The following is a 57,671-nucleotide window of genomic DNA, read 5'->3' on the forward strand; positions in this document are numbered from 1 at the left end:
TCCGTCTCCAGCAGCGGCACCCCGGCGGCGCGGGCGGCGATGGCGGCGCCCGCGATCCGGGCCTGGTACTTGCCCTGATGGGTGAGCAGGGCGCGGTGGTTGACGTCGCCGACCGCGTACAGCCACTCGCTGCCGATGACCCGGAGGCTGTCGTCGACCTCGATCCACTTGCCCGGCTCCAGGCCGACCGTGTCGAGGCCCAGGTCGTCGGTGCGGGGCGCGCGGCCGGTGGCGAAGAGGATCTCGTCGGCCTCGATGCGGTCACCGGTGTCCGTGAGGGCGACCACGGTCGAGCCCTCGCGCGAGACGGCGGTCACGGAGGTGCCGGTGCGTACGTCGGCGCCCGCCTCGGCCAGCGCCTCGGCCACCAGTTCCCCGGCGAAGGGCTCCATGCGGGGCAGCAGGCCCTTGCCGCGGACCAGGAGCGTGACCTGGGAGCCGAGTGCCTGCCAGGCCGTGGCCATCTCGGCCGCGACCACGCCGCCGCCCACCACGATCAGCCGACCGGGCACGGCGTGCGCGCTGGTGGCCTCGCGGCTCGTCCACGGCTTGACCTGGGCGAGCCCCGGCAGGTCGGGGAGCAGGGCGCGGGTGCCGGTGCAGACCGCGACCGCGTGCCGGGCGGTCAGCACCCGTCGCTCACCGTCGGGCCCGTCGACCGTCACGGTGCGCGATCCGTCGAGCCGGCCGTGCCCGCGGTAGAAGTCGGCTCCGATGCCGTCCAGCCAGGCGAGCTGGCCGTCGTCCTTCCAGTTCGAGGTGTAGTAGTCGCGGTGGGCGAGCACCGCGGGGGCGTCGAGGGGACCTTGCACCGCCTGGGAGAGGCCGGGTACCCGGCGGGCGTCGGCGCGGGCGATGGCCGGGCGGAGGAGTGCCTTGCTGGGCATGCACGCCCAGTACGAGCACTCGCCGCCGACCAGTTCGCTCTCCACGACCGCGGTGGAGAGGCCGGCGGCGCGGGCGCGGTCGGCGACGTTCTCCCCCACGGGCCCGGCACCGAGCACCACGACGTCGTAGGCGATGGATTCCGTTTCCGTCATGGGGTCAGTCTGGTTGCTGGTGTGCGCCGTGGCCACACGGGTACGGGCGCGGAATACGCCCCTGATGGGTGGCGTTGTGGAAACCGGCATGACCCTGACGTCAGGAAGAGGGAAAAGGAATGAGCAGCACCGTTGAGCTCACCAAGGAGAACTTCGACCAGACGGTCACGGACAACGAGTTCGTCCTGATCGACTTCTGGGCGTCCTGGTGCGGGCCGTGCCGTCAGTTCGCCCCGGTCTACGAGAAGGCCGCGGAGGCCAACCCCGACCTGGTCTTCGCCAAGGTCGACACGGAGGCGCAGCCCGAGCTGGCGGCCGCCTTCGACATCCAGTCGATTCCGACCCTGATGATCGTCCGCGATCAGGTCGCGATCTTCGCCCAGCCCGGGGCGCTGCCCGCCGCCGCGCTGGACGACGTCATCGGGCAGGCCCGGAAGCTGGACATGGACGAGGTCCGCAAGTCGGTCGCGGCCCAGCAGGCCCAGGGCACCGAGTAGGCCCGGGGCGCGGAACACGCAGTGGGCGCCGGGGCCTCGGCTCCCGTACGGCCGAGCCCCGGACCTGGTCCGGCCGCCCGGGGCCGGATGTGTCCGAGCCCGGGGTCAGGTGCGTCCGAGCCCGGGGCCGGGTGCGTCGTGGTCGTGGGTTCCTAGAACGGGTACCCCGCCACGTCGCCGCGCACCGTCGTCCACCGTATGTCGGTGAAGGCGTCCAGATTGGCCTCGCCGCCGAAGCGGGCGCCGGTGCCGGAGGCGGCGGTACCGCCGAAGGGCGCGACGGCCTCGTCGTTGACGGTCTGGTCGTTGATGTGGGCGATACCGGTCGGGATACGGTCGGCGAGTTCGAGGCCGAGCGCGGTGTCCCGGGTGACGATGCCCAGGGAGAGGCCGTAGGGTCCCGCGGACGCGAGGGCCGCCGCCTCCTCCAGGGTGCCGAAGGAACGGACCGGGGCGACCGGGCCGAAGACCTCCTCCGCGTACGCCGGGGTCGCGTCGTCGACCCCGGCGAGCACCGTCGGCCGGTAGAAGAGCCGGTCGTGCGTACCGCCCGCCGCGAGCTTCGCGCCGCTCGCCGTGCTGGACTCCACCAGCCCCCGGATCTTGGCGAGTTGGGCGTCGTCGATGATGGGACCGAGGTGCACCTGTTCGCGGTGCGGGTCGCCGACGGCCAGTGAGTCGGCCTTGGCGGCGAGCCGTTCGACGTACTCCTCGTAGAGCGAGGCGTGGACCAGGTGGCGGCCGGTTGTCATGCAGATCTGGCCCTGGTGGAAGAACGAGCCCCAGGCCGCCGTGGAGATGACCGCGTCGAGATCGGCGTCCGCGAGGACGACCAGGGCGGAGTTCCCGCCCAACTCCAGGTGCGCGCGCTTGAGATGGCGGCCCGCCGCCTCACCGACCGCACGCCCCGCCGCGGTCGAGCCGGTGAAGGAGATGACCGGTACGAGCGGGTCGGCGACCAGGGCGCGGCCGGCGTCGGGGCCACCGGGCAGTACCTGCAGCAGCCCGTCCGGAAGTCCCGCCGCGGCGAAGACGGCGGCGAGCGCGAGGCCGCCGCACACGGCCGTGCGCGGATCCGGCTTCAGCACGACGCCGTTGCCGAGCGCGAGTGCCGGGGCGACCGAGCGGATCGAGAGGATCAGCGGCGCGTTGAAGGGCGCGATCACACCCACGACACCGACCGGGACACGGCGCGTGTACGACAGGCGGGGCGCCTCCGAGGGCAGGACCTGGCCCGTCGGGCGCGAGGCGAGGGCCGCCGCCTCGTAGCACTCCTGGGCGGCGACGTGCAGCTCGAAGTCCGCCTTGCCGGGGATGGAGCCGGACTCCCGCACGATCCACTCGCGCAGTTCGTCGGCGTGCGTGGCGAACAGGTCCCCGGCCCTGCGCAGTACGGCGGCGCGCGCGAAGTGCGGGGTCGTGGCCCACGCGGTCTGCGCGGCGCGAGAGGTCCGCGCGGCCGTCGCGATGTCCTCGGCGGCGGCGAGCGTGACGGTACCGAGGCCCTCGCCGGTGGCGGGCTCGGTGACGGTGTACTCATCGCCCGACAGGGGGCGGGACTGCCAGGTCGTGGGGTCGAGCAACGGCATGTCGGCTCTCCGATCGTTCACTGATCACCAGCGGGACCCGGCAGGTCCCGACCGGTCGGGGCGAGCGGAAGTCCCGTGTAGTTCGCGGCCAGTTCGGCGGCGGCGGGGCGGGACGCCGTGATCCGGCGCAGTCGCGCGAGCTGCATCCGGTGTTCGAAGGCATCCCCATCTGGTTGAGCGTGCAACATCTTAGTCATGTCGTACGAGAAGCGCGTCGCCTGCCACACCCGTTCGAGGGCCAACTCCGAGTAGAGGTCGAGGAGTTCGGTCGACCCGGTGCGGTGCAGTTCGGCGAAGCCGCGTGCCAGGACCCGTACGTCGGACACCGCGAGATTGAGCCCCTTCGCACCGGTCGGCGGCACGATGTGCGCGGCGTCCCCGGCCAGGAAGAGCCGCCCGTGACGCATCGGTTCGTGCACCCAACTGCGCATCGGGGTGACCGACTTGGCGGTGACGGGGCCGCGTTCCAGCCGCCAGTCCCCGTCGACCGAGAACCGCGCGGCCAGTTCGTCCCAGACCCGTCCGTCGGGCCAGTCGGCGGTGTCGGTGCCGTTCGGGACCTGGAGGTAGAGCCGCGACACCGACGGGGAGCGCATGCTGTGCAGGGCGAAGCCGGTGGCGCCCCGGGCGTAGATCAACTCCTCGCAGGAGGGGGGCACGTCGGCGAGGATGCCGAGCCAGGAGTACGGGTAGTCGTGCGCGTACGAGCGGCTCGTGCCGGCCGGGAACGCGGAGCGCGCGATGCCGTGGGAGCCGTCGCAGCCCACCACCCAGTCACAGCTCAGCGTCCGCTCCCGCCCCTCGTGCAGGAACCGCACGACGGGGGTGCCACTCTCCGGCTTCTCCACCGCGAGCGCCTCGGCCTCGAACAACAGGGGTGGTCCGTCTTCGAGTTGGAGAGCGACGAGATCCTTCACGATCTCCGTCTGGGCATAGATCGTGACGGTGCGGCCGCCGGTGAGCCCGGGGAAGTCGACGTGGTGGCGCTCGCCCTCGAAGCGCAGCTCGATGCCGCGGTGGACCAGGCCCTCCGCGTCCAGCCGCTCGCCCGCTCCGCAGGCGCGCAGCGCGTCGACCGTGCCCTGCTCCAGCATGCCGGCCCGCTGGCGCCGCTCCACGTACGCGCGGGTCCGGCTCTCCAGGACGACACAGCCGATCCCCGTCCGGTGCAGCAGCCGGGCCAGCAGAAGCCCTGCCGGGCCGCCGCCGATGATGCCGACCGTGGTCCGCATGACGCGCCTCCGGAGTCCGATGCCGCCGGGGCGAGGCTCCGGCACGGGGACCCGCCCGGCCGCGCACCGGCCGGGCGAACAGGCCCAGCCTCCCTCAGCTCGACGCGCGGTGCACCACTCGTGCTCCCAGCACCTCGTGCGTCTCGGACTCGCGGCCCGGTTCGCGGACCGCTCGGTCGACCAGTTCGGCGAGGTCGCGGCCGGAGGGCAGCTCGATGTGGACGGTGCTCAGCCGGGGCCGCAGCAGCCGGCCGAGCACGAGATCGTCGGCGCCGACGACGGCGGTCCCGTCCGGGACGGCGATCCCCTCGTCCTGCAGGGCGCGCATCAGGAGCATCGCGTACTCGTCGTTGTAGGCGAAGACGGCGTCCAGGCCCAGCGCACGCCAGCGCGCCGCGAGCCGGGCGGCGGCCTCCTCCTCGTACGCCAGGGGCAGCTCGGTGACCGTCGCGTCCGCACCCTGCAGGGCCCGCCGCACGCCGTCGAGGCGGGGCCGGGCGAAGATCTCCAGGCCGCTCTCCTCGGGCATCACCACGCCGACCCGGCGGCGGCCCCGGGACAGCAGATGGACACCCGCGCAGTGGCCGACCCTGCCGTGGTCCATGAGCAGCGCGTGGGCGCCCTCGACCCGTTCGGGGCCGAGCGTGACCACGGCGCGGGCGCCGGCCCGCTTGAGGACCGCGACGCCCTGCGGGCCGAGCCCGCTGCCGGGCACGAGGACCGCGACCGGCCGCAGCTCGGCCCAGGCGCGGGCGGCCTCGTCGCCGCGCAGTCCGACGCTGCCGTACTGCACGACGGTGTAGTCGAGGCGGCCGAGCGCCGACTGGAGCTCGGCGAAGAACCGGTGGTACAGGGGACCCACGGGCACGCTCGGGGCGGGCATCAGGACCATGCGGCTGTGTCCGGCGCGCAGACTGCGGGCGGCCGCGTGCGGGACGTACCCGAGTTCCTCGGCGGCCTCGCGGACCCGGAGCCGGGTGGGTTCACTGATCCGGACGGCGCTGGTGTTGTTCAGGACGTACGAGACGGTCGCGCGCGAGACTCCCGCGAGGCGTGCCACATCGGCACTGGTCGGCACGGGTCGTTGTGCGGGCGCCGGGTGGGCGGACTGCTTCGGTATCTGCACCATGACGTACCGCATCCTTCCAGGGGCCCGAACGGCGCCGTGTGCCGGGGCCGTCCGGCGGGCCGCCCGGAACATGGAACTGCCGCTTCCGCAAAGGAGGTTGAGGGCCCTGTACCGGTGGGCCGACCCAGAGGTTACCGTTCGGTAGACAACCTGCTTCGGAGGTGACCCGGATGGCTCCCGACCGTGCCCCAGGACTGACGGAGAGCGTGCGTGCGCTGGCCGCGGGCGAGGTGAGTTCGCGCGAGCTGGTCGAGCGGACGCTCGCCCGGATCGAGGCGGCCCGGCCCACCGTGAACGCCTTCCGGCTGGTGCGCGCCGAGGCGGCCCTCGCGGAGGCCGACGCGGCGGACCGGGAACTGGCGGCGGGCCGGCGGCTGCCGCTGCTCGGGGTGCCGCTGGCGGTCAAGGACGACATGGACGTGGCGGGCGAGCCGACCGCGTTCGGCTGCCCGGGCGACTTCCCGCCGGTGGCCGAGGACGGCGAGGCGGTACGCCGGCTGCGCGCGGCCGGTGCGGTCGTCATCGGCAAGACCAACACCTGCGAGCTGGGCCAGTGGCCCTTCACCGAGGGCCCGGCCTTCGGCGCGACCCGCAATCCCTGGCACCACGGGCACACTCCGGGCGGCTCGTCGGGGGGCTCCGCCGCCGCCGTGGCCGCGGGTCTGGTCCCCGCCGCGCTGGGCTCGGACGGCGCGGGCTCCGTGCGCATCCCGGCCGCCTGGACCCACTTGATCGGCATCAAGCCGCAGCGCGGCCGGATCTCGACCTGGCCGCGCCCGGAGTCCTTCCACGGCATCACGGTCAACGGCACGCTCGCCCGCACGGTCGCGGACGCGGCGCTGCTGCTGGACGCGGCGAGCGGCAGCCACGACGGCGATCTGCACCGGCCCGCCGCGCTGCGGGTCCGCGACGCCGTCGGCCGCGATCCGGGCCGGCTGCGCATCGCGCTGTCGCTGAAGCCGCCGTTCACCGCGGTGCCCGCACGGCTCGACCCCGCCGTACGGGCGAAGGTGCTCGCGCTCGCGGAGCGGCTCGCCGGACTCGGGCACACGGTGGAGGAGGCCGAGCCGCGCTACGGACGGATCGGGCTCACGTTCGTCCCGCGCGCCACGGCGGGCATCGCGGAACGCGTGCGCGACACGCCGTTCCCCGAACTCCTCGACCGCCGCACGCACGACGCCGCGCGCCTCGGCCGGCTGCTCGGCGGGGCTCCGCTGCGGGCGGCCCGCCGCGCCGAGGGCGCGCTCCAGGTCCGTATCGGCGCGCTCTTCGACACCTACGACGTACTGCTCGCGCCGACGACCGCCGCTCCCCCGCCCCCGATCGGCGCGATGCTCGGCCTCAGCGGCTTCGGCACCGACCGGGCCATGATCGCCGCCTGTCCTTACGCCTGGCCGTGGAACATCCTCGGCTGGCCGGGCGTGAACGTCCCCGCGGGCTTCGTCGGCGAAGGGCTCCCGGTCGGCGCGCAGTTGCTCGGCCCGGCGGACAGCGAGCCGTTGCTGGTGTCGCTGGCCGCGCAGTTGGAGGCGGACCGGCGCTGGCACGAGCAGTGGCCGTCGTACGAAGCCGTGGCGGACTCCCCCGCCGCGTAACGGAGTTCCGGCCTTACGCTGTGGCCATGGACGATGCGTCGATGGTCGGTTTGATGGGACGGGTGACCGGCACGGTCGGCCCCGGGCTCGTCGGCGAGGTGATCGTCCGGGTGCGCGGCGGCGCCGAGCACTTCCTCGCCTATCCGGCCGCGCCGCGGGACCGCATCGAGCGGGGCACGGTGGTGATGGTGGTGGAGTACCTGCCGCCGCGCACGGTGTACGTCTCGGCCGCGTACGACAACTGACGGCGCCCCGGAACGCCACGCGTTCCGCGCTGCCGGACAGCCGGAGTTCCCCACCACCGGCCGGCCGGCGTTCCCCACCACCGGACGGTCCGGCGCCCCACCACCGGACGGCCGGCGACCCTCGCGCCGAGCGGCCGACTCGCCCCGCCCGTACGACAGTTGAGCTGCCTTCGTCCCAGGTGAGAACCGTATGCATCAAGAACGCAACAAGGAATCGCCGCCCTCTGTACCCGGGTGTCGGCGAGGAGCACACTCCCTTCGTTCGGTGCCGATAGGGCACCATCCAAAGGGGGCGTATGCCGATGATCGTCGGCGTCGTGGCGGGGGCGGTTGTCCTCGCACTGATCTTCATCGTTGTGGTCTTCAAGCTCATGTGGCGAGTCGCGGAGCCCAACGAAGCGCTGATCATCTCCGGTTCGAAGCATCGGACCGAGGGCCTCGAAGAGGGCATGGGCTTCCGTATCGTGACGGGGCGCGGCACGCTGGTTCTGCCGGGCGTCCAGGCGGTGCGGAAGATCTCGCTCGACCTCAACGAGACCGAGCTGCACGTGGACTGCGTGACCACCCAGGGCATTCCGCTGAAGGTGCGGGGCGTGGTCATCTTCAAGGTGGGCGACGACTTCGTGTCGATCGCCAACGCGGGGCGCCGTTTCCTCGACCAGCAGAAGATGATGGCGGAGCGGGTGCACAACGTGTTCGCCGGTCATCTGCGGTCCATCGTCGGCGGGTTGACCGTCGAGGACATGATCCGCGACCGGGAGAAGCTGACCGGCCAGACCCGTGCCGCGTGCGGTACGGAGATGGAGAAGCTCGGTCTGATCGTCGACTCGCTGCAGATCCACGAGATCGAGGACCCGACCGGCTACATCCGGAACCTGGCCATGCCGCACGCCGCCGCCGTCCAGCGTGACGCGCGTATCGCGCAGGCCGAGGCGAACCGGCTGGCCACCGAGGCCGAGCAGAAGGCCGCGGCACGGATGTCGGAGGCGACCCGGGACAGCGAGATCCAGCAGGCCGGTTACCAGGCGGAGCGGGACAAGGCGGCGGCGACGGCGCAGATGGCCGGCCCGCTCGCGGCCGCCGCGGCCCAGCAGGACGTCGTCATCCAGGAGACCCGGGTCGCCGAACTGGAGGCGCACCGCCGCGAGCAGCAGCTCCAGGCGGATGTCCGCAAGCCCGCTGACGCCAGGGCGTACGAGACCCGGGCGCGGGCCGAGGCCGAGCGTGACGCGCGGATCTCGGCGGCCCAGGCCCAGGCCAGGGAGACCGAGCTCGCCGCCGCGGCGGAGGCGACCCGCGTCAAGACGGCCGCCAACGCCGAGGCCGAGGCGACCCAGGCACGGGGTGCGGCCGCCGCCATGGCGACCCGCGCGACCGGTGAGGCCGAGGCCGCGGCCGCCCAGGCCAAGGGTCTCGCGGCAGCGGAGTCGACCCGGGCCCAGGGTCTCGCGGAGGCGGAGGCCATCCAGGCCCGCGCCGCCGCGCTCGCCGAGAACCAGGAGGCGGTCGTCGCCCAGCAACTCGCCGAGAACTGGCCCGAGATCGTGCAGGCGGGCGCGAGCGCGTTCGGCAACGTCGATCACATGGTGCTGCTGAACGGGGCCGACGGCATGTCGGACATGTTCGCCAAGGCGCTCACCATGGGCGGCACCGGCCTCGGCCTGGCACGCCAGTTGCTCTCGACGATGAACCCGGAGGGGAACGCGGCCAAGAACCCGGCGGCCGAGCTCAACGGGGTCGTGCCGCCGCGCACCGAGAGGGTGCCCGTGGAGAAGGACGAGAGGTGAGGTCGGCGCGCTGAGGCGCACAGTCGCCGAGGTCTGTAGGCAATGAGGTTCGGGCGTACGGGAGTTGGGGCAGGACAAGGCCACGGCTCCGGTACGCCCGATGCCGTGCGCCCGGCGCCCCCGGGGGAGTTGGACCACGGCCCCGTACGCCCGACGCCGTACCGCCGCGGACCCGCCCGTCGGGGCGTCGCACGCAGGCTCTACCGTGACCCGCGTGACTGCCTTTACCGAAGACGACGTTCCCGGCCGCTACGGCCCCTCCGCGACCACCGAGGCCGAGCCCCGCGAGGTCGGCCCCATGAAGACCGAGTACTCCCCCGCGCACGACGGCGACCCCGATCCCGGCGAGATCGTGTGGACGTGGGTGCCCTTCGAGGAGAACGACGGCCGGGGCAAGGACCGCCCGGTGCTGGTCGTGGCCCGGGAGGCCGCGGGCACCCTGCTCGCCGTCCAGCTCTCCAGCAAGCGGCACGACGGCGACCGCGAGTGGGTCGCGATCGGCAGCGGACCGTGGGACCGGACCGGCCGGGACTCCTGGGTGGACGTGGACCGTGTGCTGCGGCTGCACGAGGACGGGATGCGCCGGGAGGCGTGCGCCCTGGACCGGATGCGGTTCAACTCCGTGGTGCACCGGCTGCGCGAGCGGTACGGGTGGCGCTGAGCGTCACCCGGTGAGGGTCACGCGGTGACGGCCGCGCCGCCGAGCTCGGATGCGAACACCCGCTCGAACGCGCGGTGGGTCGTCCGGCCGGGCGTGCGGTCCAGGATCCCGAACACCACGTGATCGAAGTACCCCTGGAAGCGGCCCTCGACCAACAGCCCGCGGAAGGCCGCCGCCACCCGCGCCGGGTCGTTCCGGAACACCCCGCAGCCCCAGGCGCCGAGGACCAGGCGGCGGTAGCCGTGGGTGGCCGCGGTCTCCAGGACGCGTCCGGCGCGGCTCGCCAGAGCGCCCGGCAGGTCGGCCGCGCGCTGCGGGCTGTCGCGCAGGACGACGCCCGCGTTGGGGGCCGCCGAGGTCAGGAATCCGACCGGGAACGGCTCGTCGAGGAGCCGTCCGCGGTCGTCCCGGAAGACGGGCACGCCGGGCGAGTGGATGACACGGTCCGAGTAGAACGCGTCACGGTGGGCGCGGTGGTGGTCGTAGAACGGCCGGGCCTCCAGCAGGCAGGTGTACAGCGCGGAGGCCCGGCACAGGGCCTCCTCCTGGGCCTGTGCGCCGTTCAGATAGCCCCCGCCGGGATTGCGCGCCGAGGAGTAGTTCAGTACGGCGACCGGGTCCGCGCCGAGGGTGGTGAGCCGGTGGGCCGCTTCCAGGCTGCTCTCGCCCGTGACCTCGAAGGAGGTGCCGACCGGGACGACCGCCGGTGTCTCCACCGGCTCCGGGCCGTGCAGGCGCGTACGGGCCCGTGCGCTCCGGACGGAGGCCGCGATGGACACCGCGCCCCCGGAGGGGCCGCGGTAACCGCCGACGGCCACGATCTCCTCGGTCTCCCGGGCGATCGCACGCAGGCGCGCGCTCATGGCGCGACCCCCGTGCGCGCCACGGTCACGGCCTGCGTGCGTTCCCCCGTCGTGCCCATGAACGCATCGTGAGCGATGCTGGTCCTGCGGCGCAACAGAGTTTCGCGGCCCCGCAAACAGTGGTTCCCGGTCCTGAAAGCGACTATTTGCACCCTTGTGCGAACCGCCGAGAGGGTCTTGGGTAGGACGAGTGATTGCCGGTCCGGCCCACCAGACCCCGGGCCGGCGGCATGGTGGAATCTCAGGAGGATCCCCACATGTCCGATTCGGTGAGTGACTGTACGGAGCGACGACGCTCCACCGTCACCGAGGCCGAGGTGGAGGCACTGGTCCGCGGCATCTGCTTCAAGACCGGTCCGCCCCGCCTCCTCGGTGTCGAGGTCGAATGGCTCGTCCACGAGCTGCGCAGGCCGCGGCTTCCCGTACCACCTGAACGACTCGAAGCGGCTTACGCCGCACTGCGGACCCTGTCCCTGCGTTCGGCGCTCACCGTCGAACCCGGTGGACAGCTGGAGCTCAGCTCCGTTCCCGCCACCTCCCTGATGGAGTGCGTGGGGTCCGTCTCGGCCGACCTGGACGCCGTACGCGCCACCTTGCGCGAGGCGGGCCTCGGCCTCAGTGGTTACGGCCAGGATCCCTGGAACCCCCCGAGCCGCTTTCTCCATGAGCCCAGGTACGACGCCATGGAGCGCTACCTCGACCGCGCGGGGCCCGAGGGCCGCGCCATGATGTGCACGTCGGCCTCGGTCCAGGTGTGCCTGGACGCCGGGTACGAGGAACCGGGCCCGCTCGGGCACGGGCGCCGCTGGTGGCTGGCCCACCAGCTCGGCGCGGTCCTGGTGGCCGCGTTCGCGCACTCCCCGATGGCCCGGGGGCGGCACACCGGCTGGCGGTCCACGCGGCAGTCGCTGTGGGCGTCCATGGACCCCGGCCGCAGCGACGCGCCGGCCCTGGACGGCGATCCCCGGGCCGCCTGGGCCCGGCGGGTACTGGACGCGCCGGTGATGTGCGTACGGGCGCCCGCGGCCCCCTGGGACGTCCCGGAGGGTCTGACTTTCCGTGACTGGACCCGGTCCGGCGCGCCACCGGACCGGGCGGACCTCGACTACCACCTGACGACGCTGTTCCCGCCGGTGCGGCCGCGCGGTCATCTGGAACTCCGCATGATCGACGCGCAGCCGGGCGACAACGGCTGGATCGTGCCCCTCGCGGTGGCGGCGGCGCTCTTCGACGACCCGGAGGCCGCCGAGGTGGCCTACCGGACGGTGAAGCCCCTCTCGGAGCGGGCGGGCCCCGCTCCGGCGCCGCGCAACCCGCTGTGGCGGGACGCCGCGCGGTTCGGCCTCGCCGATCCGGAGCTGCGCGAGGCCGCGGCGATCTGTTTCGCGGCGGCCTCCGAGGCACTGCCCCGACTCGGTGCCACCACCGCGGTACTCGACGCGGTGGCGGAGTTCACCGACCGCTATGTGGCACGGGGCCGCTGCCCCGCCGACGACCTGGTCGGCGGGGTCCGTTCGCAGCACGACGGTCGATCCGGGCGCCGCCACGGCGGCCGCCCGCACGGTCGGTCCGACGGGAAGGACATCAGCTCATGACCGGCACGACCGCTTCCGGTCCGCTCACGGATCCGGAGTCGCTGCGGCAGCGCGCGCTGGAGGCGCTGACCACCGCCCGCGACCGCACCGCCCTCCTCACCTCGTGCGTGGAGGACCCCGATCTGACCGCGCAGCACTCGCCGTTGATGTCCCCGCTGGTGTGGGACCTCGCGCACATCGGCAACCAGGAGGAGCTGTGGCTGCTGCGGGAGGTCGCGGGGCGTGAGGCGATGCGGCCCGAGATCGACGGGCTCTACGACGCCTTCGAGCACCCCCGTGCCGCGCGGCCCTCGCTGCCGCTGCTGCCGCCCGCCGAGGCCCGTACGTACGCGGCCGAGGTACGCGGCCGGGCGCTGGACGTCCTGGAGAGCGCCGCGTTCCGGGGCACCCGGCTGACCGAGTCGGGATTCGCCTTCGGCATGATCGCGCAGCACGAACAGCAGCACGACGAGACCATGCTGATCACCCATCAGTTGCGCCGGGGACCGGCCGCCCTCACGGCGCCCGACCCCGCGCCCGCTCCGCCGTTCGCCGGACCCTCCGAAGTCCTGGTGCCCGGGGGCCCGTTCGTGATGGGCACCTCCACCGAGCCGTGGGCGCTGGACAACGAACGCCCCGCGCACCGGCGTACGGTCCCGTCGTTCTTCATCGACACCATTCCCGTCACCAACGCCGCGTACCAGGCGTTCATCGAGGACGGCGGCTACGGCGAGCCGCGCTGGTGGACCCCCGAGGGCTGGGACCACATCCGCGAACACGGCATCGAGGCACCGGAGTTCTGGCGGCACGAGGGCGGACAGTGGCTGCGGCGCCGCTTCGGTGTCACCGAGGGCGTGCCGCCGGACGAGCCGGTCCTGCACGTGTGCTGGTACGAGGCCGACGCGTACGCGCGCTGGGCGGGGCGGCGGCTGCCCACCGAGGCGGAGTGGGAGAAGGCGGCCCGCCACGACCCGGCGTCCGGCCGCTCCACACGCTACCCGTGGGGTGACGAGGACCCCTCCCCCGCGCACGCCAACCTGGGCCAGCGCCATCTGCGCCCGGCTCCGGCGGGAAGCTATCCGGCGGGCGCCTCGCCGCTCGGCGTACGGCAGTTGATCGGCGACGTGTGGGAGTGGACGTCGAGTGATCTGGAGCCCTACCCGGGATTCGTCGCCTTCCCCTACCGGGAGTACTCGGAGGTGTTCTTCGGCCCGGAGTACAAGGTGTTGCGCGGCGGTTCGTTCGCGGTGGACCAGGTGGCCTGCCGGGGCACGTTCCGCAACTGGGACTACCCGATCCGGCGGCAGATCTTCTCCGGGTTCCGCACGGCCCGCGACGGGGATTCCTGATGTGCCGTCATCTCGCTTTCCTGGGAGGCGAGGAGAGGCTCGGCGCGGTCCTCGTGGAGCCGGAGCACAGCCTGTTCCGGCAGTCGTGGGCGCCCAGGAGGCAGCGGCACGGGACGGTCAACGCCGATGGCTTCGGGGTGGGCTGGTACGCCGAGGGCGACCCGGTCCCGGCCCGCTACCGGCGCACCGGCCCCGTCTGGGGCGACCAGTCGTTCGCGGACCTGGCCCGGGTGGTCGGGACGCGGGCGCTGCTCGCCGCGGTGCGGGACGCGACCGTGGCGGGCGCGGACGGGGAGGCCGCGGCGGCGCCGTTCACCGCGGGCCCCTGGCTGTTCAGCCACAACGGCGCGGTCGCCGGCTGGCCGGACACGCTCGCCCCGCTCGTATCGGGCCTGCCCGCCGCCGAGTTGCTGTCGCTGGAGGCCCGGTGCGACGCGGCGTTCGTGTGGGCGCTCGTCCTGCGCCGGCTGCGCGCCGGTGACGAGGAGGGCCAGGCGCTGGCCGACACGGTCCTGGAGGTCGCCGAGGCGGCCCCCGGGTCCCGGCTCAACCTGCTGCTCACCAACGGCGGGACGATCACCGCGACCGCCTGGGGCGACACCCTCTGGTACCTCCTCGATCCGGGCGCTCGCACCCTCGTGGCCTCCGAGCCGCACGACGACGACCCGCGCTGGAGGGAGGTCCCCGACCGCACCCTCCTCACCGCGAACCGCACCGAGGTGCTGCTCACCCCGCTCAAGGACATGAGCGACGACATGGCATCCGCACAGCGCAAGGAGCCCCGTACGTGAGTCCGTTCCTGCTGACCCGCACCCTCCCCGAGGACGCCACGGACGCGGCCCTGCGCGCCGACGTCCTGCACGGCCTCGGACACCAGCCCAAGACGCTGCCGCCGAAGTGGTTCTACGACGCCCTCGGCAGCGAGCTCTTCGAGAAGATCACCGAACTCCCGGAGTACTACCCGACCCGCGCCGAACGCGAGATCCTGCTCGCGCGGTCCGGGGAGATCGCCGCGGCGAGCGGGGCGCGCACCCTCGTCGAGCTCGGTTCCGGCTCGTCGGAGAAGACCCGCCATCTGCTGGACGCGTTGCCCGACCTGCACACCTACGTTCCTGTCGATGTCAGCGAGAGCGCGCTGACCCAGGCCGGGCACGCGCTGATCGCCGAGCGGCCGGGCCTGAACGTGCACGCGCTGATCGCCGACTTCACCGGCGGTCTCTCGCTCCCGGGCACCCCCGGGCCTCGGCTCGTGGCCTTCCTCGGCGGCACCATCGGCAATCTGCTGCCCGCCGAACGCGCGACGTTCCTGGCATCCCTGCGGTCGCTGCTGGCGCCCGGCGACACCCTGCTGCTCGGGACCGACCTGGTCAAGGCCGAGTCGGTCCTCGTGCCCGCCTACGACGACGCGGCCGGGGTGACGGCCGAGTTCAACAAGAACGTGCTCAGTGTCGTCGACCGTGAACTCGGCGCCGACTTCGACCCCGACGCGTTCGAGCATGTCGCGCTCTGGGACGCCGAGCACGAGTGGATCGAGATGCGGCTGCGGTCGCGGATCGAGCAGACCGTGAAGATCCCGGCCCTCGACCTGGCCGTCCACTTCGCGGAGGGCGAGGAGCTGCGGACCGAGATCTCGGCGAAGTTCCGCGAGGACGGCGTCCGCGGTGAACTGGCCACGGCCGGCTTCGGCCTGGCCCACTGGTGGACGGACGCGGAGGGCCGCTTCGCCCTGTCGCTGAGCGTGGCCGCGTAGGACCCGTCCGAAACCCGGCCGGACCGTCTTCGAGGCGGTCCCCGAGGTGCGGCCACGCATCCCGGGGACCGCTTCGGCGGCCTCGCGGCCGTTGCGTCGTACGAGCCGCGATCCGCCGGTTCGCGCCCCGGCCCGAGTGGCACCGCCAGGGCCGCCTCCCCCCGCGTGTACCCGCCGACCGGCGTTCTCGGACCGGCCGACCTGCGTCTGCGGCCGGGGAGGGATACAAGTGGGACAGGGAGTCGACGCCAGACGACGACCCGTACGCCGCGCCGCGGGTCTGCTGTGCCCCTGCGGGACCGAGAGCCCGGGGGCAGGATGGGCGATGAATGGACATGAAGAACGCCGGCTCCCCCGGACACGGCCGCCTTCCGGATCCGGTCACCGCGGCCACGGCAGTCGTCGACGCGCGCGGGATCGTGACGGGGTGGAGCACCGGCGCCCAGCGGCTCCTCGGGTACGCGTCCGAGGACGTCCTCGGACGTCCGGCGGCCGGCCTGCTCGGCCGCGGTGCCGGCTCCCCGGTCGATTTCTCGTCGGCCCGCGAGGAGTGGCGGGGAACCCCGCCGCTGCGACACCGGGACGGCCATGACGTGGAGGCCGAGGTCCGGGCGTACCCGTCACTGGACCGCGAGGGCGGCGCGCAGTGGATCGTCCTCGCCACGCCGTCACGACAGGGGCCTCCGCGTCCGCCGCCGCGTCCGTACGAGGCCGGGGCGTCGACAGAGGAGGCCTTCGCGCAGTGCCACCTGCCGGTGATGATCTACGACGTCGAGTTGCGGGCCGTACGCGGAAGCGCCGGCGCGGTCCGCGCGCTGGCCCTCACCGAGCGGCAGATGCGCGGCCGGCGCGTGACCGACATCCTGCCTCCCCATATGTGCACCAAGGTCGAAGAGGGGATGCGCAGGGTCTTCGACACGGGACGACCGGAACAGTTCGAGGTACGGGGCAGACCGCACCCCGAAGCCCACGGACGGTACTGGGCCGTCACCGTGTCCCCCGTCAGGAACACGGCGGGAGACGTGCACCAGGTCCAGCTCATCGCACTCGACATCACCGAACTGCATCTGGCCCGGGAGCGGCTCGCCCTGCTGAACGACGTGAGCGCACAGGTGGGCAGCACTCTGGACGTGACGCACACAGCCCAGGAGATGGCCGATCTGGCGGTGGGCCGGCTCGCCGATTTCATCAGCGTCGACCTGTCGGACTCACTGCTGCGCGGCTTCGAGCCCCGGCCCTCCGGCGAGGGTTCCATCGGTCTGTGCCGCGTCGCCCAGCAGTCCGTCCTGCCGGGGGTGCCCGAGTCGCTGGTCCAGCCCGGCGACGTGGACTACTACCCGGCGTCGTCACCCCCCGCCCGCTGCCTGCTCACCGGCCGTTCGTCACTGCACAGCACCCTGGACGAAGCCATCGGCGGCTGGCAGGCCGTGGACCCCGAGCGCGCCGCGAAGGTCCGCTCCTTCGGAATCCACTCGATCATGGTCGTCCCGCTGCGCGCCCGGGGCATCACGCTCGGGGTCGCCGTGCTCGTACGCCACCGGCGCCGGCATCCCTTCGACGACGACGATCTGCTGCTCGCGCAGGAGATCGCCGCTCGCACGGCGGTCGCCGTGGACAACGCCCGCCGCTTCACCCGCGAACGGACCACCGCCCTGGCCCTGCAGCGAAGTCTGCTCCCTCAGCGGATCGCGGACCAGGATGCCGTGGAAGTGGCTCACCGCTACCTCCCGGCCCGCTCCCAGGCCGGGCTGGGCGGCGACTGGTTCGACGTGATCCCCCTGTCGGGTGCCCGGGTCGCCCTGGTCGTCGGAGACGTCGTCGGCCACGGTCTGCGCGCCTCCGCCACCATGGGGCGCCTGCGGACCGCCGTGCGCACACTGGCCGATGTCGACCTGCCTCCCGACGAGCTTCTCGTCCACCTCGACGACCTGATCACCCGTCTCAGGACGGAGGAGGGGACCACCGCGGACTCGGAGCTCGACATCGTCACCGATCTGATCGCAACCTGTCTGTACGTGGTCTACGACCCGGTGTCGCGCCGCTGCACCGCGGCCGCCGCGGGCCATCCGCCACCCACGGTGGTGACACCCGACGGCACGGCCGCGTTCGTCGAGCTGTCCGCCGGACCGCCGCTGGGGATGGGCGGGCTCCCCTTCGAGGCCGTCGAGTGGGAAGTCCCCCGAGGCAGCCTCCTGGCGCTCTACACGGACGGCCTCATCGAGGCCGCCGAACACGACCTCGACAAGGGCATGGCACTGCTGCTCCAACGCCTGGAGCAACCCGCGCACTCCCTGGGCGCGATGTGCGACGACCTGGTCCAGACCCTGCTCCCCGCTCAGCCGTCGGACGACGTCGCCCTCCTCCTCGCGCGGACCCGGGCCCTCGAACCGGGCCGGGTCGCCACCTGGGACCTGTCCTCCGATCCGGCGGCCGTGGCGGGCGCGCGTGGCGAGGTCTCCCGGCGCCTGGCCGACTGGGGACTCGACGAGGCCGCCTTCACCACCGAGTTGATCGTGAGCGAGCTGGTCACCAACGCGATCCGCTACGGCGGCCCTCCCGTCCAGTTGCGCCTGATCCGCGGCACCGCGCTCATCTGCGAGGTCACCGACAGCAGCAGCACCGCCCCGCATCTGCGCAGGGCCCGCATGCTCGACGAAGGCGGGCGCGGCCTGATGCTCGTGGCGCAGCTGGCCGACCGCTGGGGCACGCGGCACCTGCCCGGGGGCAAGGCGATCTGGGCAGAGATCGGGGTCCCGGACGGGCAGCCGTAGGGGCGGTCACGGTCCGGCGACGCCAAGGCCTTCGAAGCGTTGCGTACGGTCAGTCATCAAAACGGTGACGCTCGCCGTCGGGGAACACTGCCACGGGGCAGTGCGCGTGGTGCAGCACGGCGTGGACGACGCGCCCCAGCGGTGTGCCGAGCGCATGTGCCGGCCGACGGGCACCGACGACTACCAGGTCCGCGTGGGCGGACGCGTCAACGAGGGCACCGGCCGGGGAATGGGCTCGCACCAGGTCACCGGTGACCGTCAGGCCGGGAAATTCGTCCCGCACGGGCCCGATCAGGCGGGTGACGGAACTCGCCCGCTCCTCGGCGACGTCCGTGAGGTCGCCGAGCACCGGCACCATGCTCCCGGCGTACTGGTAGTGGGTGTAGGCGCTCAGCACCCGCAACGAGGCCTTGTGGCGGTCCGCGGTCTCCGCCGCGAACCGCATCACGTCGAGGTCGCGCTCGTCGCGTACGGCGACCAGCACGACGCCAGTGGTGACATGACTGGGTGTGCCGCGGACCACGACGACAGGAGCGGTCGCGCAAGCGGCGACCCGGAGCCCCACCGAGCCGAGCAGGAGCGCCGAAAACCCTCCGGCTCCACGGGTACCCACGACCGTCCGGCCATGGTCGCCCGCTTCGCCCAGCAGCGCCGGGACAGCGACGTCCCGGCTGACCACGGAGGTGACCCGGATCCCGGGAGCCTGCGACTCCGCCAGTGCAGCCGCCTGCTCCACGGTGTCCAGACCGGCGTCGAGCACCCGCTGGACCACGGATTCGGGGGGACAGTTCCGGGCCCCAGGTGTCGAGGCCGGTGGCACACACGAGGTGCAGGGGCACGCCCCTGGACGCGGCCTCGACGGCGGCCCACCGCACCGCCAGTGCGGCGCCCTCGGATCCGTCCGCCCCCGCGACAACCGGCCCGTGCACGGCGACCATGATCCCTCCAGGTTCAGGGACCGTGTGGTTGACGCAGGGCTGACGGATCAGCGCCCTGCCGGTGATCGAAGGCAGGACCTTGTGATCGGCGTGGTCTCCGAGGCGGGCTTGCGTTCGGCCCTCCCACTGAGGCCGAACAGCCCAAATCTGGGTCCCTGAAGTCCCTGTTCTCCCGCGCGATCGTCGGCAGACTGGTGAGGAAGGGTCACCTCGATATCCAGCGGCGATCACCATGTCCGACGTCACCAGCACCGATCTCTACGACGTGACCATGCCCACGGACACCGCTGTCCCCCGCCGCCCCGCGTATGACGGCGACGGCAGTGAACCCTGCGCACCGCAGGCGATGCGGCGTTCGAGGCAGCGAACCCTGCGCGGCGCCCGGCTACGGGCCGTGCTCGACCGGCCGGACCGGCACGAAGGGAAGCCATCATGGACGCAGAGCCTCTTGACGTGAACACCGTCACAGCGCTCGTGACGGACGCGACCGCCGCGCCCTCGCTCCACAACGCTCAGCCCTGGGCGTTCCGCTACCTGCGGGACACCGGCGTCCTGCACCTGTACGCCGACCCCGAGCGCACACTCCCGCGCACCGACCCGGAGAGTCGTGGCCTGCACATAGGCTGCGGCGCCGCGCTGCTCAACCTGCGCGTGGCCGCCGCGGCGGCGGGCCTGGCACCGGTCGTCCGGCTGCTGCCCGATCCGGCCCGCGCGGAGTTCCTCGCGGAGGTACATCTGTGCGGCACCGGACCACCCGACGACGCCCTCGCCCGGCTCGCCCCCTCGATCCAGCGGCGTCACTCCAGCCGTCTGCCCTTCCGCGACAAGGAGATCCCGGCCGTCACCAGGGGCGCACTCGACGAGGCGGCCCGCGCCGAGGGCGCGCAGTTGCGGTTCCCCGACATATGGCATGTGCAGGCGATTCTCGCGTCGGTGCGGGACGCCGAGGACCGGGAAGCACTCGACCCGGGAGTGCGCGAGGAAACGGTGCGGTGGACGCGCACGGAGCCGTCAGCCGCCGACGGGGCGGCGGACGGCATCCCTGCCGAGGCCTTCGGTCCACGGCAGCACGGTTCGTCGGCCCCCGTACGTGACTTCGCCGTCGGCCGTCCGGTGCCCGGGCGCGGCTGGGCGCACTTCGAGCGGAACCCGAACATCGCTCTGCTCGGGACGGCCCGTGACGAGCCGGCGGACTGGCTGCGCGCCGGTCAGGCACTGGAGCGGGTCCTGCTCCGGGCCACCACGGACGGGCTGGTCAGCTCGGTGACGTCCCAGCCCCTGGAGTGGTCGGAGATCCGGTGGGCCGTCCGCGACCCGATCTCGGCCATGGCTCACGTCCAGATGGTGATCCGGCTCGGCTACGGCCCCGAGGGCCAGGCGAGCCCACGGCGGCCGGTGGCCGATCTGCTCGACGTCCGCTGACACGGGCACACAGGACAGAAAGGGGTAATCGCATGAAGGTCTCGGAGGTGATGACTGCTCCTCCGGTGTGCGTGGCACCTCACGTTCCCCTGGACGAGGTGACCGACCGGATGGCCGAGTACGCCGTCGGGTCGGTCCTCGTGGTCGAGGACGGAGCGCTGCACGGCATAGTCACCGACCGCGACCTCGCGGTACGGGGATTGGGCGGAGGCCTGGACGCGACGGCCCGGGTGGACGCGGTCATGTCGCCACGCGTCATCACCGTCGAAGCCACCGACGATCTCCAGGTGGCCTACCGGACGTTCCGTCGCACGGGGGTCCGCCGGCTTCCGGTCCTCGAATCAGGCAGGGTCGTGGGCGTGCTGACGCTCGACGACCTGCTCCTCGACGTCTTCCGCAGGTTCGCCGACCTGCTCGGCCCGGTCGCCGCGAGCGTCCTGCAGGAGCCGCCGGGGCCGCCTGCCGCGGGCACGTGAGCTCGGCCTCCCCCGGGCGAGCCCACGACCTGGAGGACTCCACCCTGGAGGCGTCCTCCCCGGCGGGGACGGAGCAGTGGGCGTGAGCGTCACCCGCACCCGGAGCCCCGGCGTGGGGCGGAACGGCGGGTTCGTGCCGGGTTCCGGGGTCGGGGCATCGCGCTGTCGCTCCGGCACGGCGGAGGGCTCGCGCCGGTGATCCACCGTGTGGGCACACTGCCGCCCGACGCCCTCACGGGCCGGCCTCAGGGAGTCCATCGCCAGGGCGACACGGTCAGCACCCACCTCAGTCCGGCTCCATGTAGGGGCGGCGAAAGACCGGCGCCTGAGCGGTGCCCCAGGGCCGCACGGCAGTCATCGCCCGGGCGACCGCGGACTCCAGCGCGCCGCTGGTGTCGACCGGCACGGCCTCGCGCCATGGCGGTTCGGCGGCCGCCATGGCGGTGGCGATGTCGAGGTCCGCGTCGGACATTCCGCGTGTGCGCGTGCTCAGACGGGCGGCCGAGACGTCGCCCGGCACCTGGCAGTGGAGGGGCACCAGGTCCGCGCTGGTGCGTTCCGCCACACGCAGAGCCGCTTCGCGCTGTGCGGCGTCGGACCAGGTGGCGTCCAGGACGACGGACTCGCCGGAAGACAGCAGAGCAGCCGCGCGGTCGAGCAGGGCTGTGTACGTCTTCACGGTCCACTCGGGCGTGTACAGGCCCTCGCGGTAGCCGGCTGCCGCGGACTGCTCGGCCGGGATGCCGGCGAGTTCCTTGCGGATCCGGTCGCTGCTGAGCAGGGTGACTCCCAGCCGGTCGGCCAGTGCTCCGGAAAGGGTGGACTTCCCGCTGCCGGGCAGTCCGCCCACGGGGATGAGGCGGACGGCAGAGGTGCGCAGATGGCGCAGCGCCGTCGACATCAGCCGCCGCGACGCCGCCTCCGCGCCCGCAGCGCCCTGACGGGCTTGGAGGAGAGAGACCTTGGCACGGACGAACGCACGGTAGGCGACGTAGTGGTGCCAGAGGGAGGGGGGCGCGGGATCGGCGGAGTACTCGCCGTACTGGGCGAGGAAATACGCCGCGGCCTCCGGGGCGCCGTGCTGTTCGAGGTCCATGGCGAGGAAGGCCGCGTCGTCCAGGCCGTCGACGTACCGGAGATGGTCGTCGAACTCCAGGCAGTCCAGGACCCGAGGACCGTCGTCGAGGCAGAAGATGTCCTCGGTGAGCAGGTCACCGTGGCCGTCGACCACACGCCCCTGCTCGATGCGGGCGTCGAACAGGCGCTCGCGGCCGGCGAGATAGCGGCGCACCAGCTTCTCGATCTCCGCCAGGTCATCGGGTACGGAACCGTCGGCGCCCAGCGTGCGGACCTGCGCGAAACTGGCCTCCCACCGTGATGACAGAGCATCCCGGGTGCCTTGCTCGTCCACCTCACGGCCACGGGGCGCGTCCGCGTGCCAGGTGGCGAGGTGCCGGGCAACGACTCGGAGGACGTCGTCGACCGAGGCTCCCGTTCCTACGAGGTGGGAGAGGCGACGGTCCTCCGGCATCCGGCGCATCACCACGAGCGGCTCGGCCTCCGACTCGCCCGGACCGCGGAACTCTCCCAGTCCCAGGTAGACATCGGGGGCGAACCGACGGTTGAGGGCGACTTCCCGCTCGCACGCGACCCGGCGGGCGGTCGCCGTGGTGTAGTCGAGGAACCCGAGATCGACCGGCTTCTTGAGCTTGTACGCACGGTCGCCGACGAAGAACAGGACCGCGGTGTGGGTCTCGCACACGCCGGCACGGGTCGGCGGATCACCGTCGTGCCGGGCACCCGTGCGGGGCGAGGCAGCGAGGTGAGGCCCCGGCGTCCCGGCGGCGCCTCGCTCAGTCATGAGGGACGACGGCGACCGGGCAGCGCCCATGGTGAATGGCGGCCTGCGCCACCGGCCCCAGGTGCGGCGCCAGACCATGACGGTGCCGGCGCCGGCCCACGACGAGCAGCGCGGCGCCCTCGGCGGACCGTACGACCGCCTTGGCCGGGCTTTCGAGAACGATGCTGTCGGCCACCTCCACCCGCGGGTACTTCTCTCGCCACGGGTGAAGCGCCCTGCCCGCCTCCTCGTGCGCCTCGCGCGTCATCTCCTCGGTGACCCCGTGGTCCACACCCCAGGGCACATGTGCGTGGAGCGGCACGCTGCGACCGTGGACGGCCAGGAGCGGTACGTCTCTTGCCGCGGCGGTCCGGAACCCGAATTCGAGCAGGTCGTCGGAGGACCCGTGCAGCTTCAGGGCGACGACCACCGGGCTACCGGGCTCGGGAGCCTTCCGCTCCCGAGAGGCGGCGCGGACCAGCACCACCGGCCGTTCGGCCCGTGCCACGACGGGCATGCTGATGTCACCGAGGAAATAGCTCTCGACGGACTCCAGCCCGCGCGAACCGAGCACCGTGATCTCCGACTCCGTCGCCGCTTGGAGCAGGGCGCTCCCGGCTTCGTCGGCGACCAGGTTCCCGACGACGGTCAGGCCCGGGTGGCGGGCTTGGAGCTCCGCCTGCGCGGTGTGGACCAGACGCTTCGCCCAATAGTTCTGATCGACCTCGCCGGCGACCCGGGGCGGTTCCGGCGCCAGCATCGGCCACGCGTGCAGCAGGCGCAGCGGGAGCTTGCGCTTCTCGGCTTCGTCGGCGGCCCAGCGGGCGGCGGCCAGACTCTCGGGCGATCCGTCGAGGCCCACGGTGACGGCTGGTTGCATGACGGCGGCCCTCCATCTCGTAAGAAGCTGGAAATGACGATGAGCGAGTCCGCGACCGGAGCGTGGTCCGTGCGTCGCCTGTGCACCGGGGTGATGCGTTCTCTCAGGATCACCCCCAACCTCTCCCTGGCGCATGTGGAGTCACGGAGGGCGCGGAAGGCACGGAATCCGGCATGAGGGGTGACACGAGCGTGGCGAATCCCCTCGCGGTCGGCCGCGGAACGAGGAGGCGGATCCGCCTCGGCTTCGGGCCGGTCGCCGGTCCCGCAGGGACCTTCGGCCCTGTGACCGGGGACGCCGCCGTTCGATCGTGGGAGGACCGGAGAGCCGACCGACACCCTGCCGGGAGGCAGACAACCCCTTCCGACACATGCCGCCCGTGCGCTGACGGCACTTCGCACACCGCTGGTACACGGAGTTCAGGGCACGGAGCCACGCGGGCAAGGAGAGCGCGATGTCGCACACGGGACAGTGGAACGTACGTCTCGACCTCTTCGAGGACGACGACGGAACAACGAAGGCGCACGTCGTGCTGGACACCGGCACCACGGCGATGACCGGCCGCGGAACCGCGCACTGCGGTCCGACGGACACGAACGTGCCCGAGATCGGCGACGAACTGGCGGCAGGCCGGGCCTTGCACGACCTCGCCCACCAACTGCTCAAGGCCGCCGAGAAGGACGTCCGCAGCATGACGCCGGAGCGACCCCGCACCCCGGGCAGGGTGAGGCGCTCCTTCGTCCTCGACTGCGGGACCTCACCGTGGACGAATGCCGCACCCTGCTCTCCACGCACGGCGTGGGGCGCGTGGCGGTGTCGCCGTCCGGCGGCCGCCCGGCGGTCGTCCCGGTCAACTACGACGTGGTCGACGACGCGATCGTCTTCCGGACCTCTCCCGGCTCCGTGACCGCGGCTGCCGCAGGAACCGAGGTCGCCTTCGAGGTCGACCACGTGGACGACGCTCCGAGCCAGGGATGGAACGTGCTCGCCGTCGGCCCCGCCATTCCGGTGACGGACCCCGAGGTCACGGGCCGGCTCACCCGAGACGCGCACACCGAACCCTGGGCGGGCGGTGAGCGCATGATGTGGGTGTCGATCCGGCCCACGAGTCTCACGGGCCGCCGTATCACTGCGGCCGATCAGTAGCCGGTCCCACGGGCCGTGACAGCGGGCGCGCGGCCCGGCTCCCCGCACGAGGGCCGGAGACCCCGCCCGACGTCTTCGCCCGCGTGACACCGGCTCTCACCGGCCTGGAGCCGTACCGCGTCATGGAACGAGGGGCCCAGGGGGCGCGCGCCCGGGCCCCTCATCGCACTTGTGTGACCCGGAGGGTCAGTCGTTCGGTACCACCGCGACCGGTGCCGCGGAGTGGTGCAGTACCGCTTGCGTCACCGGTCCGACGTGGGTGCCGACCGGGGACCGCCGGTTGCGGCGACCGACCACGACCAGCGAGGCGTTCCGCGAGGCCTCCACGAGGTGGGGGCCCGCGCCGCCGATCACGGCCTGCCCGCGCACCTCGACGCCGGGGAACTTCTCCCGCCAGGGGCTCAGGACCTCGGTCAGCCGCCGCTGCGCCTCGGCGAGCAGTTCCTCGTTGACCTCCGCGTCGAAGGCTCCGCCGTAGCCGTAGTAGGGCGGCGGACTCCAGCCGTGGACGACACGCAGGCCGGTCGCCCTGTCGGCCGCCGCCCGGAAGGCGAATGCGATCACGGAGGCGCCCGGGTGCTCCAGGTCGAGACCGAGGACCACGTCCCGGTTCTCGCGGTCGTCCTCGGGGGTCGTCCCGGCGCGTACGAGGACCACCGGCGTCCGGCTCCGGGCCACCAGAGCCTGCGCGACGGAGCCGACGAGGAACCCGTGGACACCGCTCAGCCCCCTGGACCCGAGGACCAGCAGTTCGGCGTTCTCGGCTGCGGCCAGCAGGACGGTGACAGGCTGTTCGGCGACGCGCTCGGCGCTGACCGACAGGCCAGGATGCAGTGCGCCGAGCCGGGCCGCGGTCTCGTGCGGCAGACGTTCGGCCCATTCACGCTCCAGATCGTCCGTCGTGGGCGACGGTACGGAAACGCCGGCCAGCGGGGCGTACACAGGCGGGTGCCACAGCCACGCGTGGACGACGCGCAGGTGAGCATCCGTGCGCAGGGCTTCACGAGCTGCCCAGTCGGCCGCTGCGAGGCTCTCGGACGAACCGTCCAGACCGACGACGATGCTGCGGGACATCTGGAGACCTCCTTGAGAGATGCATGATCAGTCTTGCGTTCGCACGGGCCCCGAACCAGGGGCCGCTGGTCCTCGACAGGGGCCGACCGGCCCATGCCGTGGGGTGGACCCAGCCGTGCCGAACGGTTCCTGCACCCGCGGAAGCGCGAGCGAGCAGGACGACCGCGTAGAGGAACGCAATCGCGCGGCGCGGCGTACGGGACTGCGGGGAAGCGCGTGGCAGCGCTCGTGTGCGCGTCAGTCGTCGGCGACCAGCGCGGTGAGGTCGAGCAGGCGGTTGGTGTACCCCCACTCGTTGTCGTACCAGCCGAAGACCTTCGCCAGCGTTCCGTCGGCCTGGGTCAGGGCCGGGTCGAAGACGCAGGACGACGGGTCGCCGATGACGTCGCGGGAGACGATGGGCGCCCGCGAGACACGGAGGATGCCCTTCAGTGCGCCCTCCGCGGCCGCGGCGAATACGGCGTTGATCTCCTCTGCCGTCGCTTCGCGGCGTAGCACCACCGCGAGGTCGGTGAGCGAGCCGTCCTCGACGGGCACGCGGACCGCGATGCCGTCCAGGACTCCGGCCAGCTCGGGCAGGACCAGTCCGACGGCGCGGGCGGCGCCCGTGCTGGTGGGGATGATGCTGAGCGCCGCCGAACGGGCGCGGCGCAGGTCCTTGTGCGGGCCGTCCAGCAGGGACTGGTCGTTGGTGTAGCCGTGGATGGTGGTCATCACGCCGCGCTCGACACCGAAGGCCTCATGGAGCACCTTGACCATCGGGGCGACGCAGTTGGTGGTGCAGGAGGCCGCCGACACGACCCTGTCGGAGGCACGGTCGTAGGTGTGGTCGTTGACGCCCATCACGATCGTGGCGTCCGCGTTCTTGCCGGGTGCCGAGAGCAGCACGGTGTGGGCGCCGCTCTTCAGGTGCAGGGCGGCGGTGTCGCGGTCACGGAAGCGGCCCGTGGACTCGATGACGATGTCGGCGCCGTTGTCGGACCACTGGAGGGCCGCCGGGTCCCGCTCGGCGGTGACGGCGATGCGCCGGCCGTCGACGGTGATCGAGCTGTCGTCGTGCAGGACCTCACGCCCTAGACGTCCGAACGTCGAGTCGTACTCAAGGAGATGAGCCAGGGTGGCGGGCGGCGCGATGTCGTTGATCGCGACGACCTCGACGTACTGGGTGCCCGCCTCGGCGCGCTCCAGCGCCGCGCGCAGATAGGTACGGCCGATGCGGCCGAAGCCGTTTATACCGACACGAACGGTCATGACGGTGAACTCCTTTGACTGGTGCGGATTTCGGCCTCGGGTTGAGTCGGCGTCCTCGGGACGTGTCCGTTGCGGTACGACGCGACGGGGCATGCCGGTGGTGCGGGACCGCGGAATCGGGGGTCCGATCCGGTTCAGTTCCAGCGTCGTGAGGAACAGGTGCGTGGGGCAGGGGCCGCAGGGCCCCGAGGGAGGCCGATCGGCCCAACGCGGCCGCGGGCGCGGGCGGGTGGCCGTTCGGCTCCGCCCGCTGGATCTGTGCGGTCCCGTGCGGCAGCGGCCGCCGTCGGAGAAAGACGTGGCCGCCCAGCCCCGGGCAAGGGCCGATCGGCCCCTTCGCCGTCGCCGCCCGCGCTCGCAGGCTGAAGGCAGCCGCATGCCCGCGGCCCACCTCGTCCGGCAGGAGGCCGCCATGTCCTCGACCCACCCGGACTCATCGACGCTGGAAAGGCTCCTCTCGGCCGCCGTCGCGGCCCCTTCGATGCACAACACGCAGCCGTGGCGCTTCCGGCTCGGCGCCGAGCCGGCCGTCGTGGAGATCCACGCCACCGTCGAGCGGGGGCTGCCCCAAGAGGATCCACACGGCAGGGCTCTGCACATCGCCGCCGGCGCGGCCCTGTTCAACCTGCGGGTGGCGGTGACGCACCTCGGCTGGAAGCCGGTCACGCGGCTGCTCCCCGATCCGCGCGCCCCCGGGCTGCTCGCATCCGTCCGGATCACACGTCGGGCGAGCCCGCGTGGGCTGCACGCCGCCGAGCTGTACGAAGCGATCTGGCGCCGGCACAGCAGCCGGTTCCCCTTCACCGACGAGGTGGTTCCCGGCCGTGTCCTGAACGACCTCGTGGAAGCCGCCCAGATCGAGGGCGCCAGGCTGGCCGTGACCGCCCCGGGCGAGGCGGGACGGCTCCTGCGGGTCACGGCGGAAGCGGAGCACCGCAACCACTCCGACCCGTACCGCAGCGCCGAAAGCCGCCGCTGGACGAGCCGGGACGAGGCGAGTGACACCGGCATCCCGTCCGCCGCCATCGGACCGCAGGACGCCTTCGAACGGCTGCCCATGCGCGACTTCTCCGCAGAGCGTTCGATGGAGCGGTTGCCTGCCCGGCCGTTCGAACGCAACCCCACCTTGGCCTTCCTGGCCACGGGACACGACCGGCGCTCCGACTGGTTGCGCGCCGGTCAGTCGCTCCAGCACGTGCTGCTGGTCGCGACCGCGCACGGCCTGCGCACCTCGCTCCTCCACCAGGCTCTGGAGTGGCCCGACCTCCGCGACGAACTGCGCAGCCCGACGGCGCCCTTCGACCACGTCCAGATGCTCATCCGGCTCGGTTACGGCCCGGAAGGCCCTGTCACTCCCCGCTGCTCGCCCTTCTCGTTCCTGGGCGTCGACGGGACTGCCCCTCCGGAAGTCCCGACATCCTCGCCGTGAGCGCCGGACGGGCCCTCGCCGACGCCCGACCGGGTTCCGGGCGGCGGCCGAAAGGGTTTGGGAGACCGGCCAGGTCATCGGCGCGGGAGGGAGCCTCGCTCACGTGCCGTCGGCATCCAGGATGGCCGTGATCCGGTCGGAGGCGCGCCCGGCCTCCGTCGCCGGGTCGGCTCCGCCGAGGATCTTCGTCATGCAGTCCTTGATCGGGTTGTGGGCCTCGACCGCGGCCCATTGGGGTGAGGACGGGGTCGCCCGGCCCTGCGCGGCGCCCGCCGCCATGGCCGCGACCCCCGCCTCGCCCGCCACGGCGTGGGCGAGCGTCGTCTTGTTGGGCACGTAGTTCATCGTCCGGGCCAGCTCGGTCTGCCACTTGGCGCCGGCGAGGGCGGCCACGACGGCGGTGGCGCCGGGACGGTCGTCGGTGTTCTCGGGCACCACCAGGTCGGAGCCGCCGGTGAAGACCGCACCCGGTTTCTCGGCCGTCCTGCCGGGAACCGGAAAGAAGCCCAGCTTGCCCTTGAGTTCCGGGTTGGCCCGCTCGACGGCCCGGGCGAGTCCGGGCACGGCCACGATCTGCGCGACCCGCCCCTTGGCGAACACCCCTGACTGCGGCGGGTGTTCCTCGTCGGCGTTCGCGGGGCCCCGGCCAAGTGCCTGCAGGCGCCGGTAGAAGTCCATGCCGCGCAGTGCGGCGGGCGTGTCCAGCGTGCCCCGCCAGTTTCCGGAGCCCGACTCCTCGGCGAGGTCGCCGCCCTCGTCCCAGATGAAGCCGGAGAGGGTGTACCAGTCCTGTCCGGCCAGGTAAATGCCCTGTTTGCCACCGGAGTTGAGGCGCTCGGTGTCCGTGAGCCACTGTTCGCGGGTCTTCGGCGGCTGCTTGATGCCGGCCCCCGCGAACAGGTCCTTGCGGTAGATGACGACGCGGTTGGCGGCGTACCAGGGGATGCCGTACTGGTGGGCTCCGAACCGGCCGGGCACGGCGAGGCCCGGCAGCCACTGGTTCATGCCCCAGTCGCGCATCGACTCCAGGGTCATGTCCCGCAGGCCGCCGTCGTCGACGTACTGCGCGACCTGGGTGTTGCCGACCTCGATGACGTCGGGGGCGGCCCGGTCGGTCCGCTTCAGTGCCGCCTGCACCTTCTCCCCGATCCCGGTCCACTCCTGGATACGGATGTCGAGCCGGAGGTCACCGTGCTTTTGCTCGAAGTCCTCGGTGAACCGGTTCAGGAAGTCCTGGGAGGCGCTGTCCTTCATCAGCCACACCGTGACGGTCCGCCGGTGCGTGCCGGTGCCGGGGAGGGTGCCGCAGGCGGTGAGCAGGGAGGCGGTGACGCACACGACGGCGAGATAGCGGCGTTTCACGTTCACGAGGGTCCTGTTCTGTCTTGCGGACAGGGGCAAGGGCCCGACGTGGGGGGACGAGCGGGTCGCTCGTACGGGCGTCTGGAGTTTGGTATGGACCAATCAGCCCCGTCAAGGGCCCGCCGTCACCCTGGCCACCCCGCCGTCTCGCGGAGCGCCACACCCTGGGGCACCGTGGAATGACGCGTGGCACTCGCGCCACGGCGGAGAGGAGCACCCGCATGTCCGACCACACCTATCGGGTCACCGAGATCGTCGGGACCTCCCACGAAGGCGTCGACCAGGCCATTCGCAATGGGATCACCCGGGCCTCGCAGACCCTGCGCAACCTCGACTGGTTCGAGGTCACGCAGGTCAGGGGCCAGATCGAGAACGGGCGGATCGAGCACTACCAGGTCGGCCTGAAGCTCGGTTTCCGACTGGAGGACGCCGACTGACCCGACCCGCGCCCACGGGTCCCGTCCCCCGCCGAGAACCCCTCCGGCAACCCCTCAGGTCCGCCCCTCCCGCTCCTGCGCGTCCTTCAGCGCCGCCGACGCGGCCGCCCACCGTGCCCGTACGACCGTGAAACCGGCCCGCTCCGCCTCCTCGCAGACGAATTCGTCGTCGTCGACCAGGACGCGGACCTCCCGGTCGCGGGCGAGCCGGCGAAGGATCTCCAGCTTGGTGCGGCGGGCGGGCCTGCGGTCGTCGTTGCGCCGCATCCAGATACGCCCCTCGGGCAGGCCCTGCGCGGCCAGCCACTCCACGGTGGCCCGCCGGCATCGCTCGGGACGGCCCGTCAGATAGACCACCTCGCACTCCCGCGCGCTGCTCAGCGCCAGCGCGACGCCCTCCGCGAGCGGCGGGTCCTCGGCCGCCGCCGCGAAGAACCCGTCCCAGTCCCGCGGCACTCGCTCCAGGAACCGCTGCCGGTGCGCGGTGTCCGCGAGAGTGCCGTCCAGGTCGAACACCGCGAGTGGTCTGCCGTTCTGTTCCTTCACGCCGGCCAGCCTAGACAGCGGCACCGACGACGCGCGGGCCACGACGCCCGGCCCCGCGCGTGAACACACTCAACTTCCGTCCCTACGGGCCCTGTTCACACCACCCGCGAGCCCCTACCGTAATGCCTCGCACAGCATGTCGCACAGCATTCGACATACCGAACAGGAGAAGGGCGATGGAGGGACGCCACCGCCCCGCTCCTCGGCATGCGCAGGTCCGGGCGAAGCCCCCGCCCCGCACCATCGGGCCGTTCCTCGACAGCTACGACGGCACCGTCACGGCCCGGGCCCGACCCCCACGACCATCGAGGAGACCGGCATGAACGACAGTCCGCTTCGGCCGTCACGGCGCGTCGCGCTCGGGGCGATGGCCGGCCTCACCGCCGCCTTCGCCCTCGGCACCCCGGCCGCCCGCGCGGCGGCCGCGACGGCCTATGTGATGGGCTACTTCACCGAGTCCCCGAACGGTGACGGAGCGGACTACGGCCTTCATCTGGCCGTCAGTCCCGACTCCCTCCAGTGGACGCCGCTGAACCAGAACAAGCCGGTCGTGACCCCGGCCGGCGGCACCGGCGGACTGCGCGATCCCTTCATCCTGCGCAGGCAGGACGGCACGTTCGTGGTACTCGCCACCGACCTCAAGGGAACCGACTGGACGCTGCAGAGCCAGTACATCCATGTGTGGGACTCGGCCGATCTGCGCTCCTTCAGCGGTTACCGCCGGCTGAAGCTGCACGACATGGCCACCCACAGCTGGGCCCCCGAGGCCTACTGGGACGCGGGGCGGGGCCAGTACGGGATCGTCTACTCCGCGGTCGACTCCAGCGGCCACAACGTCATCATGGTCAACCACACGTCCGACTTCGTGACGGTGTCGGCGGCGCAGGTGTTCTTCGACCCCGGCTACGACGTGATCGACGGCGATCTGGCCGTGGGCGTCAACGGCGTCAACTACCTCTATTTCAAGAAGGACCAGACCCTGGTGGGCGCCCGGTCGACGTCCCTGGACCCCGGCAGCTTCACCGTGTTCAGCACCCCGGTCGCGCACGGCGGCACCGAGGCCCCGATCCTCGTCAAGTCCCAGTCGACCGCGACATGGTTCCTCTGGGGTGACACCTACACGCCCAACGGGGTCTTCTACGCCTGGCAGTCGGCCGACCTCGCGAGCGGCACCTGGACGGCGGTCGACCAGCGCCTGTACACCCAGCCGCTCAACTCCAAGCACGCGGGCATCCAGCCGATCACCACGGCGGAGTACGACAACCTCCTCGCCGCATGGGGCGCTCCGGCCTGGAACCGGCTCAAGTCCTACAACTATCCGGCGCGTTACGTCCGGCACTCCAACTACGTCGGCCGGATCGACGAGTACCCCTTCGACCCGTACACGGACTCACAGTGGACGCTGGTGCCCGGACTCGCCGATTCGGCGGGCGTCTCGTTCCGCTCGGTCAACTACCCGACGCGCTACCTGCGGCACAGCGACTACCGGATGGTGCTCGACGTCGACGACGGCACCACGACGTTCGCGCAGGACGCCACCTTCCGGCGGACGGCGGGCCTGGCCGACACCTCGTGGTCGTCCTTCCGTTCCTACAACAACCCGGACCGATACCTCAGGCACGCGAACTACGTGCTGCGCATCGATCCGGTGTCCACGTCCACCGACAAGGCCGACGCCACCTTCCACGTCGGTTCCTGACGCCCCTTCGTCCCCGGGAGACACACCCCCCATGTCCCCTCTCCGCAGACTTCTCGCCGGTACGGTGGCCGCGGCCGCCGCACTCGGCGGACTGACCACCGCGGCCTCCCCCGCCTCGGCCGCCGACTCGGGCACGTTCAGTGTGCTCAGCTACAACGTCGCCGGGCTGCCCGACGGCATCTCCAGCGCACCGACACCCCGGCAGGCCGCCACCACGGCGATCGGCGGACTCGTCGCCCCCTACGACATCGTCCATGTCGAGGAGGACTTCAACTACCACGCGGCCCTGTACGCGGCCGACACCGCGCACCCGTACCGCACCCCCACCAGCGGCGGAGCCGGGGTCGGCAGCGGGCTCAACACCCTCTCGAAGATCTCCTACGACACCGACGACTTCGAGCGGGTCGGCTGGAACTCCTGCCAGATCGACTCCGGCGACTGCCTCACGCCCAAGGGCTTCACCTTCATGCGGGAACGCCTCGCCGAAGGCGTCTACGTCGACTTCTACAACGTGCACACCAACGCGGGCACCAACGACGGCGACCTCGCCTCCCGCGCCGACAACCTGAACCAGCTCACCGCGTTCATCGGCACCCACTCCGCGGGCAACGCCGTGGTCGTCATGGGCGACACGAACACCCGCTACACCCGCTCCGGCGACACCATCGCGGAGTTCGGCGCCGCCAACGGCCTGACGGACGCCTGGGTCCAGCTCGTCCGCGGCGGCACCCCGCCGGCCAAGGGAAGCGACGCGCTCGTCTGCGACCAGAGCGGCACCACCGTGCCCGACACCTGCGAGGTCGTCGACAAGATCCTCTACCGAAGCAGCAAGCTCGTCACGCTCGACGCGACGAGCTACCACAACGAGCACACGCGCTTCCTGACCTCCGACGGCCTGATGCTCTCCGACCACGACCCGATCACCGCGTCGTTCACCTGGTCGCGCAGCGCGGCCTTCCAGCTCAGCGACCAGTTCGGCGGACCGCACGGCGACTACTTCAACGACATCACCGGGGTAGCGGCCGGCGCCCGCGCCACCAGCGTCTCCCTGAGCAGCGGCGCTCGGGTCGACCGGATGGGGCTGACGCTGAGCGACGGCACGGCGTTCGCGCACGGCGGCACGGGCGGCACCGCCTCCGCGCTGACACTGGGCAGTGGCGAGTACCTGACCTCCGCGCAACTGTGCGAGGGCGTGAAGGACGGCCACACCCGGATCTTCTCCACCAAGTTCACCACGAACCTCGGCCGGACCCTGGCCGGCGGTACGACGACCTCGGACTGCGTGACCCGAACGGCGCCCGTCGGCACGCAGATCGCCGGATTCCACGGCCGCGCGGGCGACGAGGTCGACAAGATCGGCTTCATCTACACCCAGCGCTGACCGTTCGGCACCGAACCCCTTGCGCCGAACCCCTTGCCCGCCGGGCCGTCGGACCCGGCGGGCAAGGGGCCGCGGGCTGCCCGTCAGCGGGCATCGAACTGCCAGGGACGGACCGCCGGTTGGCGTCGGACACCCAGGACCTGACCGTCAAGAGGCGTCGGACAGCCAGGGCCTGACCTTTCTGCGCGCCTCGTGCAGACGGGACTTGAGCGTGCCGAGCGGAACGCCCACGCGCTCGGCGACCTCCGCGTACTCCAACTGGCAGATGTCGCGGTAGACCAACGGCGCCACCAGGTGCGGATGTTCACGCTCCAGGCGCTCCAGCGCCTCCAGGAGGTCGATCCTGGAACCCGCGATGACACTCGTCGTGCGCGGATCGACGTACCGCGTCGCGTCGATCGCCTCCGGCCGCTCGTCGGCGCGCCGCTTCAGCTCGCGGTACTTCTGCCGGGCGCAGTTGGCGACCACCGTGTAGAGCCAGGTGCTGAAGCGGCTGCGCCCCTCGAACGTCGTGATCCTGCGGGCCACTTGGAGCAGGACGTCCTGGGCCGCCTCCTCGGCGTCCTCGCGGCACGGCAGGAAGCGTCCGCACCGCCGCACGACCTCGGGCCGGACCTGCCGGAGCAGCACGTCGAGTGCCGCCGGGTCACCGGCGGCCGCCCGCAGGGCCAGCTCCTCGGTCTCCGCCGCGTCCCGCACCGGGCGCTCCCCTCGCTGTCGATCAGAGGCCAGGCATGATAGTCGCATGCACTCCCTGGAGCGGATCGGCCGCTACCGCCTGGAACGGCGCCTGGGCGCCGGTGGCTTCGGCGTGGTCTGGCTCGCCCACGACGACATCCTCGACGCGACGGTCGCGGTCAAGGTGCTCTCCGAGAACTGGACCGACCGCCTCGACATCCAAGAGCGCTTCCTCTCCGAGGCCCGGCTGCTCCGCAAGGCCGACTCGAACCGGGTCGTCCAGGTCTACGACATCGGTGAACTCCCCGACGGCAGGCCCTACTTCGTCATGGAGTACGCCGACGGGGGCACCCTCGCCGACCGGATCGAGGCCGGGCCGCTGCCTGTCGCCGAGGCGCTGCGGCTGACAGCACTGGCGGCCCGGGGCGCCGCCGCGCTGCACGAGGCCGGGATCGTGCACCGCGACATCAAGCCGTCCAACGTGCTGCTGCGCACCACGCCCGGGGGAGCGGACCGGGTGCTGCTGGCCGACCTGGGGCTGGCCAAGAGCCTGGCCCAGGCCTCCGGACTGACCATCGCGGCGGGTTCGGCCGGCTACACCCCGCCCGAGCAGGCCCAGCCCGGCTCCGGGATCGACGCGCGGGCGGACGTGTACAGCCTCGGCGCCCTCGGCCATCACCTCCTCACCGGTGCGGTGCCCGGCCCGCCCGGCAGGGTCGAGCGCCCCGACCGGCTCCGTACGGACCTGGGAGCGGACGTCGGGCGGGCGCTGCTGCGCGCCATGGAACCCGACCGGGAGCGGCGCTGGCCCAGCGCCACCGCCTTCGCCGAGGAACTGGACCGGCTGGCCGAACAGGCCTTTGAGGGAGGCGTACCCGGGTCCCCGCGGACCCGGCGCCCGCCGCGGACCCGGCGCAGGGCGTTCCTGGCGCTGACCGGCGGGATCGTGGCCTGCGCGGTCGGTGCCGCCGCCGTCCTGCTGACCCACCAGTCCACCGCGAAGACCCTCCGCGTCCAGGACAGCACGGGCCGGGTCACGGTGGAGGTACCGGCCGCCTGGGGCAGGCAGGTGCGCGCCTCCGGGTGGAACCCGCGGTCACTGGGCCTCGGAGCGGGCGCGGAACCCGGTCTCGTCGTCGCGAACGACCTGGCGCGCTGGCAGGATCTCGGCTCCGGCGTCGACGGGGCCTTCGTCGGACTCGGCGGACACGGCGACGTGACCGGCCGGGTCCGCGCCATCACGCACACCGGATGCCACTACGCGGGAAGTCGCGCCTACACCGCGGAGCGCTGGCACGGGCTGATACGGACCTGGGACGGCTGTCCGGGCGCCGACGGGTCCCTCACCGAGGCGGCGCTCACCGCGACCGGCGGCGCCGGACAGGCCCAGGTGTACGTCCAGATCCGCCAGGAGAGCGGCGACGACGACACGGCCGACCGGGTCCTGGGCTCCGTACGCCTCAAGGGCTGATGCTGTGGGCCGGCGAACCCGCCGGAACTCACCGGCCGGTCCCGCGAACTTTTCGGCCCCGGGGCGCATCCGAGGTAGTGACGGGGCACAACGCGCCGTGCGCACGTACGAAGAGCGCGTGCGGAATATTCAAGGAGTGGTGACATGTCTACTTTCCGGCGTGCGGCGAACCCGGACCGGACCGGCGCGGTGTCCCCGCACCGCGCTTCACCCGCCGCCCGGCGGGCCGCGCTGGTGGCGGGTGTCGCGCTGCTGGGTCTGCTCACCGCCTGCGGCAACGGCACCCCGCAAAGCTCCCCCAAGAGCCTCCCCGGCACGGCCGAACCGGCCTCCGGCGACACGGGCACGAAGACGTCGTCCACCGGCCCGTCCGCGAGCGCCCCTTCGAAGACGTCGGGGACAGGGACGGGAACAGGCACCGGAACGAAGACGGGGACGGGGGCCGTCACGGCCTCGGCCTCCTCGGGCGCCGCCGCCGGCGGGAGCCGCTGTCACACCTCGGAACTGCGCGCCTCGGTCGGCCGCAACGACCCGGGAGCGGGGCAGGAGAACTTCCCCGTCGTCCTGACCAACCGCTCCGGGCGCACCTGCACCGTGCGCGGTTACCCCGGCGCGGCGTTCGTCGACGCGTCCGGCAAGCAGCTCGGTCCCGACCCGCGTCGGTCCTCGGGCACGCCGACGACGGTCACGCTGGCACCGGGGCACAGCGCGTGGTCGGGCCTGACCTTCTCCAACCCGGAGATCAGCGGGGCCCATACGGCGACGCCCGCCTCGCTGATCGTCACACCGCCCGACGAGAGGGACTCCCTCACGGTGACCTGGACGGGGGGCACGGTGCCCGTGTCCGGCAACTCCTCGTCGGTCTTCCTGACGGTCGTCCGCCCCGGCAGCGGCGTCTGACCGCACCCGCGGGACGGCCGTCCCGCATCCCCCGGACCCGCCACCCGTCCCCCAGGTGGCGGGTTTGTCACTGAACGGCAACAGGTGCCGGTAGGCGCGACCTTTTCCGGAATTCCGCGCATCCCACGGATTGACGCACCCCGTGAACGGCGCGTCGCACGGACGAAGGTGCCGGCCGCACGACCCCGGCCGGCACCGGGAACAAGGGGGATGGATCATGAGCGGTTTCTCACGCAGGCGGCTGCTGGCCGCGACGGCGTCGGCGGGCGCGCTGGGCGCACTGACCGCCTGCTCGGCCAACGACTGGTCCGTGGGGAGCGGCGGCGCCGGCTCGGCGCCGCCCCGGCCCGTCAGGAAGATAGGCGACGGCTCCACCGCGGACACCGGAGTCCAGCCGAGGCAGCCGAAGGCCGAGCGCCTCAAGCCCGGCGAACGCCCCCCGCAGTTCGTCGTGTTCTCCTGGGACGGCGCGGGTGAACTCAGCAACAAGCTGTTCTCCCGCTTCCGCAAGGTCGCCGCCGACCACGGGGCGTCGATGACGTTCTTCCTCAGCGGCATCTACACCCTGCCCGAGTCGAAGAAGCACCTCTATCAGCCGCCGCAGCACCCCGTCGGCGCCTCGGCGATCGGCTATCTCTCCGACCGGCACATCCACGCGACGCTCCAGCAGATACGCGCCGCCTGGCTGGAGGGCCACGAGATCGGCACCCACTTCAACGGTCACTTCTGCGGCCCGGACGGTGTCCGGCGCTGGTCGCCCGCCGAGTGGCGCAGCGAGATCGAGCAGGCGAAGAGGTTCGTCACCGAGTGGCGGACCAACACCGGCTTCACCGACCTCGAACCGCTGCCCTTCGACTACGACAAGGAGCTGACCGGCGGCCGCACTCCGTGCCTGGAGGGGCAGTCGAATCTGCTGCCGACCGCCGCCGCTCTCGGCTGGAAGTACGACGCCAGCTCACCCGGCGGCCTCCAGATGTGGCCCGGGAAGGTCCAGGGCGGCAGGATCTGGGACTTCCCGCTCCAGTCCATCCCCTTCCCCGGTCACTCGTTCCAGGTCCTGTCGATGGACTACAACCTGATGGCCAACCAGTCGAACGCGAACCCGCTCGGCGACCGCGCCCAGTACGCCGCCTGGCGCGCCCAGGCCCGCGACAGCTACCTCGCCGGCTTCCGGCGGGCCTACGAGACCAACCGGGCCCCGTTCTTCATCGGCAACCACTTCGAGCGCTGGAACGGCGGCATCTACATGGACGCCGTCGAGGAGGCCGTCGGCCGCATGGCGGCCCACGACGACGTCCGTATGGTGTCCTTCCGCCAGCTCGTGCGGTGGCTGGAGGCCCAGGACCCCGCGGTCCTGCGGAAGTTGCGCACACTCGTTCCCGGACAGGCGCCGGTGGGCGGCTGGGCCGAGTTCCTGGGCACGGCCGGTTCGGCCGCCTCGTCCCCCGGCACCGCGACCTCCTGACGGGCGGCCCGGGGACAGCGGCCGGTCGGGGCCCACGGGGTCACCGGCGGCCGCCCTGGCCCCCTCCGCCGAACGATCCGTCACCGCCGGCACCGGAGCCCGTACCGTATCCGCCGGTCCGGACCGAGCCGTCGCGCCCGTCCCCCGCGCAGAAGGAGAGGGAGCAGGTGCCGTCGGACGGGGCCGTGGACGACGCGGTCGGATCCGGAGCCGACGGTGTCGCGGTGGGCGTCCGGGTGGCGGTGGGGGCGGGCGTCGCCGAGGACGTGGGCCGGCCCGAGGCCGCTGAGCCCTTCGCGTCGCCGGTCGTGGAGTCCCAGTTGACGACCTGGAGTTGGAGCGAGGGGGACGAGGCGTCGAGCGTCCAGTGCTGAACGGGTTCGTCCGTACGGAGTTTGAGGACGAGCGCCGACTCTCCCCGGGCCGACGCGGGCGCGAGAGCCAGATCCTGGTTCCATCGCGGCACGAGCATGCCCTGGAGGGTGAAGTCGTAGCGGACGTTCTTGGCGCCGGGCCGCGACGGGCCCGTACAGGGGGCCAGTTGGACGGAGTAGCCCAGGTGCGAGTCCAGGCACAGACCGGGGTGGGCCGCGTCGCGCAGCAGCCCGTCCGGCGCGTACGACCACTCCGTCGCCGACTCCGACGAACAGGAGACGAGCCGGGTCTCCGCGCCCGCCACGGGCGCGTGTCCCGCGATACCGGCACAGAGCCCCGTCGCGGCGTTGCGCAGCCGCCCGCGCACGGTGCCGTCCTGCTGCTCGCCGGTCCCGACCCAGGACGAGTTGGTCCCGGGACTCGACGCCGCGGAGGCGTGGGCTCCGTCGGCCGTGCCGCTCTTGCCGTCGGGGCCCGGATCGGACGCCCACAGGACCAGCGGGACCAGGATCAGCGCACTGACGGTGAGCACGGCGAGGGCGATGTTCCGGCGCCCGGGCGCACGCCGGGGTGCCTTGTGCCCGGTGGCTCCGCGGGACGGGCGTGTGCCCGCGCCGGAGCGGGAGACGCCCCGGCGGGAGGAGCGCGCGCCGCCTTCGGGGGCGGACGCGGCGCGGCGGGACGGGCCGTCCGGTCGCGGCGCCTCCTCCTCGCGGGCGGCGGACGGAGTACCCGTGTCCGGCGCGGCGGCCCGCGGGGCGCGCGGGGGGAGGCCCGACGGCGATGGGTGTACGGCGTCGGCGTCGGGCCGGAACTCGACGATGTCGGCGGGCTCGGGGGCCCGCCCGGTCCCGGACGCCGTCGCGCTCCGCGCGAAGGGCGAGCCCTCGGCGGGCCGGCCGTTCCCCTGTTCCCCGGCCGCCTCCGCGCCCGCCGCGGCCCGTGCCCGGCGCTTGGCCACGTAGGCGCGCGCACCCCAGCCGAGCACGGCCTCGGCGAGCGGGACCGCGAGGTCGCCGTTGAACTGGCTCAACTGGTCGGCGGCGTGACGGCAGTGGCCGCAACCGTCCATGTGGGTCCGCAGGTCGGGGTCGAGAGCGACTCCGCCGCGCCGGAAGGAGACGTCGAGCATCCGGTGGTAGCGGCGGCACTCCTCCCCCGGGGCGAGTTCATGGTGGATCTCCAGACAGCCCTGGCGCAGGCGTTCCCTGGCCCGGTCGAGCTCGGCGACCGCTTCCTCCGGGGAGATTCCCAACAGGGCCGCGGGCACGTGCGGTTGCTCGGCCTCGGCCTCCGCGTGCCAGAGCAGACAGCGGGCCGGTTCGGGCAGCCGCTGGAAGGCCCGGGACATCAGGCGCCTGCCTTCCGGCGGAAGCAGCCGGCCGGCCGGCCGCCCTTCACGGTCCTCCCGGTCGGCCTCGGCGAGGAGTCCGGGGTCGAGCAGTTCGCGCCGCGGGTCCGTGAGCCACTCGGCCGCCATGCGGCGGACGGTGACGAGCAGTTGGGGCCGCCACGCGGCGCTCGGACCGCCCTGGTGCAGCGAATCGCCGAACAGGCGGGTGAATGCGGCGGTGGTGAGCATTCCGGCGGGACGCACCCCGGCCGTGCACAGCCGCGCGTAAGAGAACACCGCCTCCCAGTGGCGGTCCAGGAGTTCTCCGACGGGATAGTTCGCGGGCGCGCCACCCTGGCTCTTCAGCTCGGCCGCGAGCCGCTCATCCGATACATCGAACGAGCGGTCGGAGTCAGACGAATGAGACAGCGTTCCGTCATTCACGTCCGCTTTCCTCCCAAAGGTAGCGTGCAAATAGTCCATACCAATGGGTATGTAGACCGCCCGGCGAGGCCGGAGGATCTGCCCATGGGGGGAACGCCGCGAACGACCACCCCTGTCGGCCGTTTCGGGCGAGGAGGGGGCGGGCGCGCCGCACGCACGCAGAACGAAGCCAATATTGTCTGCACGCCGACAACGCTCACCTTTGCACAGGGCGGCGAGCGGTAACAAGCGATCCCGGATTTTCTCCTAATGCGGCGCGGCCCCGGATTTTGACCGAATGTCAGTCAAGCTCGCGCTAAAAGGAATTCGGAAACCGGGGGCCTCTACCATCCGTCCCGAAGTCTCCACAATGGGAGCGCTCTCACGCGCTCATCCGAGCACCTTTCCGCACGGAATTCCTGTCACGCGGGTACTCCTCCCCGAGGTTCCGTCCGTTCGCCGCGGAGCCGTCCCCGGCGGCCGCCGGCCCGGCGACGGCCGGTATCCCGGGCGGCGTCCGGGTGGACGGAGGCGCGGCGGTCGCCGTCCGGGGACCTGCGGGGGGGGGTGGGCGCGGGCGTCAGTGGCCGCTGATCCTTCGGGGCGAGTACGGCTGCTCCAACGCCTCGGTCTCCTTGTCCGAGAGTTCCACGTCGAGCGAGGCGACCGCGTCCTCGATGTGCAGCGGCTTGGTGGCACCGACGATGGGCGCCGTCACGGCGTCCCGCCGCAGCAGCCAGGCGAGGGCGATCCTGGCGCGCGGCACCTGCCGCTCTGCGGCGATACGCGCGACCGCGTCGGCGATCTCGCGGTCGCCGTCCTGGTACAGGTTCCGGCCGAACGTGTCGTTGCGGCTGCGCGCCGTGGCCGTGCCCCAGTCACGGGTGAGCCGGCCGCGGGCGAGCGGGCTCCACGGCAGGACACCGACCCCCTGGTCGGCGCAGAGCGGCAGCATCTCGCGTTCCTCCTCGCGGTAGAGGAGGTTGTAGTGGTTCTGCATCGAGACGAAACGGGTCCAGCCGTGCAGCGTGGCCGTGTACTGCGCCTTGGAGAACTCCCACGCGTACATCGAACTCGCCCCGATGTAACGGGCCTTGCCCGCCTTGACCACGTCGTGCAGGGCCTCCATGGTCTCCTCGACGGGGGTGCGGCGGTCGAAGCGGTGGATCTGGTAGAGGTCCACGTGGTCGGTGCCGAGACGGCGCAGCGTGTTGTCGATCTCCGTCATGATCGTCTTGCGGGACAGACCGCGGCCGTTGGGCCCCTCGTGCATCGCGCCGTGCACCTTGCTGGCGATGACGATCTCGTCGCGGCGGGCGAACTCGGCGAGCGCCCGGCCGACGATCTCCTCGCTGGTGCCGTCCGAGTACACGTTCGCCGTGTCGAAGAAGGTGATCCCGGCCTCCAGGGCCTGGCGGATCAACGGGCGCGAGGCCTCCTCGTCGAGGGTCCATTCGTGGACACCTCGGTCGGGCAGGCCGAAACTCATGCAGCCGAGGCAGATCCGGGAGACGTCCAGACCCGTCGAACCGAGCTTCACGTACCGCATGCTCACTCCTGCTCTCGCTGCCGGTGGGGGTGGGGAGATCCGAGGACAGATCCCTGCCCGCCGGGGGCGGCCGACAGCCCTACTCCGCGGGGGCTTCCACGTCGTCGTAGACCCGCGCCGACGCGATCAGGCCATCGCCGCCCCGGGCGCAGACCGCGAGGCCGGGCTGCGGCGGCAGGTCGTTCCGGCCCCAGTGGTCGCAGATGTACTCGAACGCGCTGCGCGTGCCGTCCTCGGTCACGGTGCACAGCTTGAGCGGGATGCCGCCGCCCGCGGAGAAGAAGGCGTCGTAGAGCTCGGTCAGCTCCTTGGTCCCGACGTGCCGGTACACGTCGTCGGACGGGCCCCGGAAGGATCCGTCCGGTGCGAAGGCGGCGACGACGGCCTCGGTGTCCCCCGCGTCGACGGCGGCCTTGAACGCGCCCACCACGTCGGAGGCGTGCGCCTGGGGGTCCGGCAGCACCATCGGACGGCGGACCACGTGCCGGCCGAGCAGCGGCAGCCGGGAATGGTGGATCCGCACCGGCAGCGCGGAGGCCGGGTCCACCGCGGCGGCCACGGGCAGCCCGATGCGCTCGCCCTCCGGGCCCTCCAGGTGGACGACCCATTCGCCGACGGCCCGCCCCTCACCGAGCGTGGTGGCGATCTCCTCGATCTCCACCTTCCGCTCCGCCCGCCAGGTGTCCTGCACGGCCAGCCAGGCGGCCAGGACACCGACACCGCTGATCCGGCCCGCCTCGGGGTCGTCGAGGGCGACGGGCACGGTGGCCGACGCCGGGTCGCGCAGCGCGTCGGCCAGCTCGGCGGCGCCGAGCCGGTCGACGAGGTCGGAGATCTGCGGGATCCAGACCATGGGGACTCCTGGGCCGTGCGGAGTGGTCGACTTCGATCGTGTGCCCGTACCGCCCCCGGCGCGACCTCAGCGGCCGGGAACGGTGACGCGCCGTGCCGTACGGGCCCCGTCCCGACCGCTCAGCGCTCTGTCCGAATCCCGCCGGACGGAATGCCGCGCGGGAGGCACTGTTGAGGGTGCACACGCTGTGAGACCTCGGAAAGGACCGGACCGATGACGGTCTACACGACCATGGACAGCCCGCTCGGCCGCCTGCTGCTGGTGGGTGAGGAGTCGGTCACCGCCAAGGGCGGCACCGCGCTCGCCGCGCTGTCCGTGCCGGACCAGAAGTACGGCGCGGTCGTCCAGGAGGGCTGGCGCGAGGACCCGGACGCCTTCCGGGAGATCGTCTCCCAGTTGCGCTCGTACTTCGACGGCCGGCTCACCGCCTTCGACATCGAGTACGTGTCGAGCGGCAGCGACTTCCAGCGGCGCGTCTGGAAGGCCCTGGAGAACATCCCGTACGGCACCACGCTCAGCTACGGCGAGGTCGCGGCGCGGATCGGCGCGTCCCGGGCCGCGGTCCGTGCCGTGGGTACGGCGATCGGGGCGAACCCGCTGCTGATCGTCCGTCCCTGCCACCGCGTGATCGGCGCGAGTGGGGCGCTCACCGGCTACGCGGGCGGCCTGGAGCGCAAACGACAGCTCCTGGACCTGGAGACCGTGCCCTCCTGACCGGCTCGGACGCGTCCGGCGGTCCCGGTGGCGCCGGACGCGTACGGACCGCCCTCCCGGGAGCCCGCCCGCCCAGGGACCCGGGAGTCCGGGAGCCCGCGGGCGCCTCCCCCGGGTCGCGGGACCGGCCACGGCCTAGAATCGTGGGGTTTGCCCCGTGCCCCATCGACGCCCAGGCCGCGGCCCGCCGGCCCGCGGCACCGGGCCGCCCCCAGGAGTCCCGCCGATGCCCAGCCCCGACGGCCGCCCCCACGACTCCCACGTCCGCGTCCGCGGTGCCCGGGAGCACAATCTGCGGGGTGTGGACGTCGACATCCCGCGTGACGTGTTCGTGGTCTTCACCGGGGTCTCGGGGTCCGGGAAGTCGTCGCTCGCCTTCGGGACGATCTACGCGGAGGCACAGCGGCGGTACTTCGAGTCCGTCGCCCCGTACGCGCGGCGGCTGATCCACCAGGTGGGGGCGCCGAAGGTCGGGGAGATCACCGGACTGCCGCCCGCGGTGTCCTTGCAGCAGCGCCGCTCGGCGCCCACCTCGCGCTCGTCGGTGGGGACGGTCACCAATCTGTCCAACTCGCTGCGGATGCTGTTCTCACGGGCGGGAGAGTATCCGGCGGGCGCAGAGCGGCTCGACTCGGACGCGTTCTCTCCGAACACGGCGGCAGGGGCGTGCCCCGAGTGCCACGGACTCGGTCAAGTACACCGTACGACGCAGGAGTTGCTCGTCCCCGACCCGTCGCTGTCGATCCGTGAGGGCGCCATCGCCGCGTGGCCGGGGGCCTGGCAGGGCAAGAACCTGCGGGACATCCTCGACGCGCTCGGCCACGACGTGGACCGGCCCTGGCGCGAACTGCCCGCCGGGGAGCGGGAGTGGATCCTGTTCACGGACGAGCAGCCGGTGGTCACCGTGCACCCGGTACGGGAGGCCGAGCGGATCCAACGCCCCTACCAGGGCACGTACATGAGCGCGCGACGCTACGTCCTGAAGACCTTCTCCGACACGAAGAGCGCCACCCTGCGGGCCAAGGCGGAGCGGTTCCTCGCCGCTGCTCCCTGCCCGGTGTGCGGCGGCGGCAGGCTGCGGCCCGAGGCGATGGCGGTGACGTTCGCGGGGCGGAACATCGCCGAACTGGCCGCGCTGCCGCTGGTCGAACTCGCGAAGTCCCTCACGGGCGACTCCGAGACCGCGCGTGTCCTGACCGGGGACCTCACCTCCCGCATCGCGCCCGTCGTCGAGCTCGGCCTCGGCTATCTCAGCCTCGACCGGGCCACCCCCACCCTCTCGGCCGGCGAGCTCCAACGGCTGCGGCTGGCGACCCAGTTGCGGTCCGGTCTCTTCGGCGTGGTGTACGTCCTCGACGAGCCGTCCGCGGGACTGCACCCGGCGGACACGGAGGCCCTGCTCACCGTGCTGGAACGCTTGAAGGCGGCGGGCAACTCGGTGTTCGTCGTGGAGCACCACCTCGATGTGGTGCGCGCCGCCGACTGGCTGGTCGACGTGGGTCCGCACGCCGGGGAGCACGGCGGGCGGGTCCTGTACAGCGGTCCCGTCACCGGTCTGGCAGAGGTACCGGAGTCCGCGACGGCCCGATTCCTCTTCGACCGCTCTCCCGTTCCGGAGCGCCCGGTGCGACGGCCCGTCGGGCAGGTGAGGGTCGGCCCGGTGACCCGGCACAATCTGCGCGGGGTCACCGCCGAGTTCCCGCTCGGCGTGTTCACCGCGGTGACGGGGGTCTCCGGCTCCGGGAAGTCCACGCTGATCGGCGAGGTGACCGAGGAACTGGCGGGCGTGGGACGGCTGGTCAGCGTCGACCAGAAGCCCATCGGCCGTACGCCCCGCTCCAATCTGGCGACGTACACGGGGCTGTTCGACGTCGTACGCAGGGTGTTCGCCGGAACCGAGGGAGCGAAGGCCCGCGGCTACGGTGTGGGGCGGTTCTCCTTCAACGTGGCCGGCGGGCGCTGCGAGACCTGTCAGGGCGAGGGCTTCGTCAGTGTGGAGCTGCTGTTCCTGCCCAGTACGTACGCCCCGTGCCCGGACTGCGGCGGTGCGCGCTACAACCCCGAGACCCTCGAAGTGACGTACCGGGGACGGAACATCGCGCAGATCCTGGATCTGACGGTCGAGGCGGCGGCCGGGTTCTTCGCCGGGACGGACACCCCGGCGGTCTCGCGCAGCCTCGGCACGCTGCTCGACGTGGGCCTCGGCTATCTGCGACTCGGCCAGCCCGCGACGGAGTTGTCGGGCGGTGAGGCCCAACGCATCAAATTGGCGAGCGAGTTGCAGCGGGCGCGAAGGGGGCACACCTTCTATCTGCTCGACGAACCGACGGCGGGACTGCATCCGGCCGATGTCGAGGTACTGATGGGCCGGTTGCACGGCCTGGTGGACGCCGGTCACACCGTCGTGGTGGTGGAGCACGACATGACGGTGGTGGCGGGCGCCGACTGGGTCATCGATCTGGGCCCCGGCGGCGGTGACGAGGGCGGCCGTGTCGTGGCCGCCGGCCCACCTGGACAGGTGGCGGCGGCACATGGCCGGACGGCCGCGTATCTCGCCCGAGCGCTCGGACGCCTCCCCTAGCGACATCCCAGGAGGCCGGAACCGCCCCGGAGGCTGAACCGGCGAACACCGCGGCCACAGGCACGCGCCGGCCCCCGCGGGCACCCCGGAACGTTGCCGGGGGCGCCCCGGGGCGGGCGGCTCCCCGGTCTCAGACGTGCGACCCCGCCCATGGGTGCGGGTGGCGTCCACCCCCTTGTGCCGCCTCGGCGAGAGCGCGCCGGTCCGTGCCGGGGCCGGGCGTGACGGCGGGGCGGAGCGTCACCTCGGCCACCAGGTGGCGTGCCGACACCACGCGCCACAGCGAGGCGAGCAGCGAGTCCTCGCCGACGAAGGCGGGCGCGGTGCTCGGCGCCCCGTCGGCGAACCGGTACTGGATGCGTACCGGCTGGACCGGCACACCGGCGTCGAGCGCGGCCTGGAAGACGGCCCGGCGGTAGCGGCCCTGGGCCCGGCCGCACCAGGTACTGCCCTCGGGGAAGGCGGCGACCGCCGAGCCGCCGCGCAGTGCCTCGGCGATGCGCTCCACCGTGCCGGGCAGGGCGCGCAACCGGTCGCGGTCGATGAAGAGAGTGCCGCCGCGGGCCGCCGGCACGCCGACCACGGGCCAGCCGCGCACCTCGGCCTTGGCGACCATCCGCGCCGGACGGACGGCGGCCAGCAGGGGGATGTCCAGCCACGAGACGTGGTTGGCCACGATCAGCAGTCCGCCGGTGGGCCGGGCGGCCCCGGTGATCCGCGTGCGGACCCCGGCCGTGCGCACCACGGCGAGGCACCAGCGGCGGATCCAACGGTCCCGCCGCTCCGCCCCCAGCCGTCGCGCCGGCGGGATCAGTGCGACCCCGAGGACGACCACGACCAGGAGTCCGGTCAGCCGCAGGACGGCGCGCGGTGCACCCGTCCAGGGCCGTACGGACTCCACGCAGCCGCGCGGTGAGCAGGGGGCGGTGGGCAGCCAGGCGCTGGTCGTCCGAATGGGGCCGGCGGCGGGCCGCCGCGGCGTGGGGACGGCTCCGGGGAGCAACGCCGCTCGCGGGCCTGCGCCGGACCGGGGACGGCGGACGGCCGGGAGACGCGGCGCTCCGGTACGGGGCGTGCTCATCAGGCGGGGACGAGGGAGAGGAAGTGGCGGAGGTAGCGCGGGTTGACCCGGCTCATCGGCAGCAGCACGTACAGGTCGGCGACGCCGAAGTCCGTGTCGTGCGCGGGCTCGCCGCACACCCACGCGCCGAGGCGCAGATAGCCGCGCAGCAGCGGGGGCAGTTCGGTGCGGGCGGGGCGGGCGACACCTTCCGTGCTCCAGGGCAGCAGCGGGCGGACCCGGAACTCCTCCGGCGCCAGGTGCTTGTCCCGCACCCGGTCCCAGGTTCCGGCGGCGAGGGTACCGCCGTCGGCGAGCGGTATGGAGCAGCAGCCGGCGAGCCATTCGTGGCCGCCGTCGATCATGTAGCGGGCTATTCCGGCCCAGATCAGGCCGATGACCGCGCCGTCGCGGTGGTCGGGGTGGACGCAGGAGCGGCCGACCTCGACCAGCCCGGAGCGGATTCCGGCCAGCGGTCCGAGGTCGAACTCGCTCTCCGAGTAGAGGCGCCCGGCGACCGCGGCGCGTTCGGGCGGCAGCAGCCGGTAGGTGCCGACGACCTGGCCGGTCTCGGTGTCGCGGACGAGCAGGTGGTCGCAGTACGCGTCGAAGGCGTCGATGTCGAGACCGGGCTGCGGGGTGTTCAGGAGGGCGCCCATCTCCCCGGCGAAGACGTCGTGGCGCAGCCGCTGCGCGGCCCGGACATCGGCCTCGTCGCGGGCCAGGGTGACGGTGTAGCGGGTGGGGGTGACGGGCTGGGGCGGGCTGTCGAGGGTGGAAACGCCGGTCATGGCACTCTCCTGGTCACGGGCCGGTTCGGCGGAGTGGGACCCCCCGCTCGAACGGAGTCGATGGCTCGGGGGAGGCAGGCCGGATCCGAACGGTCTGCGCGCTCCTGTTCTTCCGACGCCGGTTGGCGTGCGCGTGACCAGTGCCAGGAGGGCGGATGTGAGGATGCTGAATGACAGGGGTGGCCCGGAACGGCGAGACGGGACCGGGTATGAGCACCACACCCGGTCCCGCCCGTCCGCACCGTACGGCGAACGACTTTCCGGCTAACGCCTGCCCGCCCTGCGGGTGGCGCGCAGCCATTCCTTGTTCATGCTGGTGATGGAGAACAGCGGGATGCCCTTCGGGCAGGCGGTCGCGCACTCCCCGGTGAGGGTGCAGCCGCCGAAGCCCTCGTCGTCCATCCGCGCCACCATGTCGAGTACCCGGGTCTCCCGTTCGGGGGCGCCCTGCGGCAGCACGTTCAGGTGGTTGACCTTGGCGGAGGTGAACAGCATCGCGGCGCCGTTCGGGCAGGCCGCCACGCAGGCGCCGCAGCCGATGCACTCGGCGTGCTCGAAGGCGAAGTCGGCGTCGGGTTTGGGGACGGGCGTGGCGTGCGCCTCCGGGGCGGCGCCGGTCGGGGCGGTGACGTAGCCGCCGGCCTGGATGATCCGGTCGAAGGCGGAGCGGTCGACCACGAGGTCCTTCACCACCGGGAAGGCGGCGGCCCGCCACGGCTCGATGTCGATCGTGTCGCCGTCGTGGAAGGAGCGCATGTGGAGCTGGCAGGTGGTGGTGCGCTCGGGTCCGTGCGCGTCGCCGTTGATGACCAGGCTGCACGCGCCGCAGATGCCCTCGCGGCAGTCGTGGTCGAAGGCGACGGGGTCGTCGCCGCTGAGGATGAGCTCCTCGTTGAGGGTGTCGAGCATCTCCAGGAAGGACATGTCGGCCGAGATGCCGTCCACGTCGTACGTGGACATCGCTCCGTCGGCGTCGGCGTTCTTCTGCCGCCAGACGCGCAGGGTGAGCTTCATGCGTAGCTCCGCTGGGTGGGGTGGACGTACTCGAAGACCAGGTCTTCCTTGTGCAGGACGGGCGCGGCACCGGTGGCGGTGAACTCCCAGGCGGCGGCGTACGAGAACTCCTCGTCCCGCCGGGCCGCCTCGCCGTCCGGGGTCTGGGACTCCTCGCGGAAGTGGCCGCCGCAGGACTCGGCGCGGTTCAGCGCGTCGAGGCACATCAGTTCGGCGAGTTCGAGATAGTCGACGATCCGGTTGGCCTTCTCCAGGGACTGGTTGAACTCCTCCCCGCTGCCGGGCACCTTGATGCGCCGCCAGAACTCCTCGCGGATCTGCGGGATGCGCTCCAGGGCCTTGCGCAGCCCGCTCTCGGTGCGGGCCATGCCGCAGAACTCCCACATGAGTTCGCCGAGTTCGCGGTGGAAGGAGTCGGGGGTGCGGTCGCCGTCGACGGCGAGGAGCAGCCGGAGCCGGTCCTCGGTCTCGGCCAGCACCTCCTGGACCGCGGGGTGTTCGTCGTTCAGGCCGTCGTCGGTGGCGTTGTGCGGGTTGCGGGCGAGGTAGTCGTTGATCGTGGACGGCAGGACGAAGTAGCCGTCGGCGAGCCCCTGCATGAGGGCGGAGGCGCCGAGCCGGTTCGCGCCGTGGTCGGAGAAGTTGGCCTCACCGATGGCGAACAGGCCGGGGACGGTGGTCTGGAGGTCGTAGTCGACCCACAGTCCGCCCATCGTGTAGTGCACGGCGGGGTAGATCCGCATGGGCACGGTGTACGGGTCCTCGGCGGTGATCCGGGCGTACATGTCGAAGAGGTTGCCGTACTTCTCCTCGACCGCCTCGCGGCCCATGCGCCGGACGGCGTCCGCGAAGTCGAGGTAGACGCCCTGGCCGCCGGGGCCCACTCCCCTGCCCTCGTCGCAGACGTTCTTGGCGGCGCGGGAGGCGATGTCGCGGGGCACGAGGTTGCCGAAGGACGGGTAGATGCGTTCCAGGTAGTAGTCGCGCTCGTCCTCGGGGATCTCGTTCGGCGGGCGGGTGTCGCCGTGCGCCTTGGGCACCCAGATACGGCCGTCGTTGCGCAGCGACTCGCTCATCAGCGTCAGCTTCGACTGGTGGTCGCCGGTGCGCGGGATGCAGGTGGGGTGGATCTGGGTGAAGCAGGGGTTGGCGAAGTACGCGCCGCGCCGGTGGGCCCGCCAGATCGCGGTGGCGTTGGAGTTCATGGCGTTCGTCGACAGGTAGAAGACGTTGCCGTAGCCACCGCTCGCCAGGACGACGGCGTCCGCGTAGTACGTGTCGATCCTGCCGGTGACCAGGTCGCGGGCGACGATGCCGCGGGCCTTTCCGTCTACCACGATCAGGTCCAGCATCTCGGTGCGCGGGTGCATCTCGACGTTGCCGGCGGCGATCTGCCGGGACAGCGCCTGGTAGGCGCCGAGGAGGAGTTGCTGGCCGGTCTGGCCGCGGGCGTAGAAGGTGCGGGAGACCTGGACGCCGCCGAAGGAGCGGGTGTCGAGCAGGCCGCCGTACTCGCGCGCGAACGGCACCCCCTGGGCGACGCACTGGTCGATGATCTCGACCGAGATCTGCGCCAGGCGGCGGACGTTGGACTCGCGGGCCCTGAAGTCGCCGCCCTTGACGGTGTCGTAGAAGAGCCGGTGCACGGAGTCGCCGTCGTTGCGGTAGTTCTTCGCGGCGTTGATGCCGCCCTGCGCGGCGATCGAGTGGGCCCGGCGCGGGGAGTCCTGGTAGCAGAACTGGACGACGTGGTAGCCCTGTTCGGCGAGGGTGGCGCCCGCGGAGCCGCCCGCGAGGCCGGTGCCGACGACGATCACGGTGTGCTTGCGGCGGTTGGCCGGGTTGACCAGCTTGGCCTCGAAGCGGCGTCTGTCCCAGCGCTCCTCGACCGGACCGGCGGGTGCCTTGGTGTCGGCGACCGGCTCCCCGGTCGTGAAGTGGGCGTATTCAGCGGTCATTTCAGCTCACCACTCCAGTCATGACGCCCACGGGTACGGCGATGAAGCCGGCCGTGAGCAGCAGCGCGAGGACGTTCGCGACGGTCTTCAGGGCGCGGTCGCGGGTGCGGCTGCCGGCGCCGAGGGTCTGGGCGGCGCTCCAGAAGCCGTGCCGGATGTGCAGGCCGAGCGCGAGCATGGCGACGATGTAGACGACGTCGCCGTACCAGGTGGAGAAGGTGTCCACGACGTTCTGGTAGGGGTGGCCCTCCTGGAACCCGCCGGGGTGCACGGTGCCGGTGGTCAGGTCGAGGAGGTGCCAGACGATGAACAGGCCGAGGATGATCCCGCCCCAGCGCATCGTGCGGGTGGCGTAGCTCGCGCCCCGCTTCCTGTGCGCGTACTTGCTGGGGCGCGCCCTGATGTCGCGGCGGCTGAGCTGGTAGGCGGAGGTGGCGTGCGCGACCACGGCGGCGACCAGCACCACGCGGATCAGCCACAGCGTCCACTCGTAGTGCATGAAGGGTTCACCGACGGTGCGCAGCCAGTGGGCGTAGTGGTTGAACTCGCCCGCGCCGAAGTAGATCTTCAGATTCCCGATCATGTGGGCGACCAGGTAGAGCAGCATGATCAGGCCGCTGACGGCCATCACGGTCTTCTTGCCGACGGAGCTGTCCCACACGGTGCGTGCCATGGACGGCCGTCGGTCCGTCCGCGTTGCCAAAGCCATGGGACAGAACGCTAGGGCGTGGGGAACCGATCAGTCCAAGACATGGTCCGGCTCGTTTCCATAGGTGTGAGCTATCGTCGAGGGGTGCAGTTCCAACAGCTCCAGTACTTCGTGGCCGTCGCGGAGGCCCGGCATTTCACCCGGGCCGCCGAGCTGGTGCATGTCGCGCAGCCCTCGTTGTCCCAGCAGATCAAGGCGCTGGAGCGGGAGCTGGGGGCGGATCTCTTCCTGCGGGCACGCGGGAACATCACGCTGACCGACGCGGGCGAGGCGCTGCTGCCGCTGGCCCGGCGCATCCTCGCCGACGCGGACACGGCCCGGCAGGAGGTGCAGGAGCTGGCCCAGCTACGCAGCGGCCGGGTGAGGCTAGGCGCGACCCCGAGCCTGTGCACGGGCCTGCTGCCGGACGTGCTGCGCGCCTTCCACGACCGCTATCCGGGCATCCGGCTGCTGATCGAGGAGGGCGGTTCGCACGATCTCGTACGGGAGCTCGCGCGCGGCGCCCTCGACCTCGCCCTGGTCGTCCTGCCCCTGCCGACCCCGTCCCCGGCGCTGACCACGGTGGAGCTGCTGCGCGAGGACCTGGTCGTGGTGTCGTCTCCGGACGCCCCGGCGCCCGGCGGCGGCGGCAGCCGCCGTACGGTGCGGGTCGCCGATCTGGAGGGCGAGCGTCTGGTGATGTTCCGGCACGGCTACGACCTGCGGGAACTGACCGTCGCGGCCTGTCGTGCCGAGGGCTTCGAACCGCACTTCGCGGTCGAGGGCGGCGAGATGGACGCGGTGCTGGGATTCGTCCGGGCGGGGCTCGGCGTGGCCGTCGTACCGCGGATGGTGGCCGCCCGGTCCGGGCCTGGCCTGCGGGTGACCCCACTGGCCCGGCCCGGTCTGGAGCGGACGATCGCGCTGGCGCACCGCAGCGACGTGGCGCCGCCCCGGGCGGCCCGGGAGCTCCAGCGGATGCTGCTGGAACGCTGACGGCGGGCGGACCCGGGCGCGCGGCGCGGCGGGCCCGGCGCGGAGCGCCCGGCACGGTTCACCGCGCGGGCTCCACCCGGTCAGGGTTCACCACGTCGGGATGAAGCCGCCGTCGATGACGAAGTCGCTGCCGGTGATGTTGCGGGAGCGGTCCCCGGCGAGGAAGAGAACCAGGTCGGCCACCTCGGAGGGCTGGGAGAAGCGGCCGGTGACGGTCGCGCCGGACGCCTGGGCGACCACGTCGTCGGGGGTGAGTCCGGCGGCGGCCGAGACCGTCGCGGCCACTCCCCCGCCGCCGAGCCACAGGTCGGTCTCCACCGGTCCGGGGCTCACGGTGTTGACGCGGATCCCCTTCGGGCCGACCTCCTTCGACAGCGCCTTGGAGAACGCGACCAGGGCGGCCTTGCCCGCGCTGTAGTCGATCACCAGGGGGTCGGGCAGGGTCGCGTTGACCGAGCCGATCGTGACGACCGAGCCCTGCCCGGCGGCCAGCATCACCGGCAGGGCCGCACGGGTGACCCGTACGGCCGCGAGCAGGTTGAGATCGACGGTGCGCCGCCATTCCTCGTCGGTCACCGACAGGAAGCCGCCGGTGCGGGCCGGGGCCGACCCCACGTTGTTGACCAGTACGTCGATGCGCCCGCCTGCCGCCTCGACGAGCCGGCCGGCGGCGTCGGGTTCGGCGAGGTCGACCGGCACCCAGGTCACGTTCCCCTTCCCGACCAGCGTGTCGAGGCCCTCGGACGTACCGCGCGACCCGGCGATCACCGTCGCGCCCGCGCCGGCCAGCGCCCCGGCGACCGCGAGCCCGATGCCCTTGCTGGCCCCGGTGACGACGGCGGTCCTGCCCTGAAGTTCCGTGCTCATCCGTCTCGGCTCCATCTCTGAGAGGTGCGTCGTACCAGTGAGACACATGGATGGACGGGCGCGCGAGGCGTCCCGGGGGCACCCCGGCGCGGCGCCACCCCCGTTCCCGGAGGCCGCGCCGCGCGAGGGCGTTCAGCCGACCGCGTCGACCAGCGCCAGCTCGTGCAGCCGCTCCGGCGGCCCCGGACGGGCGTAGTACCAGCCCTGGGCGGTGTCGCAGCCCAGTATCCGCAGTTGTTCGGCCTGGGCGCCGGTCTCGACCCCCTCGACCGTGACCGCGAGGTCGAGACTGTGGGCGAGGGAGACGATGCCCTCGACGATCTTCAGGTCGACCGGATCCGCCGGGAACTGCTGCATGCCCTGGGTGAAGGACCGGTCCAGCTTGAGGATGCTGACCGGCAGACGGCGGAGGTTGGCGAGGTTCGAGTAGCCGGTGCCGAAGTCGTCCAGGGCGATGTCGACACCCATCTCGGCGAGCCTGCGCAGCGGTTTGAGAAGGTCGTCGTCGGCGCCGATCAGCGCGGACTCGGTGACCTCCAGGCACAGCGCCCGGGCGTCGAGGCCTTCGCGTTCCAGGATGTCGACCGTGTCCTGGACCAGGCCGGGGTGGGTGAGCTGGCACGGCGAGAGGTTGACGTTGACGCGGAGCGGGCCCGCACCGGAGTTCCGTTGCTGCCAGGTGCGGGCCTGGCGCACCGACTGCTCCAGGACCCACCGGCCGAGCGGCACGATCAGTCCGGTGTGCTCGGCGAGCGGGATGAAACGGTCGGGCCCGAGGACGCCGTGCTGCGGGTGCAGCCAGCGCACCAGCGCCTCCGCGCCCTGCACACTGCCGTCGCCGAGGTGAACGAGCGGCTGGTACTCGATGAAGAACTCGCCCCGGTCCAGGGCGGCGGGCAGGGCGGTGGTGAGGCCGTTCCGGGTGATCGCGCGGGCGTCGGCCTCGGGGTCGGCCAGCTCGAAGCGGTTGCCGCCCGCCGACTTGGCCCGGTACATCGTGATGTCGGCGCTGCGCAGCACCTCGGCGGCGCCACGCTCCCCCGCCGGGCCCTCGACGACGCCGACACTGCCCCGCACGGTCAGGTCCCGGCCGTCGACCCTGATCGGGGTGACCAGGGCGTTCATGATGCGCCCGGCCAGTTCGTCGACCTCGCGCTCGGTGTTCGGGCCGGTGGTGAGGGCCACGAACTCGTCGCCGCCGAGCCGGGCGACCATCTCGCCGGGGGCGGTCGCGCAGGACTGGAGGCGGTCGGCGACCTCGACGAGGAGCCGGTCGCCGGCCGCGTGCCCGAGACTGTCGTTGATGGTCTTGAAGCCGTCGAGGTCGAGGTAGCACAGGCCGAAGCGCTGCCCCTCGCCCGCGGCCAGCGCCTTCTCCAGGCGCTCGAAGAACAGGGTCCGGTTGGGAAGTCCGGTGAGCGCGTCGTGCGTCGCCTCGTAGCGCAGCCGCAGATTGAGCAGCCGCCGCTCGGTGGTGTCCTCCATCAGCGCCAGTTGGTACTGGGGTTCGCCGTCCGCGTCGCGCAGCAGGGAGACCGTGAGGTTGGTCCACAGGGCGGTGCCGTCGGGACGGTAGAAGGCCTTCTCCACGTGGTAGTGCTCGCGCTCGCCGCGCACCAACTCCTCGTACAGCCGCCATACTTGAGGAGCGTCCTCGGCGTGGGTCCACTCGGGTACCCTGCGGCCCCGCATGGACTGCTCGGAACCGCCGAACATGCGCAGCAGGGCACCGTTGACCTGGAGGATGTTGCCTTCGAGGTCGGCGATGCCGATGCCTATGGCCGCGCCTTCGAAGACCGCGCGGAAGCGGGCCTCGCTGTCGTGCAATGCCTCGGCGACAGCGCTGCGAGCGGTCAACGCGGCCTGCGAGATGGCCTGTTGTTCGGCGAGCGTCCGCTCGCGCAGTGCCTCGGCGTACCCGGCGGCCATGGCGTGCTGGAGCCTTACGGACCGGGTCCGCAGCGCCTCCCGGGGCCCGTCCTCACCGCAGTAGAGCACCAGGTAGGCGTCGACGCAGTCGAGGGCCCGGCTGAGCGCCTCGGGGTCGGTGCAGTGCGCGGCGACGAGTGCGGCACCGACGGCCCGTCCCTCGGCCGCCTCGAAGTTCCTGGCCCGCAGGGCCTCGCTCAACCGCCGTGCGAGCGGCAGCAGCAGTTCCTCGAACTCCGGCCGGGTCAGCGAGGTGGAGGTGACCGGGAAGACCGCACGGCTCCAGATCGTCGCGAACCGGCGCAGTCTGTCCTCCGGCCCGTCCGGCTCGGCCCTCACGCCGTGCGTCCCACGCCGCCGAACCCGGAGAAGGAATAAGGATCCTCGTCCTCGGGCGCCGTGTCGGGCCGCCAGTCCGGCATCGGCACCAGGCCGGGTTCCACCATGTCGTACCCCTCGAAGAACCGCGCGATCTCGTCGCGCGTGCGCATGATCAGCGGGTTGCGGATGTTCCTGTAGACGTCGACCGCGCCCTCGGCCTGCTCCTGGGGGAGCGGAATTCCCTCGAACGCGGCATGCGTGACGACGAGCATGCTTCCCGGCGCGAGGGCGTCGCGCAGTTCGGCCACCGCCCGGTACGGGTCGTCCGCGTCTTCCACGAAGTGAAGTATGGCAACGAGAAGCAGGGCGACCGGCCGGTTCAGGTCGATCAGCCGCTGAACCGGGGAACTCGCGAGGATTTCCTGGGGCTTGAGCAGATCGGCGGCGACGACGTCCGCGTCCTCGTTGTCCCGCAGCACGGCCTGGCTGTGTGCGACGGCAACCGGGTCGTGGTCGACGTACACGACCCGTGCGCCGGGCCGGGTGCTCTGGGCGATCTCGTGGACGTTGCCGAATGTCGGGATGCCGGAGCCGATGTCGAGGAACTGGTCGATGCCCTCGGCGGCCACGAAGCGGACGGCCCGGCGCATGAACGCCCGGTTCGCCTGCATGACCTTGGGAAGGCCCGGCATGTACTCCATCGCCTTGCGCGCGGCTTCCCTGTCGACCTCGAAGTTGTGCGAACCGCCCAGGTAATAGTCGTAGATTCGGGACACGCTCGGCACTGAGATGTCAATGCTGCGAGGGGCCCAGGCGGGACGCTCCATCTATCTCTCCAAGGCGTAGGCGACGGCATGGACGATCCGGTGTTCGAGCAGAGGCTACTGATCGCCCGCCAAAGGGGCGAGTCAAAACGGAAATTGACCGTCCGTTCCCGGTCACTGCCGCGGGCAAGTGCCGAATTGGCAGGTGCGAACGTATCCCGTTCGCACCACGCACCGCCGCCGCGAAATCACTCCGAAGCATTCCAAAAAGCTCCGGGGTGTCACCAAGCGTGGCCGCGCCGCGCGTCGGGCCGTGGCGTTCTTTCACATCCGGGCCGCTGCCGGGATCTTTCACGTTCCGGTGACGGCCGGAATGCTTCGCCCGCGCCCCCACGCACAAGGGTCCGCCCCCTCCGAGCGGAGGGGGCGGACCCTTGGCGACGCGTTCCGTGCTGTTGTGGCGAGAGGATCGGCCGTGGGGAGCCGGCCCGTTGTATCGGCCGTGGGGGAGCCGACCCGCTACTTGGACGCGCCGACCGGCTTTCCGTCGGGCGAGACGGCGTACCAGGTGCCGCCCACGCCCTGACCGTTGGTGTCCCCAGGAGCGGTGTCACCGGAGAAGGTGTAGATCGGCCAGCAGTTGACCGTCATCTGCTTCACGCCGTCCGGACGGGTGAAGCCCATCAGGCCCTTCTTCTGGACACCCTTGGTGTCGCTCGCCGGGACCGGCGCGACGGCGGGCCACTTCTCCAGGCAGGCGCCCGTGCAGGCCGACTTGGAGACGGGCCAGGCCTGGTCCTTCATGAAGCGGTAGACGGTCATGCCGTTCTTGTCCACGACGACGTCGCCGAGCTTCGGGTCCTTGCGGACCGACAGACCGGGGAGGGCGGCCAGCGTCGCCTTCTTGCCGTTGGGCGCCGAGGCGAACCAAGTACCGCCCACGCCCTGACCGTTGGCGTCTCCGGCCTTGGTGTCCTT

Annotated in this window: 47 protein-coding genes and 2 pseudogenes (2 of these 49 cut by a window edge); 24 read left to right on the plus strand and 25 right to left on the minus strand. The window is 72.3% G+C overall.

Features of this window, described 5'->3' with window-relative positions:
• Positions 1-1,040 carry the 5' portion of a dihydrolipoyl dehydrogenase family protein gene (locus tag OHT01_RS06025; RefSeq protein WP_328552073.1) on the minus strand. It extends 394 nt beyond the left edge of the window, so the window shows 1,040 of its 1,434 coding nt (coding positions 1-1,040); the start codon lies at positions 1,038-1,040; its stop codon lies off the left edge, out of view.
• A 119-nt stretch (positions 1,041-1,159) separates the two neighbouring features.
• Between OHT01_RS06025 and trxA the strand changes: the two genes are divergently transcribed.
• Positions 1,160-1,537, plus strand: a complete 378-nt coding sequence (gene trxA / locus OHT01_RS06030; protein WP_328552074.1) for a thioredoxin — start codon at positions 1,160-1,162, stop codon at positions 1,535-1,537.
• Positions 1,538-1,689: 152 nt separating this feature from the next.
• Here the strand turns inward: trxA and OHT01_RS06035 are convergent, their stop codons facing one another.
• From OHT01_RS06035 to OHT01_RS06045, 3 genes are all read right to left on the minus strand, one after another.
• The gene (locus OHT01_RS06035) at positions 1,690-3,126 is read right to left on the minus strand and encodes an aldehyde dehydrogenase family protein (RefSeq protein WP_328552075.1); all 1,437 of its coding nucleotides are present in this window, start codon (positions 3,124-3,126) and stop codon (positions 1,690-1,692) included.
• Positions 3,127-3,143: 17 nt separating this feature from the next.
• Positions 3,144-4,358, minus strand: a complete 1,215-nt coding sequence (locus OHT01_RS06040) for a 4-hydroxybenzoate 3-monooxygenase (RefSeq protein WP_328552076.1) — start codon at positions 4,356-4,358, stop codon at positions 3,144-3,146.
• 94 nt (positions 4,359-4,452) lie between these two features.
• Positions 4,453-5,487: a LacI family DNA-binding transcriptional regulator gene (locus OHT01_RS06045; protein ID WP_328552077.1), complete on the minus strand. Its 1,035-nt coding sequence runs from the start codon at positions 5,485-5,487 to the stop codon at positions 4,453-4,455.
• 170 nt (positions 5,488-5,657) lie between these two features.
• Here OHT01_RS06045 and OHT01_RS06050 point away from each other — a divergent pair, with 170 nt between their 5' ends.
• The 4 genes from OHT01_RS06050 (at position 5,658) to OHT01_RS06065 (ending at position 9,775) form a co-directional block, all read left to right on the plus strand.
• A complete protein-coding gene (locus OHT01_RS06050) occupies positions 5,658-7,082 on the plus strand; it encodes an amidase (protein WP_328552078.1) in 1,425 nt (474 codons plus the stop codon).
• A gap of 20 nt (positions 7,083-7,102) precedes the next feature.
• Complete coding sequence (locus tag OHT01_RS06055) at positions 7,103-7,327, plus strand: hypothetical protein (RefSeq protein WP_328552079.1); 225 nt, start codon at positions 7,103-7,105, stop codon at positions 7,325-7,327.
• A gap of 296 nt (positions 7,328-7,623) precedes the next feature.
• The gene (locus OHT01_RS06060; RefSeq protein ID WP_328552080.1) at positions 7,624-9,114 is read left to right on the plus strand and encodes an SPFH domain-containing protein; all 1,491 of its coding nucleotides are present in this window, start codon (positions 7,624-7,626) and stop codon (positions 9,112-9,114) included.
• Positions 9,115-9,328: 214 nt separating this feature from the next.
• Positions 9,329-9,775, plus strand: a complete 447-nt coding sequence (locus OHT01_RS06065) for a type II toxin-antitoxin system PemK/MazF family toxin (RefSeq protein WP_328552081.1) — start codon at positions 9,329-9,331, stop codon at positions 9,773-9,775.
• A 17-nt stretch (positions 9,776-9,792) separates the two neighbouring features.
• Here OHT01_RS06065 and OHT01_RS06070 read toward each other — a convergent pair whose 3' ends face one another.
• Positions 9,793-10,638, minus strand: coding sequence for a TIGR02452 family protein (locus tag OHT01_RS06070; protein WP_328552082.1), 846 nt, complete (start codon positions 10,636-10,638; stop codon positions 9,793-9,795).
• Positions 10,639-10,895: 257 nt separating this feature from the next.
• Here OHT01_RS06070 and egtA point away from each other — a divergent pair, with 257 nt between their 5' ends.
• From egtA to OHT01_RS06095, 5 genes are all read left to right on the plus strand, one after another.
• The gene (gene egtA / locus OHT01_RS06075) at positions 10,896-12,233 is read left to right on the plus strand and encodes an ergothioneine biosynthesis glutamate--cysteine ligase EgtA (protein WP_328552083.1); all 1,338 of its coding nucleotides are present in this window, start codon (positions 10,896-10,898) and stop codon (positions 12,231-12,233) included.
• Positions 12,230-13,561, plus strand: a complete 1,332-nt coding sequence (egtB, locus tag OHT01_RS06080) for an ergothioneine biosynthesis protein EgtB (RefSeq protein ID WP_328552084.1) — start codon at positions 12,230-12,232, stop codon at positions 13,559-13,561. Before egtA ends, egtB begins: the two co-directional genes overlap by 4 nt.
• Complete coding sequence (gene egtC / locus OHT01_RS06085; RefSeq protein WP_328552085.1) at positions 13,561-14,352, plus strand: ergothioneine biosynthesis protein EgtC; 792 nt, start codon at positions 13,561-13,563, stop codon at positions 14,350-14,352. The genes egtB and egtC overlap by 1 nt, the downstream gene beginning before the upstream one ends.
• Positions 14,349-15,311, plus strand: coding sequence for an L-histidine N(alpha)-methyltransferase (gene egtD, locus OHT01_RS06090; RefSeq protein WP_328552086.1), 963 nt, complete (start codon positions 14,349-14,351; stop codon positions 15,309-15,311). Before egtC ends, egtD begins: the two co-directional genes overlap by 4 nt.
• A 329-nt stretch (positions 15,312-15,640) precedes the next feature.
• A complete protein-coding gene (locus OHT01_RS06095; RefSeq protein ID WP_328552087.1) occupies positions 15,641-18,082 on the plus strand; it encodes a SpoIIE family protein phosphatase in 2,442 nt (813 codons plus the stop codon).
• Between the two features lie 49 nt (positions 18,083-18,131).
• On the opposite strand, the gene OHT01_RS06100 is transcribed toward OHT01_RS06095, so the two are convergent.
• Entirely contained in the window at positions 18,132-18,854 is a 723-nt protein-coding gene (locus OHT01_RS06100; RefSeq protein WP_328552088.1) for a universal stress protein, read from the minus strand.
• A gap of 598 nt (positions 18,855-19,452) precedes the next feature.
• Here OHT01_RS06100 and OHT01_RS06105 point away from each other — a divergent pair.
• Both OHT01_RS06105 and OHT01_RS06110 read left to right on the plus strand, forming a co-directional pair.
• Positions 19,453-20,442, plus strand: a complete 990-nt coding sequence (locus OHT01_RS06105) for an Acg family FMN-binding oxidoreductase (protein ID WP_328552089.1) — start codon at positions 19,453-19,455, stop codon at positions 20,440-20,442.
• Positions 20,443-20,474: 32 nt separating this feature from the next.
• On the plus strand, positions 20,475-20,918 hold the full coding sequence (locus OHT01_RS06110) for a CBS domain-containing protein (protein WP_328552090.1): 444 nt from the start codon (positions 20,475-20,477) through the stop codon (positions 20,916-20,918).
• Between the two features lie 286 nt (positions 20,919-21,204).
• Here the strand turns inward: OHT01_RS06110 and OHT01_RS06115 are convergent, their stop codons facing one another.
• A complete protein-coding gene (locus OHT01_RS06115) occupies positions 21,205-22,680 on the minus strand; it encodes a bifunctional aminoglycoside phosphotransferase/ATP-binding protein (RefSeq protein ID WP_328552091.1) in 1,476 nt (491 codons plus the stop codon).
• A 91-nt stretch (positions 22,681-22,771) separates the two neighbouring features.
• On the minus strand, positions 22,772-23,638 hold the full coding sequence (locus OHT01_RS06120) for a universal stress protein (RefSeq protein WP_328552092.1): 867 nt from the start codon (positions 23,636-23,638) through the stop codon (positions 22,772-22,774).
• 454 nt (positions 23,639-24,092) lie between these two features.
• Here OHT01_RS06120 and OHT01_RS06125 point away from each other — a divergent pair.
• Both OHT01_RS06125 and OHT01_RS06130 read left to right on the plus strand, forming a co-directional pair.
• Positions 24,093-24,347, plus strand: a pseudogene (locus tag OHT01_RS06125) (DUF1876 domain-containing protein); the annotation flags it as partial.
• 5 nt (positions 24,348-24,352) lie between these two features.
• Positions 24,353-24,784: pseudogene (locus OHT01_RS06130) on the plus strand (pyridoxamine 5'-phosphate oxidase family protein); the annotation flags it as partial.
• Positions 24,785-24,970: 186 nt separating this feature from the next.
• Here the strand turns inward: OHT01_RS06130 and OHT01_RS06135 are convergent.
• Together OHT01_RS06135 and gap are read right to left on the minus strand one after the other, a co-directional pair.
• Positions 24,971-25,858: a universal stress protein gene (locus tag OHT01_RS06135; protein WP_328552093.1), complete on the minus strand. Its 888-nt coding sequence runs from the start codon at positions 25,856-25,858 to the stop codon at positions 24,971-24,973.
• 237 nt (positions 25,859-26,095) lie between these two features.
• Positions 26,096-27,109 carry a type I glyceraldehyde-3-phosphate dehydrogenase gene (gene gap / locus OHT01_RS06140; RefSeq protein ID WP_328552094.1) on the minus strand — a complete coding sequence of 338 codons (1,014 nt, stop codon included), beginning with the start codon at positions 27,107-27,109 and terminating at the stop codon, positions 26,096-26,098.
• Positions 27,110-27,485: 376 nt separating this feature from the next.
• Here gap and OHT01_RS06145 point away from each other — a divergent pair, with 376 nt between their 5' ends.
• Positions 27,486-28,538: an Acg family FMN-binding oxidoreductase gene (locus OHT01_RS06145; protein WP_328552095.1), complete on the plus strand. Its 1,053-nt coding sequence runs from the start codon at positions 27,486-27,488 to the stop codon at positions 28,536-28,538.
• Positions 28,539-28,637: 99 nt separating this feature from the next.
• Here OHT01_RS06145 and OHT01_RS06150 read toward each other — a convergent pair whose 3' ends face one another.
• Positions 28,638-29,900, minus strand: coding sequence for an extracellular solute-binding protein (locus OHT01_RS06150; RefSeq protein WP_328558036.1), 1,263 nt, complete (start codon positions 29,898-29,900; stop codon positions 28,638-28,640).
• A gap of 221 nt (positions 29,901-30,121) precedes the next feature.
• Here OHT01_RS06150 and OHT01_RS06155 point away from each other — a divergent pair, with 221 nt between their 5' ends.
• Positions 30,122-30,337 (plus strand): dodecin, encoded by a 216-nt coding sequence (locus OHT01_RS06155; RefSeq protein ID WP_261707589.1) that lies wholly within the window; start codon positions 30,122-30,124, stop codon positions 30,335-30,337.
• 54 nt (positions 30,338-30,391) lie between these two features.
• On the opposite strand, the gene OHT01_RS06160 is transcribed toward OHT01_RS06155, so the two are convergent.
• On the minus strand, positions 30,392-30,883 hold the full coding sequence (locus tag OHT01_RS06160) for a phosphatase domain-containing protein (RefSeq protein ID WP_328552096.1): 492 nt from the start codon (positions 30,881-30,883) through the stop codon (positions 30,392-30,394).
• Positions 30,884-31,202: 319 nt separating this feature from the next.
• On the opposite strand from OHT01_RS06160, the gene OHT01_RS06165 reads away from it, so the two are divergent.
• Both OHT01_RS06165 and OHT01_RS06170 read left to right on the plus strand, forming a co-directional pair.
• On the plus strand, positions 31,203-32,582 hold the full coding sequence (locus tag OHT01_RS06165; protein ID WP_328552097.1) for a glycoside hydrolase family 43 protein: 1,380 nt from the start codon (positions 31,203-31,205) through the stop codon (positions 32,580-32,582).
• 31 nt (positions 32,583-32,613) lie between these two features.
• A complete protein-coding gene (locus tag OHT01_RS06170) occupies positions 32,614-33,963 on the plus strand; it encodes a jacalin-like lectin (RefSeq protein ID WP_328552098.1) in 1,350 nt (449 codons plus the stop codon).
• 147 nt (positions 33,964-34,110) lie between these two features.
• Here OHT01_RS06170 and OHT01_RS06175 read toward each other — a convergent pair whose 3' ends face one another.
• The gene (locus OHT01_RS06175; protein ID WP_328552099.1) at positions 34,111-34,662 is read right to left on the minus strand and encodes an RNA polymerase sigma factor; all 552 of its coding nucleotides are present in this window, start codon (positions 34,660-34,662) and stop codon (positions 34,111-34,113) included.
• Between the two features lie 46 nt (positions 34,663-34,708).
• On the opposite strand from OHT01_RS06175, the gene OHT01_RS06180 reads away from it, so the two are divergent.
• The 3 genes from OHT01_RS06180 (at position 34,709) to OHT01_RS06190 (ending at position 38,477) form a co-directional block, all read left to right on the plus strand.
• Positions 34,709-36,112 carry a serine/threonine-protein kinase gene (locus OHT01_RS06180; RefSeq protein ID WP_328552100.1) on the plus strand — a complete coding sequence of 468 codons (1,404 nt, stop codon included), beginning with the start codon at positions 34,709-34,711 and terminating at the stop codon, positions 36,110-36,112.
• Positions 36,113-36,256: 144 nt separating this feature from the next.
• Entirely contained in the window at positions 36,257-37,012 is a 756-nt protein-coding gene (locus OHT01_RS06185; RefSeq protein ID WP_328552101.1) for a DUF4232 domain-containing protein, read from the plus strand.
• Positions 37,013-37,229: 217 nt separating this feature from the next.
• Positions 37,230-38,477, plus strand: coding sequence for a hypothetical protein (locus tag OHT01_RS06190; RefSeq protein WP_328552102.1), 1,248 nt, complete (start codon positions 37,230-37,232; stop codon positions 38,475-38,477).
• Between the two features lie 40 nt (positions 38,478-38,517).
• On the opposite strand, the gene OHT01_RS06195 is transcribed toward OHT01_RS06190, so the two are convergent.
• The 3 genes from OHT01_RS06195 to OHT01_RS06205 form a co-directional block, all read right to left on the minus strand.
• Positions 38,518-40,629 carry a ricin-type beta-trefoil lectin domain protein gene (locus OHT01_RS06195; RefSeq protein WP_443043358.1) on the minus strand — a complete coding sequence of 704 codons (2,112 nt, stop codon included), beginning with the start codon at positions 40,627-40,629 and terminating at the stop codon, positions 38,518-38,520.
• 559 nt (positions 40,630-41,188) lie between these two features.
• Entirely contained in the window at positions 41,189-42,157 is a 969-nt protein-coding gene (locus tag OHT01_RS06200) for an aldo/keto reductase (RefSeq protein WP_328552104.1), read from the minus strand.
• Positions 42,158-42,236: 79 nt separating this feature from the next.
• The gene (locus OHT01_RS06205) at positions 42,237-43,010 is read right to left on the minus strand and encodes a nuclear transport factor 2 family protein (RefSeq protein WP_328552105.1); all 774 of its coding nucleotides are present in this window, start codon (positions 43,008-43,010) and stop codon (positions 42,237-42,239) included.
• Positions 43,011-43,223: 213 nt separating this feature from the next.
• Here OHT01_RS06205 and OHT01_RS06210 point away from each other — a divergent pair, with 213 nt between their 5' ends.
• Together OHT01_RS06210 and OHT01_RS06215 are read left to right on the plus strand one after the other, a co-directional pair.
• Entirely contained in the window at positions 43,224-43,724 is a 501-nt protein-coding gene (locus OHT01_RS06210; protein WP_328552106.1) for a methylated-DNA--[protein]-cysteine S-methyltransferase, read from the plus strand.
• 226 nt (positions 43,725-43,950) lie between these two features.
• Positions 43,951-46,305: an excinuclease ABC subunit UvrA gene (locus tag OHT01_RS06215; protein WP_328552107.1), complete on the plus strand. Its 2,355-nt coding sequence runs from the start codon at positions 43,951-43,953 to the stop codon at positions 46,303-46,305.
• Between the two features lie 130 nt (positions 46,306-46,435).
• Here OHT01_RS06215 and OHT01_RS06220 read toward each other — a convergent pair whose 3' ends face one another.
• The 5 genes from OHT01_RS06220 to OHT01_RS06240 form a co-directional block, all read right to left on the minus strand.
• Complete coding sequence (locus OHT01_RS06220) at positions 46,436-47,206, minus strand: lysophospholipid acyltransferase family protein (protein WP_328552108.1); 771 nt, start codon at positions 47,204-47,206, stop codon at positions 46,436-46,438.
• Positions 47,207-47,385: 179 nt separating this feature from the next.
• Entirely contained in the window at positions 47,386-48,156 is a 771-nt protein-coding gene (locus OHT01_RS06225; protein ID WP_328552109.1) for a GNAT family N-acetyltransferase, read from the minus strand.
• 264 nt (positions 48,157-48,420) lie between these two features.
• The gene (locus OHT01_RS06230; protein ID WP_328552110.1) at positions 48,421-49,170 is read right to left on the minus strand and encodes a succinate dehydrogenase/fumarate reductase iron-sulfur subunit; all 750 of its coding nucleotides are present in this window, start codon (positions 49,168-49,170) and stop codon (positions 48,421-48,423) included.
• On the minus strand, positions 49,167-51,128 hold the full coding sequence (locus OHT01_RS06235) for a fumarate reductase/succinate dehydrogenase flavoprotein subunit (protein WP_328552111.1): 1,962 nt from the start codon (positions 51,126-51,128) through the stop codon (positions 49,167-49,169). Before OHT01_RS06235 ends, OHT01_RS06230 begins: the two co-directional genes overlap by 4 nt.
• A 1-nt stretch (position 51,129) precedes the next feature.
• Complete coding sequence (locus OHT01_RS06240) at positions 51,130-51,801, minus strand: succinate dehydrogenase (RefSeq protein ID WP_328552112.1); 672 nt, start codon at positions 51,799-51,801, stop codon at positions 51,130-51,132.
• Positions 51,802-51,921: 120 nt separating this feature from the next.
• On the opposite strand from OHT01_RS06240, the gene OHT01_RS06245 reads away from it, so the two are divergent.
• Complete coding sequence (locus tag OHT01_RS06245) at positions 51,922-52,812, plus strand: LysR family transcriptional regulator (protein WP_328552113.1); 891 nt, start codon at positions 51,922-51,924, stop codon at positions 52,810-52,812.
• Between the two features lie 87 nt (positions 52,813-52,899).
• Here the strand turns inward: OHT01_RS06245 and OHT01_RS06250 are convergent, their stop codons facing one another.
• The 4 genes from OHT01_RS06250 to OHT01_RS06265 all read right to left on the minus strand — a co-directional run.
• The gene (locus tag OHT01_RS06250; protein ID WP_328552114.1) at positions 52,900-53,679 is read right to left on the minus strand and encodes an oxidoreductase; all 780 of its coding nucleotides are present in this window, start codon (positions 53,677-53,679) and stop codon (positions 52,900-52,902) included.
• Positions 53,680-53,811: 132 nt separating this feature from the next.
• A complete protein-coding gene (locus OHT01_RS06255; RefSeq protein WP_328552115.1) occupies positions 53,812-55,947 on the minus strand; it encodes a putative bifunctional diguanylate cyclase/phosphodiesterase in 2,136 nt (711 codons plus the stop codon).
• Positions 55,944-56,756: an SAM-dependent methyltransferase gene (locus tag OHT01_RS06260; protein ID WP_328552116.1), complete on the minus strand. Its 813-nt coding sequence runs from the start codon at positions 56,754-56,756 to the stop codon at positions 55,944-55,946. The genes OHT01_RS06255 and OHT01_RS06260 overlap by 4 nt, the downstream gene beginning before the upstream one ends.
• A gap of 456 nt (positions 56,757-57,212) precedes the next feature.
• Positions 57,213-57,671, minus strand: the 3' portion of a protein-coding gene (locus OHT01_RS06265; protein ID WP_328552117.1) for an SCO0930 family lipoprotein. 489 nt of this gene lie beyond the right edge of the window; only the last 459 of its 948 coding nucleotides appear in the window; the start codon falls outside the window, past its right edge; it ends in the stop codon at positions 57,213-57,215.

The sequence above is a fragment of the Streptomyces sp. NBC_00358 genome, from assembly GCF_036099295.1.
In the GTDB taxonomy this organism is placed as follows: Bacteria; Actinomycetota; Actinomycetes; order Streptomycetales; family Streptomycetaceae; genus Streptomyces.

Bases quoted from the DNA above. Each gene is read 5' to 3' on its own strand.
- trxA (WP_328552074.1), top strand. From the start codon at position 1,160: ATGAGCAGCACCGTTGAGCTCACCAAGGAGAACTTCGACCAGACGGTC.
- OHT01_RS06035 (WP_328552075.1), bottom strand. From the start codon at position 3,126: ATGCCGTTGCTCGACCCCACGACCTGGCAGTCCCGCCCCCTGTCGGGC.
- OHT01_RS06040 (WP_328552076.1), bottom strand. From the start codon at position 4,358: ATGCGGACCACGGTCGGCATCATCGGCGGCGGCCCGGCAGGGCTTCTG.
- OHT01_RS06045 (WP_328552077.1), bottom strand. From the start codon at position 5,487: ATGGTGCAGATACCGAAGCAGTCCGCCCACCCGGCGCCCGCACAACGA.
- OHT01_RS06050 (WP_328552078.1), top strand. From the start codon at position 5,658: ATGGCTCCCGACCGTGCCCCAGGACTGACGGAGAGCGTGCGTGCGCTG.
- OHT01_RS06060 (WP_328552080.1), top strand. From the start codon at position 7,624: ATGCCGATGATCGTCGGCGTCGTGGCGGGGGCGGTTGTCCTCGCACTG.
- OHT01_RS06070 (WP_328552082.1), bottom strand. From the start codon at position 10,638: ATGAGCGCGCGCCTGCGTGCGATCGCCCGGGAGACCGAGGAGATCGTG.
- egtA (WP_328552083.1), top strand. From the start codon at position 10,896: ATGTCCGATTCGGTGAGTGACTGTACGGAGCGACGACGCTCCACCGTC.
- egtB (WP_328552084.1), top strand. From the start codon at position 12,230: ATGACCGGCACGACCGCTTCCGGTCCGCTCACGGATCCGGAGTCGCTG.
- egtC (WP_328552085.1), top strand. From the start codon at position 13,561: ATGTGCCGTCATCTCGCTTTCCTGGGAGGCGAGGAGAGGCTCGGCGCG.
- OHT01_RS06095 (WP_328552087.1), top strand. From the start codon at position 15,641: ATGGACATGAAGAACGCCGGCTCCCCCGGACACGGCCGCCTTCCGGAT.
- OHT01_RS06105 (WP_328552089.1), top strand. From the start codon at position 19,453: ATGGACGCAGAGCCTCTTGACGTGAACACCGTCACAGCGCTCGTGACG.
- OHT01_RS06110 (WP_328552090.1), top strand. From the start codon at position 20,475: ATGAAGGTCTCGGAGGTGATGACTGCTCCTCCGGTGTGCGTGGCACCT.
- OHT01_RS06120 (WP_328552092.1), bottom strand. From the start codon at position 23,638: ATGCAACCAGCCGTCACCGTGGGCCTCGACGGATCGCCCGAGAGTCTG.
- OHT01_RS06135 (WP_328552093.1), bottom strand. From the start codon at position 25,858: ATGTCCCGCAGCATCGTCGTCGGTCTGGACGGTTCGTCCGAGAGCCTC.
- gap (WP_328552094.1), bottom strand. From the start codon at position 27,109: ATGACCGTTCGTGTCGGTATAAACGGCTTCGGCCGCATCGGCCGTACC.
- OHT01_RS06145 (WP_328552095.1), top strand. From the start codon at position 27,486: ATGCCCGCGGCCCACCTCGTCCGGCAGGAGGCCGCCATGTCCTCGACC.
- OHT01_RS06155 (WP_261707589.1), top strand. From the start codon at position 30,122: ATGTCCGACCACACCTATCGGGTCACCGAGATCGTCGGGACCTCCCAC.
- OHT01_RS06165 (WP_328552097.1), top strand. From the start codon at position 31,203: ATGAACGACAGTCCGCTTCGGCCGTCACGGCGCGTCGCGCTCGGGGCG.
- OHT01_RS06170 (WP_328552098.1), top strand. From the start codon at position 32,614: ATGTCCCCTCTCCGCAGACTTCTCGCCGGTACGGTGGCCGCGGCCGCC.
- OHT01_RS06180 (WP_328552100.1), top strand. From the start codon at position 34,709: ATGCACTCCCTGGAGCGGATCGGCCGCTACCGCCTGGAACGGCGCCTG.
- OHT01_RS06185 (WP_328552101.1), top strand. From the start codon at position 36,257: ATGTCTACTTTCCGGCGTGCGGCGAACCCGGACCGGACCGGCGCGGTG.
- OHT01_RS06190 (WP_328552102.1), top strand. From the start codon at position 37,230: ATGAGCGGTTTCTCACGCAGGCGGCTGCTGGCCGCGACGGCGTCGGCG.
- OHT01_RS06200 (WP_328552104.1), bottom strand. From the start codon at position 42,157: ATGCGGTACGTGAAGCTCGGTTCGACGGGTCTGGACGTCTCCCGGATC.
- OHT01_RS06205 (WP_328552105.1), bottom strand. From the start codon at position 43,010: ATGGTCTGGATCCCGCAGATCTCCGACCTCGTCGACCGGCTCGGCGCC.
- OHT01_RS06210 (WP_328552106.1), top strand. From the start codon at position 43,224: ATGACGGTCTACACGACCATGGACAGCCCGCTCGGCCGCCTGCTGCTG.
- OHT01_RS06215 (WP_328552107.1), top strand. From the start codon at position 43,951: ATGCCCAGCCCCGACGGCCGCCCCCACGACTCCCACGTCCGCGTCCGC.
- OHT01_RS06225 (WP_328552109.1), bottom strand. From the start codon at position 48,156: ATGACCGGCGTTTCCACCCTCGACAGCCCGCCCCAGCCCGTCACCCCC.
- OHT01_RS06230 (WP_328552110.1), bottom strand. From the start codon at position 49,170: ATGAAGCTCACCCTGCGCGTCTGGCGGCAGAAGAACGCCGACGCCGAC.
- OHT01_RS06235 (WP_328552111.1), bottom strand. From the start codon at position 51,128: ATGACCGCTGAATACGCCCACTTCACGACCGGGGAGCCGGTCGCCGAC.
- OHT01_RS06240 (WP_328552112.1), bottom strand. From the start codon at position 51,801: ATGGCACGCACCGTGTGGGACAGCTCCGTCGGCAAGAAGACCGTGATG.
- OHT01_RS06250 (WP_328552114.1), bottom strand. From the start codon at position 53,679: ATGAGCACGGAACTTCAGGGCAGGACCGCCGTCGTCACCGGGGCCAGC.
- OHT01_RS06260 (WP_328552116.1), bottom strand. From the start codon at position 56,756: ATGGAGCGTCCCGCCTGGGCCCCTCGCAGCATTGACATCTCAGTGCCG.